A 54,728-nucleotide genomic window follows, 5' to 3' on the forward strand; every position below is an offset into this window, starting at 1 on the left:
CGTCGATCGGTGGAGGGCTCGGATTTGCGGTCTGGAGGCTCGTCATCGGTCATCCCGGGGTGCCGTCGAAAGTGGCTCGAAAAATACTTAGGAAAATTCCTTAGTGTTGACAAGCCCAAAAACATTGAGACACCGGTGCGGCCGCTGGCAAAGCGCGTAGAGCATCCTTAATCTGAGTTAGATTCGAAGTCCGAAGGGCCACTGTTTTGACGATCACCATGTACGGCATCACCACCTGCGACACGGTCAAGAAGGCGCGCGTCTGGCTGGAGGGCCATGATGTTTCCTACCGTTTTCACGATTTCAGGGCAGAGGGGCTGGATGCCAAGCGGCTCGATGGCTGGGTTGGCAAGGTCGGCTGGGAAAAGCTGCTCAACAAGGCGAGCACGACGTTTCGCGAACTGGCGGACAAGGACAAGCAGGGTCTGGACGAAACGAAGGCAAAGGCGTTGATGCTGGCCAAGCCGACCGTGATCAAGCGGCCGGTGCTGGAACTGGGCGAGCGCGTCCTCGTCGGCTTCAAGCCGGATGTTTATGAGCAGGCGGTGGGGTAGCGTAGCGAGACGGCGACGCTGCCAATCTCCCCCCTTGCGGGGGAGATGGCCGGCAGGCCAGAGGGGGTGTGAAGGATCGCCACCCTTTGACGAAATTGTTCCGGTGCGAACCGGCCGAAGCATGAGGATGCGGTTGATTGACAGGTCGGCGGGACAGCACCCCCCTCTGCCCTGCCGGGCATCTCCCCCGCAAGGGGGGAGATCGGCCAATCGCCGACCTTGCAGGGCGCCCTTCAATCCGTCTTTCTGAGAAATGCCGCCAGCGCCACCGCATTGTTATGCTTCTCATCATGCGCGCCGTAGAGCAGTGTCACCTTGCCGTGGCGAAGCAGGCCGCGCAATTTGTCCACCGCCTCGCCGTTCCCGTCCAGCTCAGCGCGATACCGCTTCTGAAACTCAGCCCAGCGCGCCGCCTCATGGCCGAACCATTTGCGCAGATCGTCGCTCGGCGCGATGTCCTTCAGCCACAGCGCCAGCGCGGCGTCCTCCTTGCTGACGCCGCGTGGCCAGATCCGGTCGACCAGAACCCGCTGACCATCATCGGGAGCGGGTGGCTCGTAGATACGCTTGACCGCCAGGTCGAAGGTCATCGGACCCTCCGTAAGCGGGTCAGGCCCACTCGCCCTTGCGCATGACAGGCACGCGGGCGCCGTCCTTGTGGATGCCGTCAATGTCGATCTTGTCCGAGCCGATCATCCAGTCGATGTGGATGAGGCTTTTGTTGCCGCCGCGCTGAGAGATCTCGTCCTGGCTGAGCGAGGCGCCGTCGACGAAGCACTTCGAATAGCACTGGCCGAGCGCGATGTGACAGGCGGCGTTCTCGTCGAACAGCGTGTTGAAGAACAACAGCCCGCTCGCCGAAATCGGCGAGGAATGCGGCACCAGTGCCACCTCGCCGAGGCGGCGCGCACCCTCATCGGTGTCGAGCACTTTCTTCAGCACGTCCTCGCCCTTCGAGGCCTTCGCCTCGACGATCCTGCCCGCCTCGAAACGCACCGAGATGTCGTCGATCAGTGTGCCCTGGTAGGACAGCGGCTTGGTCGAGGAGACATGACCCTCGACCCGCCTCGAATGCGGCGTGGTGAAGACCTCTTCGGTCGGGATGTTGGGATTGCAGGTGATGCCGTTCTTGGCGGTCGAGGCGCCGCCCATCCATTCATGGCCGTCCGCCAGCCCGACGGTCAGGTCGGTGCCCGGCCCGGTGAAGTGCAGCGCATGGAAATTATGGCCGTTGAGCCATTCGGTCCGGCTGCGCAGTGCTGCGTTGTGCGCTTTCCAATTGCCGATCGGATCCTCCACATCCACCCGCGATGCGGCGAAAATGGCGTCGGCGAGCTTTGCGACCGCAACATCGTCGGCATCGCCGGGGAAAACCTGCCTGGCCCAGGCGAGGTCCGGATAGGCGACGATGTTCCAGTTGATGTCGAAGCCGGTGATCTTTTCCAACGCCGGCTGGTAAGCCATCGAATTCGCCTTGTTGGCGCGCGCCACTTTCGCCGGGTCCTGTGCGGACAACAGCGACGGATCCTCGCCGCGCACAGCAAGCCTGGCCGCATTGTTGGAGAAAGCTTTCGCCATGCCTTCATACAGCCAGCCGGCGGCACGGTCGAAGCCGGCATCGGCGCCGAAGCGATAGCGCGCCAGCGTCATCTCGTCGTCGTTGAAGATAGGCGTCACCAGCCCGGCGCCGGCCTTGTAGGCGTGTTCGACGATCCGCCTGGTCAGCGGCAGTGCCGCGATCGACGATGTCAGCACCAGATCCTGTCCCGGCTGCAATTGCAGCCCGACCTTGATGGCGACCTCCGCCAGCCTGTCGAGCTTCACCGGGTCGATCGATGCGGAAACGCCGCGCGAATGTGTGGTCATGATCCTGCCTGTCGTAGTTTGATATCCGACCTTACATAGACCGGTGCCACGGTGCTTTCCACCGCGATCGCGCCGGCGGGTTCTGCGTTCGCGGACCCGAACTGTGCCATGGTCGCCTCGATCTCTTCCCTGATCCAGACCTTGAAATCCCGGACCTTGCGGCTTTCGGTCTTGGCGGAGGAGGTCACCAGCCAATAGCCGAGCCCGCTCTGGGCGCGGATTCCGAAAGGCGCCACCAGCCGCCCATCGGCCAGCGCATCGGCGGCGAGCAATTGCCAGCCCAGCATCACGCCGTGGCCGGCGATTGCCGATTCCAGGCACAGCATCGGGTCTGTGAAACGCGCGCCCTTCAGGAAGGTCACGGGTGGAACGCCGGCTGTCTCGAACCAGCTTTCCCAGTTGATCATCGCCCGCTCGTCGGTGATCGCGCAGGTCTGGGCAAGGTCCTCGATCGACTTCAGTTTTTTGGCGATCACCGGCGCGCAGACCGGGAAGACTTCCTGCGACAAGAGCAGTTCCTTCCGTCCACCCGGCCACTTGCCGTCGCCAAGCCGGATGGCGATGTCGATGTCGGAATGATCGAGATCGGCCAGCCGCACCGAAGCGTCGATGCGCAGCAGCACGTTGGGATGCCGGGCGAAGTGACGCGACAGTCGCGGCAAAAGCCACTTCGAGGCAAAGGCCGGCGCCACCGAAACCACCAATGTGCACTGCGTCGCCTCATCGGCCAGCGCCACGGCCTGGGCAAGTTCGCGGAAGCCAGCGCCAAGACGGGCCGAGAAGACGGCGCCGAATTCGGTTAGTACGAGACCGCTCGCCGTTCGTTCGAACAGCGCCTGGCCGAGCTGCTTCTCGGTGCGGCTTATCTGCTGGCTGACGGCGCTGACGGAAACGTTGAGTTCGCGGGCCGCTGCGGCCAGCGAGCCGAGACGGGCAACGGTTTCGACGGCGCGAAGGCCGTTGAGATGGACGCGGTTGAGTATGACCATTTGAGTTTTTCTAAACAGATCCGGCTGAAATCTCAATTGAAAGAGAGGTCGAAACGGCAGATTTTATCAGGGGAGACAGACCAGCGGAGCCGGAAATGCTAAGGATCTTGTCATCGTCGCTGAAGGTCTTTTTTGCTGCGAGTACGCCGTATGAGCCGCGCCGGGAGAGCGAGGCGCAGCGCTGGCTGACCGATCCGCTTTCCCATCCCGTGCTGAACACCATGTCGGAGCGCGAACTTGGCGACGTGCCGTTCAGGCTGACGGCGCGGCGGACAGTGCATGAGACGGCTTCATTGCGAACCGGTTTCGGTGGGCGCTGCTGAGCGGATGACACGCTTTCCGATTTAAGCACAGGCGATCACGGCGCCCGCGATGGCGCTGGCCCAACAAAAGGCGGATTGTTTCACCGGCTCGCGCACTTATTGTGCGCTGCAATGACATCGGCCACCTCAACAGCGCTGCGTTTCGCCTTCGCCGGCATGATTGCCATGGCGGTTGCCATGGGCATCGGCCGCTTCGTCTACACGCCGATCCTGCCCGGCATGATGCAGGAACTGCATCTGTCGCCGGCCGATGCCGGGTGGATCGCCTCCGCCAACTACCTCGGCTATCTCATTGGCGCGCTGGCGGCGGCGGGCGGCTGGGCGCATGGGCGCGAGCGCCTGCTGATGCTGGTGGGGCTCGGCGCCAGTGCGGTCCTGGCCGCGCTGATGGGACTGACCGATGCGATGGCCGCCTTTCTGGTGATCCGCTTTCTGGCCGGTCTGGCCAGTGCCTTCGTCATGGTGTTCATGGCAAGCATCGTTTTCAGCCATATAGCGGCTGCCGGTCGCGGCGACCTGCAGGCGTGGCATTTCGGCGGCGTTGGTCTCGGCATCGCGGTGTCCGCGGCGATGATGGCGTTGCTGGTCACCGAACATGCCGGCTGGGCGGCGGGCTGGTTGTGGTCGGCGGCAATTTCGGCCTGTGGTTTCGTACTCGTGGCGTTGTTGGTCAACGAGGGCCCGCTCGCCAATGGCGAAGTCGCTCGCGAGCCGCCATTGCAAATGGATCGGTCACTGATCAAGGTCATCATTGCCTATGGCCTGTTCGGCTTCGGCTATGTGGTGACGGCGACATTCCTGGTCGCCATCGTCCGGCAAGGCGGCGGCAGCCGCGTCTTCGAGGCCATGGTGTGGATGGTCGCCGGCCTTGCCGGTTTCCCCTCGGTCTGGCTCTGGCAGAAGATCGCCGCACGGATGGGACTCTATGCCGCCTATGCGTTGGCATGCCTGATCGAAGTTGCCGGCGTCACGGCCAGCGTCGCCATCGGCGGGCGCACCGGGCCGCTGCTTGGCGGTGTGCTGCTCGGCGGCACCTTCATTGCCATCACGGCGCTTGGCCTGCAGGCCGCGCGGCAGCAGGCGCCAAGCGCGCCGCGGCGGATCTTTGCCCTGATGACGGCTGTGTTCGGCCTTGGCCAGATCATCGGTCCGGTCGCCGCCGGGCTGCTGGCGCAAATGTCCGGCGATTTCTTCCTCGCCTCGATCGCCGCCGCCATCATGCTGGTCGTCTCCGGCGGCCTCACATGGTCGGCTGCGCCAAAATCGCCATGATTATGGGGTTGCTCGGTGCGGGCATCGGGCACGGGCATTTTCTTTCCAGCTAATGTGTGACTTTATGCCCGCCATAGTCAGCAGATTTGCGCCTAGATCGAGGAATTCGTCACAGTGTTCGTATCATTTTTCCCGCAGCCGAAGCTCTTCTTCTCTTCGGCCGCCGTCTGGAGCCTTGCGGCGATTCTATTCTGGTTTTTCGGTGGTGAACAAGTGGGCGCGGTTTTCGGACTGCCACCCGCCGCGGCAGGTACGCCGCCCATCATCGGCATCGCCATTCTCATGTCGCCGCCGTTTCTATGGTTTTATCTCTATTTCGCGTTCTGCGTGGCCGTCTTCTATGCGTTTTGGAGCTGGTATTCGCCACATCCCTGGCAGCGCTGGTCGATCTTGATGACCGCAGTCATCCTGTTCTTCATCTATTTCAATGTGCAGGTCAGTGTCGCAGTCAACGCCTGGTACGGGCCTTTCTTTGACTATGTGCAGGGATTGATGTCGGGGACAGGAAAGTCGACCAACGGTGAATTTTATATCGGATTGGCAGATTTTTCGTGGCTCGCGTTGGTCGGCATGAATGTGCAGGTGGTCAATGCCTTCATCGTCAGCCACTGGATCTTCCGCTGGCGCACGGCGATGAATAACTATTTTGTCGAGAACTGGGGCAGGCTTCGACATATCGAGGGTGCTTCGCAGCGTATCCAGGAAGACACGATGCGGTTCTCGCAGATCATGGAGGATCTCGGCTCCAGCTTCGTCCAGTCGATCATGACCCTGATCGCATTCCTGCCGGTCATGATCCAGTTGCAGACTCACATCAGCGAGTTGCCGATTGTCGGCGCGATCCCGCAGCCATTAGTGGTCGCAGCCCTTGCCTGGTGTCTGTTCGGAACGATCTCGGTCATGATTGCCGGCTTGAAGCTTCCGGGATTGCAGTTCCGCAACCAGCGCGTCGAGGCCGCCTATCGCAAGGAACTCGTCTACGGCGAGGATCACGCAGACAGGGCTCAGCCAGCCACCACTGCCGAGCTGTTCGCGAACGTTCGTCACAATTATTTCAGGCTCTATTTCCACTACATTTATTTCAACGTCGTCCGTTACACATACCTGCAGGCCGACAACATTTTCTCGCTGCTGATCCTGGGTCCGTCGCTGGTCGCGCACAAGATAACGTTCGGCGCGCTGAACCAGATTTCGAATGCATTCGGTAAAGTGACGGGGTCGCTGCAGTTTCTGCTCACCTCGTGGTCGACCATCGTCGAGCTGCAATCAGTCCACAAACGCCTGCGCGCCTTCGAGGCGACCCTGCTCGGCGAGCCGCTGCCGGACATCGACCAGCGCTATCTGGCAAAACAGGGCGTTGAAGATCCGGCCTAAAGGCCGAGGTTGGAAACCGAATCGGGTTGGCGGCGGCTCAGCCGCCAACCGAAACCTGCTTCTGGGCGGCATCCTGGCGCGAGACATAGTCGCGAAAACTGATGCATTCCACATCGGCCTTGACGCAGACATCGCCGGCAAAGCGCTCCAGCGCGTTCCAATAGGCGCCGTCATTCATCAGCGCGAAATGGAAGCCGAGCTCCAGCGGAATGCGCTTGCCCGCATACTGCTTGTCGAAGGCGGCGCGGAAGGCGTCATAGGTGCGGTTGGCGAACTCGTCCGTCATGCTTGGCCGCTCGAAGCCGCCGGAATGCCTGACATAGAGATTGTAGTCCATGGCGATGACGGGCCGTGACGTCGGTCCCTCCGGAATCTGCGGCAGCGAAAAGTGCATGATGCCGTTGCCGGTTGTCGGTCGGGCAGGGCTCTGCGATACGGCGCTTGCGTCGAACCGATAGCCGGCCGCCGGCAGCGCCTCGTAGAGGGCCTTGTTCGCCGATAGATACGGCGCGCGAAAGCCGACCACCGCATGCCGCGCGAAATCGCGCCAGCTCTCGGGTTCGGGCGCAACGCCGTTGATCGCATAGGCGTTCTCGAGAATGTGCTCGAACGAACTGAACTCTTTCAGCCAGTCCGCCTTGCTCCAGTCCTTGCCGTCGAAATGGCCGCAACCATGGCTGGCGATGTCGTGGCCTTCCTGCGCGGCAAGCCCGATCTCTTCGAGCCGCTCGGTGACTTCCTGCTTCGACGCGGCAAAGCCGATGTTGGATTTGCCGGCGCTTTTGCCGGGTGCCGTGTATTCCTTGCGCGTCTCCGGCGACAGCAGGAAGACGCAGGAGAGAAAATAGGTGAAGTGCGCGCCGGTGCGCTGCGCCAGTGCCCGGCTGCGCTTCCACTGCGAAATGTCGCGGGCGCTGTCGAACGAGATGATGACGACCTGCTTGGGCTTTGCCGGCGTTGTTGGCGCGGGCGGATCGGCCAAAGCCCCACCGGCAGTGGCAAGCGCAGCGAGGGAAAACGCAACAACACGGAACGGACGGTACATCGGCAATCTGATCTGCACTCTTCTGAGTTGCACTCTTTTGAGCTGCACTCTGGGGGACGTCTGGAAGCCGGCTATCCCTGAAATGTGGCGCGGGTGCGATTGGCCTTTTCGGCTGCTTGCCCGGGGCAAACATCCGTTTGCCCTAGGGAATGGGCGATTTTCCGGTTGAACCCCTTCCATGCCGACAAAATTTCGCTAAAACGCGGGCTGACAAAGGCCCGACCGGGCAGGAATGGTTTTGATCGATGTCCGACGACAGTTTTATCCGTGAAGTCAACGACGAGATGCGTCGCGACCAGGCGCAGGCGCTTTGGGACCGCTTCGGTCCCGCCTTGCTTGTCCTCGCGATCCTCGTGGTGCTCGGCACCGCCGCCTTCGTCGGCTATCGCTATTGGGACGAGACGCGTGCCAACCGCTCCGGCGATGCGTTCTCGCAGGCGCTGAAGCTTGCCAATGACGGCAAGAACGACGAAGCACTGACCGCGCTCGATCAACTGGAGAAGAATGGCTACGGCGCCTATCCATTGCTTGCCCGCATGCGCGGCGCGACCGTCAAGGCGAACAAGGGCGACGTCCCTGCCGCCGTCAAGGATTTCGACGAGGTCGCCGCCGACACGGCCATTCCCCAGGGCATTCGTGACATGGCGCGCCTGCGGGCAGCACTCTTGCTTGTCGATCATGGTTCCTTCGCCGACGTCTCCAGCCGTGTCGAAGCGCTCACGTCCGACACCAACACCCTGCGCCACACGGCGCGTGAGGCGCTCGGCCTTTCCGCCTGGAAGGAAGGCAAGGCCCAGGATGCGCTAAAGCTGTTCGACCAGATCGCCGCCGATGACGGCGCCCCGCGCAACACCCGCGAGCGCGCAACGTTGATGTCCGAGCTGATCCGCGGGTCGGGCAGTGCGTCGTGACCTTCAAAGTCGCCATCATCGGCAGACCTAACGTCGGCAAATCGACTCTTTTCAATCGGCTGGTGGGAAGGAAGCTGGCGCTTGTCGACGACACGCCGGGCGTCACCCGCGACCGCCGCGTCCATGCTGCCAAGCTCTACGACCTGCATTTCGATGTCATCGACACCGCCGGCTTCGAGGATGCAGGCGCCTCGACCTTGCCGGGCCGCATGCGCGCGCAGACCGAGATCGCCATCCGCGAGGCCGACCTGATCTTCTTCACCATCGACGCCAAATCCGGCCTGTTGCCTGACGACAGGACCTTCGCCGAGATCGTGCGCAAGTCCGGCAAGCCGGTGGTGCTGGTCGCCAACAAGGCCGAGGCTAAGGGCGCCCAGGGCGGCATGTTGGAGGCCTGGGAACTCGGCCTTGGCGAACCGATCCCGGTTTCGGCCGAGCATGGCCAGGGCATGCCCGATCTGCGCGATGCCGTGATCGGCGCGCTCGGCGAAGCGCGTGCTTTCGGCGAAGATGAAGACGGCGAAGACGAAGAAGTCGCTGCCGGCGAGGTTCTGATCGGCGAGGATATCGCCGATCCGGATGCCGAGCACAGCTATGACGATACCAAGCCGATGCGCATCGCCGTCGTTGGTCGTCCCAATGCCGGCAAGTCGACATTGATCAACGCGCTGATCGGCGAAGAACGGCTGCTCACCGGACCGGAAGCCGGCATCACCCGTGATTCCATCTCCGTCGACTGGGATTGGCATGGCCGCCGCCTGAAACTGTTCGACACGGCCGGCATGCGCCGCAAGGCCAGGATCCACGAGAAGCTGGAAGTGATGTCGGTGCAGGACGGCCTGCGCGCCATCCGCTTCGCCGAGATCGTCATCATCGTGCTCGACGCCACCATTCCCTTCGAGAAACAGGATCTGCAGATCGCCGACCTGATCATCCGCGAAGGTCGCGCGCCGGTGATCGCCTTCAACAAATGGGATCTGATCGACCATCCCCAGGAGCTTCTGGCCGAACTGCGCGAGAAGACGGAACGGCTCCTGCCGCAGGCGCGCGGCCTCCAGGCCGTACCCGTATCGGCCGAGACCGGCCGCGGTCTCGACAAGCTGATGGATGCCGTCATCAGGACGCACAAGGTGTGGAACAGCCGCGTCTCGACCGGCAAGCTTAACCGCTGGCTGGAAAGCATCCTGGCGCATCATCCGCCGCCTGCGGTCGCAGGACGCCGGTTGAAGATCAAATATGTCACCCAGGCCAAGACGCGGCCACCCGGCTTCGTCGTCCAGTGCTCACGGCCCGATGCGATGCCGCAGTCCTATGTCCGCTATCTCTCCAACAGCCTGCGCGAAGCCTTCGATATGCCCGGCGTGCCGATCCGCATTGCGTTGCGAACGTCGGACAACCCATTCGCTGGCAGGGCCAAGAAACGCAATTGAGCGTCGGCGCCCGTCTGGCGATCACGCCACGTTGCGCAAACCGTTGTCGTTGGCCCGCGCATTTTCGGGCAACGCCTGCCGCGCTGCATCCAGCAATATATCGGCAAGGCGGGCCACCACCGGCTCGGCGTCGGCATCCTTGCGATGCAGGAACAGCGCCATCTTGGGCAGCGCCGGCAATCCGGCTATCTCCGGCGTCATCGCGCTGACGCTGGCCGGCAGGCCGATGTCGGTGCGGATCGTCAGCCCCAGCCCCGCCGCAACCGCTGCCCAGATGCCGCCAAGGCTCGGGCTGGAAAAGGCCATCCGCCACGACAGGCCGGCGCGGTCGAGCGTTTCGGTTGCCACCGTGCGCAAAAGGCATGGCGCTTCGAGCGCCACAAGGGGCAGTGGCTCACTGTCGCGCAGGCTGGTCTCGATGCGCTTTGCCGGGCCGATCCAGCGCATCGGCACATCGGCGACGTGTTCGCTATAGGGCAGCGTCTCGCCGCTGTGCCAGGCGAGCGCGATGTCGAGACTGCCTGACAGGATCCGTTCAACAAGTTCGTGGCTGCGCGCGATCCTGGCTTCGATCTTGACCTTGGGGTGGGCGCGGGCGAAACGGCCGAGCACGTCGGGCAGCACCGCCTCGCCGAAATCCTCCTGCAGACCGAGCCTTACCCAGCCTTCTAGCTCGACGTCGTGGATGGCGGATGCCGCTTCGTCATTGAGCTCGATCAGCCGGCGCGCATAGCCGAGCATGGTCTCGCCCGCCTCGGTCAAGGCGAGGCCGCGCCCCGACTTGCGGAAGATCGGCGTCGCCGCCTGTTCTTCCAGTTTTTTCAATTGCGCGCTGACCGCCGACGTCGACCGGCCAAGCCGATCGGCCGCCTTGGCGAAGCTGCCCAGCTCCATGCCGGTGACAAAACTGCGGAGGACGTCGAGGTCGAATGTCACGCGTCGCATATTTTTAGTCCTGTTTTTCAGGATGGTAAGTTTAAAAGTTCCTGATTTTAAGGATGAAACTATGGCGCTAGAGACAGACCGTCAAGGCCACCACCGGCCCAGCACGGGAATGAAATCATGTACGCCATTGTCAATTGCACCGACCGGCAGCCGCAGGAACTCCTGGAAGATACCGGCTCCGCCAGGAGGGCATTCAAGCCCAGCCATCGCTGGAAGGTTCTGGGCATCGGCGTTGCCGCCAATGCCAGCTTCTCGGCCACTTTCGCCGGCATACCGGCAACGGCGGTCGTGCTTCGTCAGGGCTATCACCTAAGCAACGCCGAACTCGGTCTGGCACTCGGCCTTCTCGGGCTGGGGGTCGCGCTCAGCGAACTGCCTTGGGGCCTGCTCACCGATCGCTGGGGTGATCGACGCGTGCTTCTGATCGGCCTCGGCGCCACGGCGGCTTGGCTCCTGGTCATGGCTATGCTGGTTGTGCCGACAAGGACCGGTATTCCCGGCGTCACGCTACTCTGCGCGAGCCTGCTCATCACCGGACTGCTCGGCGGCAGCGTCAACGGTTCGAGCGGTCGCGCCATCATGGGCTGGTTTCGAGAAAACGAGCGCGGCTTTGCCATGAGCATCAGGCAGACGGCGGTGCCGCTTGGCGGCGGCCTTGGCGCGCTTGTCTTGCCCTCGCTTGCCCTGGCTTTCAGCTTTGCCGCGGTGTTCGGGGCCTTGGCGGCTGCATCTGCCCTCTCTGCCTTGTTTGCGTGGCGCTGGCTGCACGAGCCGCCGAAGGCGGGCGAGGGTCATCTTGCTGCGGCGGCTGTGGCCGGACCGGCGCCGCTGCGCAATCGCGACGTTTGGCGTATCGCGACCGCCATCGGCCTGCTCTGCTTTCCGCAAGTGGCCGTGCTCACCTTCGCCTCTGTGTTCCTGCATGACTTCGTCGGTCTGGGAACGGCAGCGATCAGTGCGAGTCTCGCCGCCGTGCAGATCGGCGCCATGGTCATGCGCATCTGGAGTGGCCGCTTCACCGACCGCCACGGCAACCGCCGCCAGTTCCTTCGCTTTTGCAGTGCGATCAGCGCGCTTGCCTTCGCCATGCTTTGGCTGCTGGTTCTGGCCAGTCCCGCCATACCAGGCGGCCAGTTCTTCTCGATGGCGGTCCTTCCCGCTGTGCTTATTGTCGCAGGCATCTCGGTCTCCGCCTGGCACGGCGTCGCCTATACCGAGCTTGCCACGCTTGCCGGTGCCGGCCATGTCGGAACCGCGCTCAGCCTTGCCAACAGCTTCGTTTTCATAGGCTTCTTCCTCGTGCCGGTGGTCATTCCGGGACTCTTGCATCTCTGGTCATGGTCCGGTGTCTGGCTGTCGGCCGCCATCTGCGCACTGGCCGCGTGGCCGGTCTTCCTGCGGCCGGCCTGACTTCGGCCGCAAAACCGCCCGACTTCGGAACCACGACCTCGGGCCGACCGGGAAAACCCGATCGAACCTGTTAACGTCCCATCAAGGTTAATGCATCATTTTGCTCTCCAGTGGGGTCAGTAGCGTTCCTGGAGAGAGTTCCGTGCATCGACGTGTGTTGAAGCGGCTTGCTGCCGCCGCCGGTGAGAGACGTGGCTTTCTGTCCCCGTTGGTCATCGGTCTCGGCATCTGGATCGGCTTTCCGACCGTCGCCGCCTACCAGGACATGACGAGCCTCGTTTCCGGTCTCGAAGCGTCGAATACTCGCTGGAATTCCTATGTCGAGAAATCCATTGCCGGCTCGACCCATGCGGCCGAAATGCCCTTTGTCGATTCCGATGTCACCGGCTCCATCTCCGGATCGGGTGTCCACTTGGCAGGTGTCGGCAGCGTGTCGTTTCGCGGCAAGGGCGGCAAGGTAAGCGCCACGCCCGATGAGGATCGCGTCGTGCGCGCCGAGAAGAAGGGCCGCATCGTTCAGATGTCTCCCGTGGCACCGCCGAAGAATTTCAATGCCGGCTCGATCTTCGAGCGCACCTCCTCCTTGCTCCGGCCCAGCATGGACAGCGACCTGAAGATGGCTTTCGCCATGCCGCAGATCAAAGGCAAGGAAATCCAGATCGCCGCGGCATTCCATGCGCGCGAGGACAAGAAGCCGGATCCCGGCGTGCCGGCAATGCTTGCCGCACTGGTCAACAACGACCATCCGGACGTGCTGGCGACCGCGTATGCGCAATCCGAGCCCGACTATGCCAAGGCGTCGCCTTTCGAAGCCCTGCTTCAGGACGAGCAGCCAAACGACGGCCGCTTCATTCCGCCGATGGCTAAGGGCGATCATTCGTGGATCCAGAACCCGCTGCCCGCCAGTGTCTTCTCCAAACCGGAACAGGCATGCCTGGCGAATGGCATCTATTTCGAGGCGAGGAGCGAATCCGTACGTGGTCAGGCCGCCGTCGCCCAGGTCATCCTCAATCGCGTCCGCAACCCGACCTATCCGAATTCGATCTGCGGCGTCGTCTATCAGAACGACAGCTGGTTCAACCGTTGCCAGTTCTCCTTCGCCTGCGACGGCAGGAAGAAGCGCATCGACAATCCCGTCGCCTACAAGACCGCCCAGGATATCGCCATGGCCGTCACCGCCGGCAAGATCTTCATCCCGGAAGTAGGATCGTCGACCCACTACTACGCCCAATATGTCCATCCCGGCTGGGCACGCACGATGCAGAAGATGACCAAGATCGGCCTGCATATCTTCTATCGTACCTATGGCGGCGGCTGGAGCTGAGCGCGCTACAGCGGTTGATCTTTGGCGCGGCGCGCAGTCGATCGAAGAGCCATTGCCCGGGGGATTCGCGCAACGTATCCCCATCATCGCCGCGGGCACGATGTCGCACCTTTCTAATCCGTTGATTTTGCTGCCTAAAATACATGGCAATGAACTTCCGCCCGTGGCTTGACGGGCGCAAACCCTCTAACTATGTTGCCGGCGACTTTAGAAGCGGACGGACGGTGACGGTCTGGCCGGGCAGGGGGGTTGCGATGGCCGACAAGAATGGGCCAGGCGGAACCGGAGAAACCGGCCGCGGCAAGCAGCATGAACCCGACATCCGCGACGACGATCTTGAGCGCCGCCGGCGTGACCTTGAAGCATCGCTCGCGACAAGGCGGCCGGACCGGCTCGAGGGGAAAGACGACGCGAAAGCGGGCAGTGTGGCCGGTTATGGCCAGGCGCTCAAACTCTCCAGCGAGTTTATCGCCGGAGTGGTGGTGGGTGCCGGCATCGGCTGGATCATCGACCGTCTGGCGGGGACATCGCCATGGGGTCTGATCGTGTTTCTGCTGCTTGGTTTTGGCGCCGGCGTGCTCAATGTGATGCGTTCCGCGGGCGTTGTGGCAGAGTTCGGACAGGGCGACAAATCGCGCCGTGACCAAGACGACAAGAAATGACCGTGCTTCGTGTGCGGTAATGGTAACGAGGCCGTACGCGGCATTGACGGGGTTTGAACGTGGCAGCTGACAAGGTCGATCCGATCCACCAGTTCCATATCAACAAGCTGATTCCGATCGACATCGGCGGCTATGATCTGTCTTTCACCAATTCGGCGCTGTTCATGGTCGCAACCGTGGTCGTCGCGGCGGCGTTTCTGTTTCTCACGACGTCGAGCCGCAGCCTGGTTCCCGGCCGGCTTCAGTCGGTCTCCGAAATGGCCTATGAGTTCGTCGGCAACATGTTGCGCGACGCCGCCGGCACGCAGGGCATGAAGTTCTTCCCCCTTGTGTTCTCGCTGTTCATGTTCGTGCTGGTCGCCAACCTGCTCGGCCTGTTCCCGTATTTCTTCACCGTCACCAGCCACATCATCGTCACCTTCGGCCTTGCCGTGCTGGTGATCGCAACCGTGGTTGTCTATGGCTTCATGAAGCATGGTTTCGGTTTCCTGAAGCTGTTCGTGCCGCATGGCGTGCCGGTGTTCCTGCTGCCGCTGGTGGTGCTGATCGAGGTGATCTCTTTCGTGTCGCGCCCGGTCAGCCTCTCGGTTCGTCTGTTCGCCAACATGCTCGCCGGCCATATCACGCTGAAGGTGTTCTCCGGGTTCGTCGTCAGCCTGAGCGCGCTCGGCGCGGTTGGCGTCGCCGGCTCGATCCTGCCGCTGGCAATGGCGGTGGCGCTGACGGCACTGGAACTGCTGGTCGCCTTCCTGCAGGCCTACGTGTTTGCCGTGTTGACCTGCATGTATCTCAACGACGCCCTGCACCCCGGGCACTGAGCAAAAGTTTCCGGCCCAAGAGTTTCCAGCATTGGCGCCGGATGAAATCGCAACGGAATTTTTAGATCCAAAGGAGTTGAACAAATGGACGCAGAAGCAGCAAAGTACATCGGCGCCGGCATCGCTTGCCTGGGCATGGGTGGCGCGGGCATTGGCCTCGGCAACATCTTCGGCAGCTACCTGGCGGGCGCTCTGCGCAACCCGTCGGCTGCTGATGGCCAGTTCGGCCGTCTGATCTTCGGCTTCGCCGTGACCGAAGCTCTGGGCATCTTCTCGCTTCTCATCGCGCTTCTGGCCCTGTTCGGCTGAGCCTCACCTTGGCTAAGCCGTGAGAAGATTGGACAGGCCGGTCGCGCAAGCGGCGGGTCTGAATTTCGGGGATAGTCCATGTTCGTGACATCTGCCTTCGCGCAAGAGTCCGCGCCATCAGCCGATACCAGCCACGCTGCGACGGAAGGCGACACGCATTCCGGCACCAGCGTGCCTGCCGAAGCGCATGGTACGTTTCCGCCATTCGATCCGGCGACGTTCCCGTCGCAGCTTCTGTGGCTGGCAATCACCTTCGGGCTGTTCTACCTCTTCCTGAAGCGGATTGTGATGCCGCGCGTCGGGGGCATCATCGATGTCCGCAACGATCGCATCACGCAGGATCTCGATCAGGCAGCCAAGTTGAAGGGCGAGGCCGACGCCGCCGTTGCTGCCTACGAGCAGGAACTGGCGGAAGCCAAGACCAAGGCCAACGCGATCGGCCAGCAGGCCAACGATGCGGCCAAGGTCGAGGCCGAGACCGCACGCAAGAAGGTCGAGGCCGCGCTCGACGCGAAGCTTGGCGAGGCCGAAGCCCGCATTTCTTCCATCAAGGCCAATGCCATGAAGGAAGTCGGCAGCATCGCCGAGGACACCGCTTCGGCGATCGTCGAGGCCCTGGTCGGCGGCAAGGCCAGCAAGGCCGAGATCGCGGCCGCGGTCAAATCCGTGGCCCGGTGAGGAGCGCATCATGGATTACACATCTCTCGCGACGCTCTGGGCTACGATAGCCCTCATCATCTTCCTGGGCGTTGCCGTCTACATCAAGGTGCCTGGCATGATCGCCAAGGCGCTCGACGCCCGCGCCGACAGGATCAGCAATGAGCTGGACGAAGCGCGCCGGCTGCGCGAGGAGGCCCAGCAGCTGCTTGGCCAGTACCAGCGCAAGCGCAAGGAAGCCGAGCAGGAGGCCGCGGCCATCGTCGCTGCCGCCAAGCGCGAAGCCGACATGCTTGCAGCCGAGGCGCACAAGAAGACCGAGGACTATGTCGTCAGGCGCACCGCGCTTGCCGAACAGAAGATCGGCCAGGCCGAACGTGACGCCATCAGCGAAGTCCGCGCCAGCGCCGTCGATATCGCCGTCGAGGCAGCACGCACGCTGCTCGCCGGCAAGATCGACGCCAAGGCGGGTGCCGATCTGTTCAAGGCTTCGCTTGCGGACGTGAAGTCGAAACTGAACTAGGCCTTCGCAGTCCCCATACGATCAAAGCCGCCCGGGCAACCTGGCGGCTTTTTTGCTGTGGAAAACCAGATTGGCGAAGGCGGTCGAGCGCGTAATCTCCCTCCTTGAGGGGGAGACGGCCGGCAGGCCAGAGGGGGTCGCCGCGCGTGAAGCGCTGACCTCATCTTTGCTGAAGAATGGCGTCGTGCCCAGTCGAGCCGACCCCCTCTGTCGCCTTCGGCGACATCTCCCCCTCGAGGGGGGAGATCAGCTGCCGCTCGGCTCAATCGAGCGCGACGAGGCTCTCTTCCTCAATCACTTCCACCCCGCCCAATCTGAACGGCGCAAACGACACGCGGTGCAGCCGTGCCACGGGACCATGGGCCTCGATCGCCGTGCGATGGCGGACCGTGGCGTAACCCATGTGGGACTCGAAGCCATAGCGGTCGTGATGGTTGCCGCAGCCGCACATCATGCGGTCGCGCATCACCTTGGCGACGATCGAGGCGGCGGCGATCGATTGCGAACGCTGGTCGCCCTTGATCAGCGCGCGCCCCGCGCAGGGCAGGCCCGGCGGCACGTCGCGCCCGTCGGCGAGGGCAAGCTTCGGTTGAACCGACAGGCCGATCAGGGCGCGGCGCATCGCCTCCAGGCTTGCCTTTAGGATGTTGCTGCCATCGATGCCCTCGGCGCTGATCGAGGCCATTGAGACCGCTTGCGCGGAGCCGAGAATGCTCAGGAACAGGGCCTCACGCTGCAAATGGGTGAGGCGCTTGGAATCGTCCAGTCCGTCCGGAATGTTGGCGGGGTCGAGTACCACCGCCGCGGCGACCACTGGCCCCGCCAAGGGACCACGGCCGGCCTCGTCCATGCCCGCAACCGGCCACAGGCCGTCGGCTATCGCCTTCGTCTCGAAGGAGAAGTCGGGCTTCTCGATGATCTCAAAGAGAGGCGGAGAATCAGAACGCGCGCGAGCCATGTTGCGGCGAGGTTCGCATCGGTTCCGATTCTCCGCAAGTCCCTCCGGGTCGGTGGGGCGCCGGACCGGGAGGGCACCGTCTGCAGGCCGGGGCAGGCCGGACGGGATTCCTGTGCTGTGGCAGATCAAGCCGCCGCAGTGAATTGCATTCTCAAAGCAGCGTCAGCTGCAATTGGTCTTTGGCAGCAGCAACGAACTGGTCGGTCCGCAACGTGCGCCGTTCGGCATTGAGGCCGAGCCGCTTGGCTGTGATCTCGAAGCGCCGGCCGATCTGCCAGGCATAGGGACCGGCGCCCTTCATGCGCTTGCCCCATTCCGAATCGTAGTCCTTGCCGTCACGCATCGAGCGGATCAGCGACATCACGTGGCGATAGCGATCGGGGTAGTGGCGCAGCAGCCAGTCCTTGAAGATCGGGCTGACCTCCAGCGGCAGGCGCAGCACGACATAACCCGCCTCGCGCGCGCCGGCGGCGCGTGCTGAATCGAGGATGCGTTCCATCTCCGGATCGGTCAGCCCGGGGATGATCGGCGCCACCATGACCGACGCTGGAATGCCGGCATCAGAAAGCTGCCGGATCGCCTCCAGCCGCTTGGTCGGCGTCGAAGCCCGCGGCTCCATGGTGCGCGCCAGCATGCGATCGAGCGTCGTCACCGACAGAGCCACCTTGGCCAGCCCTCGCTCAGCCATGCGCGACAGGATATCGATGTCGCGCACCACCAAAGCGGATTTGGTGACGATGCCGACCGGATGACCGCGCGCCTCCAGCACTTCGAGGATCTCGCGCATGATCCGGTATTGTTTCTCGATCGGCTGGTAGGGGTCGGTGTTGGTGCCGATGGCGATGGTTCGCGGTTGGTATCCGTCCTTCGACAGCTCCTTGTCGAGCAAGCGCGCCGCATCTGGCTTGGCGAACAGCTTGGATTCGAAATCCAGACCCGGCGACAGGCCCATGAACGAGTGCGTCGGCCGGGCAAAGCAATAGACACAGCCGTGCTCGCAACCGCGATAAGGGTTGATCGAACGATCGAAGGAGATATCGGGCGATTCGTTACGGGTGATGATGGTGCGCGGCTTCTCGACCTGCACTTCGGTCTTGAAGGGCGGCAGTTCTTCCAGCGAATTCCAGCCATCGTCGAAAACATGCCGGCTGACCGGCTCGAACCGGCCGGACGGATTGATGCCCGCCGACCTGCCGCGGTTGCGGTCCGGCCGGACACGCACGCCACTCTGCTCGATCATCGCATTGGCCATCTCGGCCCGTCCGGCTCCGAAAGCTGCAATGTCGGCGCGCACGATCTGTTCCATCTTCGCCCGCTCCCAGGGACTGTCCGTGTTGTGTCGAATCGCTCTGTTCATGAAATTATTCCTATTTTGTTGAAGAGAACAAAGCAAGAACTTTTTAAGGTTCGCTGGATAACTGGCGCTATGCCGCGCTTTCCGCTATCGGCTAACGATGCTCAGTGTTCTCATCGAAACGTGCAATGACGAGGAAGGGCTTACCCGCACGCTCGCCTCGCTGATTGGCGGCGCGGTCGAGGGCGTGGTGCGTGACGTCATCGTCTGTGACACGGGCTCTACCGACCAGACGCATCGTGTGGCCGAGCATGCCGGCTGCCACTACGTGACGGGCGGCATCGCCACGGGGATCCGGCAAGCCAAGGGGGACTGGTTGCTGCTCCTGGAGCCGGGCGCACGATTGATGGAGGGCTGGATCGACGCGGTCGTCGACCATACGGCCAGGCAAACCATGGCGGCACGGTTTTCGCGGGCGCGCGGCAGCCGCACGCCGTTCCTGGCGCGCGTCTTTTCCGCAAACCGCGCCTTGGCCGACGGATTGCTGATCAGCAAGCGTCAGGCCTCGGCCTCGGCCAAGAGTGCCGGCAGCGCCGAGGCCATCGCCCGCGGCCTCGCGACAAAGCGGCTCGACGCCGAGATCTGGATGGCGCCGGCGAAGCAGCAACGCCGCTCCCCGAGGTGATTTTTTGCACCTGCTCTGTTCATTGTGCATTGCACAAAATCTGGCGCGAGGTTAGCTTCCGGCCCAAGCGGGTGAATTGGGTTTGGGTCATGCCGAGTGATGAACACTGATGCGGCATCGGTGTCGCCTCTCATAGCCGAGGACCCAATGAACCTTCCAACCCCCGACAAATCCGGCGCGGCCAGTCTCGAGGCCATTGCGCGCAACGGCAGCCTGCTGCGGCGTATCGCCGTGCGCATTCCGACCTATCTGACGGACCTGCGCGAAAACCCCGCCTGGCTGCCGATGTTCGTGCTGGCGCGCACCATGCCTGGACGCCGCATGCATTGGCTGGGCGCAAAGCGCGCCCGTCCGGTCGTGGATACGGGGGATACGATGTTTGCCGGCATCGAACGTGAAGCGGTGGTCGAAGCGCTGCGCTCCGACGGGCTGTTTTCGGGCTTGGTCCTGCCGCCGGAGATCCATGAAGAGATCGCTGACTTCGCCCAGCGTACGCCCTGCTTCGGCAATTTCGACCGCCGTCTCGAATTCATGCCGGATGAACATGCGGAAGCTGAGAAGCGCTTTGGCCGCTCGCTGCTCAGCGGGCACTTTTTCGAGCGCATCCTCGATTGCCAGGCGGCCCTCGCCATCCAGCGCGATCCGCTGCTTCTAAACATTGCCGCGCATTATCTCGGCGGTCAGGCAAAACTGATCACGACGCGGGTCTGGTGGAGCTTTCCGACGGGTGCGGCTTCGGACGCCGACAAGAACCTCGCCTCGCTCGGCAAGTATCATTTCGACCTCGACGATTGGCGCATGCTGAAATTCTTTTTCTATCTCAAGCCCGTCGATGCCGACACCGGCCCGCATGTCTACATCAAGGGCAGTCATAAGCGCCGCAGCCTCAAGCATCAACTCACCCTCCTGGTCGGCCATCCCGCGCAAGAGGTTCTGGATGTCTATGGTGAGCAGAGCCCGGTGACATTGACTGGAGAAGCAGGACTAGGCTTCGTAGAAGACCCCTTCGGCTTCCATATGGGCACCGTGCCGTCGCGCACGCCGCGGCTGATGATGGAAGTCGGCTTCGGCGTATCGCCGCCATCGCGCCGCCGCTTTCATGGCGAACCGGTCATCCGCTGAAAGGACCTACCCGAAGTTCATCTCGACAGGCATCCAGTGAGCGCGGCGCCTGGCTTGGCGCTGTGCCCGGCTTTCGGCATCGAAGTCGACACGGACCGGCGCCTGATTGAACCGCTCTCGGTCGTCCAGGGCGTTGATGATGACGATCGCTCTTGCATCGTCGTTCTCTCCGGCGATTGCGGCGACATAGACGCCGCAGTCCCGGCAGATCAAATAGTCGGCCGTCCTCAGCCCGAACTGATATTTTCGCAATCGCGCCTCATCCTTGACCGAGATGGTCAGTCTGCCGTCCGGATCGGCAATGGCGCGCGAACCATGTCTGACGCAGAACGAGCATTGGCAGGCGCGAACTTCGATTTGCGACGGGTCGAGTTCGGTTGAAAATGCAAGGCGTATGTTGCCGCAATGGCATCCGCCGGTATGCGTGGTCATGGTTCTGCCTTGTCGTGATGGCGATGATCGCCTTCAGGCAAGGTACTTTTCCGAGGTCCGGTTTGGAATGGTGTTTCGAAGGCGCCGGTGCTGTTCTGCCTGCAAAAGCGGCGTGGAACCGACGCTTTGCCTGGCTTTTACGAAGCCGATTTGCCGCGCCGCAGATGCTCATCCAGACGCGGCATGATCTCGACGAAGTTGCACGGCATGTGCCGGTAGTCGAGCTGCGCTTTCAGGATGCCGTCCCACGCGTCCTTGCAGGCGCCGGGTGAGCCCGGCAGCACGAAGACGAAGGTGGCGTTGACGACGCCGCCGGTCGCCCGGCTCTGGATCGTCGAGGTGCCGATCTTGTCGTAGGAGATGCGGTGGAACACTTCCGAAAAGCCGTCCATGCGCTTTTCGAAGATCGGCTCCAGCGCTTCCGGCGTCACGTCGCGCCCGGTGAAGCCGGTGCCGCCGGTGGTGATGACGACATCGATATCTTTGTCCCGCGACCACGCCAGAACCGTGTCGCGGATTTTTTCGCGGTCGTCGGTGACGATGTCGCGGGCAGCCAGGATATGACCGGCCTCGGTGATGCGGTCGGCCAGCGTCTGGCCGGATTTGTCGTCGGCGAGGCTGCGTGTGTCTGAAACGGTCAGCACCGCGATGCGTATGGGAATGAAGGAACGGCTCTCGTCAATTCTGGCCATCTGCTCCCTCCGATGGGATGCTGCGCGTTGCCGCGACGAACCAGTCGGGCTGGCGGCCGCGGATCTCGGCGGCGGCGCGCTTGGCGACATTGCCGGTTTCGAACAGGCCGAAGCAGGTGGCGCCCGACCCGGACATTCGGGAAAAACCCGATCCAGCCTTGTTCAGCCAGGAAAGCGCTCTGCCGATCGCAGGCTGCATCGCAAGGGCTGCCGGCTCGAGATCGTTGCGGGTGATCTCCAGCCAGTTGCGCAGGCTGTGGAAATCGATGCTGCGCGGCAGCGGCGGCAGTGCATCATTGTCGCGACGGGCAAGCGCAGCAAACACCTCGGCCGTCGAGACTGGCGTGCCCGGATTGACCAGCACCAGCCCTAGCGCCGAAAAATCGGGGACCATCGACAGCTCGTCACCGATGCCGCGCGCGACCAGCGGCTTGGCCGCCAGGCACATCGGCACGTCGGCGCCAAGCGAGAGGCCGATCCGCGCCAGCTCGGTGCCATCGATGTCCAGGGACCAGGTCTCCACCAGCCCGCGCAGCACGGCCGCCGCGTCGCTCGAGCCGCCGCCGACGCCGGAAGCAACCGGCAGGTTCTTTTCGAGCTTTATTGAAACGGGCGGGGTTCTCTTTTGGCCGACCGCCTGTCGCAGGGCATCGCGCGCCCTGAGCACCAGATTGCCGTCGTCGAGAGGAACCGCCGGCGCGTAGCGACCGGACACGGTAAAATCATCACTGTCGGCGAGCACGATTTCGACCCTGTCGCCAAAACGCGTGAACACCGCCAGGCTATCGATCAGATGATAGCCGTCTGGGCGCCTGCCGGTGACATGCAGCGCCAGATTGATCTTGGCGTGCGCATGCCAGGTACGCGACCCGATATCGGTGTCCACCGCGTCAGTCACATGTGAAATGATGCTCAGTCCTTGGCCAGCCGGTATTCGCCGGTCTTCGGATCCTTGACCAGCGTGCCCATCGCGCCATTGGCCGCCTGCTTTTCGGTGCGCCGCACCTTGGCGGTCACGCGTTCGGCTTCGCGGATGAAGGTGCGGTAGCCGAAATAGGCGGCGACGCCAACGACGGTGAAGAAAATGATCTGCGGCATGCCAAAACTCCTCCCACGCTGTGCCGGCGAAGGCGGCCGGTCGGGTCGGTTGATGCATGTCGCCCAAAATGGATCCGGCTTTGGGAAACCGACATGCATGAGACTTCAAACGCTCATGCTAGACGGTTTCGCCGATTTTTCAAAGCCCGAAGCGCGCCCACAATGCGCGCTCTTCCGCCGCATCAATCACGCCGCTGGCGGCCGCGGCTGCGATATCGGGCGCCGAAAAGCCCATTCTCGAGCCGAACAGGCCGAAGCGGCCGAGGAAACCCCGCGGTGCCGTGATCAGCCTGAGCTGGGTCTTCTCCCCGAAACGGGTTTTCAGCACCGTGCGCATGTCGCCGAGCGCATCGACCAGGCCAAGTTCGAGGCCTTTGATGCCGGTCCAGAACAGGCCGGTGAACAGGTCCGGATCGTCTTTCAGTTTCATGCCGCGCCGCTCCTTGACGAGATCGATGAACGTGCCGTGCACCTCAAGCTGCAACACCTTCAGCCGTTCGACGTCTTCCTTCTTCTCCGGCTTGAACGGATCGAGCACTGCCTTGTTCTGGCCGGCGGTGTGGACACGGCGCTCGACACCGATCTTCTTCATCAGTTCCGGGAAGCCGAACGAGGCCGACACCACGCCGATCGAACCGACGATCGAGGACGGATCGGCGAAAATCTCGTCGCCGGCGACCGCGATCATGTAGCCGCCCGATGCCGCGACGTCCTCGACGAAGACCAGCACCTTTTTGTTCTTTTCCGTTGCCAGGTCACGGATGCGCTTGAAGATCAGCCGCGACTGCACCGGCGAGCCGCCGGGCGAATTGATCGAAATGGCGACCGCCGGCGCGTCGTAGGAAAACGCCTTCTCGATGAGGCCGGCGGTGGAGGCCAGCGACAGGCTCGGCCGGAACGGGCCGCCTCCGGCCATGATGGTGCCGTGCAGCCGGATAACCGGAATGGTGACGACAGTGGAGCGCCAGGATTTCGGCAGCAGGCGGTTGATAAGGCGTTTCACGAGGGCGCGGTCTCCGGTCGATGGGTTGCAGGCATGTAGGAATTCTCCGGCCAACGGCAATGTGGGGGCCAGGAATAGCTCAATCTCCGAATAACGAGGCGAGGCCGTTGGTGATCATTTCGCTGCGCTCATCGGGGCCTTGGCCTGATTGCGCGTGCAGCATCAGGGGAGGGCGAATGGCAAGCTTTCCCCGTGCCCCGAGCGCTGCCCTGACGACGATGCGGATCGCCGCCGCGTCTGGGCGAGGGTGGACGCCAAGCATCTCGGCATCACCGAAGCGGCCTGCGATCGCATCGAGAATGGAGCCGAGCTGTTCGGGCCGCGCGATCACGGCAAGCCCGCCGCGCGGCCTGACCACCGCGGCGGCACTTCTGATCCAGCTCTCGAACAGCCCGTCCTCCATGACATGGGCTTCCTTTCGCAGGCGATCGGGCGTGGCGCGGTCCCGTGCGGCATTGAAAGGCGGGTTCATGATGACGAAGTCGAAGTCGTTGTCGGCGAGGCCGCTGACAGCCCGCGCCCGGCCCGACACCGTGACATCAGCGACCAGAACCGAGGCGCGATCGCTGAGATGCGCATTGCCGGGATGGGCAAGGGTTGCTGCGGCGAAGGCCGCCATTTCCGGCGCGCGTTCGACAAGCACGGCCTGGGCGCCCGGGCAGCGCGACAGTACCGCAAGGCCGGCAGCCCCGGCTCCGGCACCGAAATCGGCGAGACGCCCGCCAAAGGCGGATGGCACTGACGCCGCGAGCATCATCGCATCCATGCCGGCGCGATGGCCGCCTTGCTTGGGCTGCACGAGCCAGAACCGGCCGCGATGGAAAGCATCGACCGTATGGGCCGGCGTGTCCGGGACAAGGGTGGCCGGCGCGGCGGTCATTATTTCCCGCGAATCTCGTTGGCGATGCCGGCATCCGTCAGGATGCGCCGTGCCGCGTCGGCCTGGTCGGCGTCGACCATGACGCGCCGCGGCAGGATGCCGAGCGAGCCGTCGAGCACGCTCATGTTCTGGTCGGCGACGAAGCAGCCGATGCCGGCATCGCGCATCAGCGATTCGACAAAGGAGATGATGACAGCGTCGTTGGTGCGAATGAGCTCAATCATCGGGCGAAACTCTCAGTTTGCGGCGCTGATGTAAACGGGCAGGCGGATTTCCGTGCGTCGGTTGACATTCTGTCATCGTCGCCGCGCCAATTCGCCTCTTGCCGTGGCTGTGTCCGCCGCCCTAGAGTCCAGGCAAGGACCAAGGGTGCCGTCGCACGCGTTATACCAAGACGGGAGTGATTGTCGTGGGTGTCGTTCTCAACATCGAAAATGGGAAGCGGGAGCCCGCCTCCATCAAGGATCTGATCGATCTGACTGCGGCTGATATGGGGCGCGTCAACGAATTGATCCTGTCCAAGGCCGGCTCCGATGTCGAGATGATCCCGGAGGTCGCCAACCATCTGATCTCGTCCGGCGGCAAACGGCTGCGGCCGATGCTGACGCTCGCCGCCGCGCAGATGTTCGGCTATGCCGGCGAGGGCCACGTCAAGCTCGCGACCGCGGTCGAATTCATGCACACGGCGACGCTTCTCCACGACGATGTCGTCGACGAAAGCGGCATGCGTCGCGGCAAGAAGACCGCCCGCATGATCTGGGGCAACCAGGCGAGCGTGCTGGTCGGCGATTTCCTGCTCGGCCAGGCCTTCCGCATGATGGTCGATGTCGGATCGCTCGAAGCGCTCGACATCCTGTCGAGCGCGGCCTCCATCATCGCCGAGGGCGAGGTGATGCAGCTTGCCGCCGCCAAGAACCTCGAAACCACCGAGGACGAGCATTTCGCCGTCATCAAGGCCAAGACCGCGGCATTGTTTTCGGCGGCTGCCGAAGTCGGTCCGGTCATTGCCCAGGCGACGCGCAACGACCGTGCGGCGCTGCGCTCCTATGGCATGAATCTCGGCCTTGCATTCCAGCTGATCGACGACGCGCTGGACTATGGCGGCACCAGCAAGGATCTGGGCAAGAATGTCGGCGACGATTTCCGCGAAGGCAAGGTGACCTTGCCGGTCATCCTCGCCTACCGGCGCGGCACCAAGGCCGAGCGCACCTTCTGGAAGCGCTCCATCGAGGACAATGTCACCGATGACGCCGGTCTGGAAAAAGCGATCGGCCTGATGACCCGCCACGGCGCCATCGCCGACACGATCGGGCGCGCCAGCCATTTCGGCGAGATCGCCCGCGACGCGCTGGCGCCGCTGGAAGCGACGCCGCAGAAATCGGCGCTGATCGACGTCATCGATTTCTGCATCAGCCGGGTGAACTGAAGGCTGGACTTTAGCGGCGCTTCCTCTGGCTCGCGGTGATGAGGAAGTTTGCGAATTCGGTCCCGCCGTCTCGACAACATGCCTCGCCGCAAATTATCTATAAAACATGGCAAAGGGCACAGACGACACCATCGCGGTGCGCATCAGCAAGGTGCTGGCGGACCGCATCATCTCCGGCGCGATCGAGCCGGGAGCCAGGCTTCGGCAGGATCATATCGCCGAGGAATTCCAGACCAGCCATGTTCCCGTGCGCGAAGCCTTCCGCCGGCTCGAAGCGCAAGGGCTGGCCGTCGGCGAGCCGCGCCGTGGCGTGCGTGTCGCCGCTTTCGACTTGGGCGAGGTCAAGGAGGTCGCCGAAATGCGCGCCGCACTCGAAGTGCTGGCGCTGCGCCACGCCGCGCCGCACCTGACATCGGCCATTCTCGATCTCGCCGAGGAGGCGACCAAGGCCGGCGACAAGTCCCGCGATGTCAGGTCGTGGGAAGAAGCCAACCGCGCCTTCCACCGGCTGATCCTGACGCCATGCGGCATGCCGCGCCTGCTCGCCACCATCGACGACCTGCACGCGGCGAGTGCCCGCTTCCTGTTTGCGGCTTGGCGATCGGAATGGGAGGCACGTACCGACCAGGATCATCGCGCGATACTCACCGCCTTGCGGCAGGGAAGCACCGAATCGGCAGCCGTGACGCTGGGGCGGCATGTTCAATGGATTGGCCGCAAGCCAGTCAGGACGGCTTCCGGGACGACGCGCGAAGCCTTTGCCATCGTCGGCTGATGCATTGTCGCCCAAAGCGACCTTGGTTTTGGGGAACGACATGCATGCAAGCAGAGACCTGAAGCGGGTCGCCTGAATACCTCAGTTGCGACACTTTAGGCGGCCTTTGCACAGCGAAGGCTTGCTATCCCGCGGGAATTGTGGATTCGATAATAGATCGAAAACAGAAATTATCTATAATTTGCAATCGATCGAAGGAATCCCAATGACAGACGTCGCATTCTCGTCCAGCAAGCCATCGTTCAGTCCGCTTCGGCTTCAAGGCCGCTCTCTTGTCTGGCAGGTTGGAGCCGTCGTGCTCGGCATGCTGTTCCTGGCGCTCTCCTCATACATCGAAGTGCCGATGGTTCCGGTTCCGGTGACCATGCAGACCTTCGCCGTGACACTGATCGGCGCGCTCTATGGCTGGCGGCTTGGCGCCATCACCATCGCCGCCTGGCTGGTCGAGGGCGCGGTCGGTTTCCCGGTGCTGGCCGGCGGCGCCGCCGGCGTACAGCATTTCGTCGGGCCGACCGGTGGCTACCTCTTCGCATTTCCGGTCACCGGCGCGCTGGTTGGCTGGCTCGCCGAACGCGGCTGGAACGGCAACAGGGTGATGCTTGCCTTCGCCGCCATGCTGCTCGGCAACCTTGCTTGCCTGGTTCTCGGCACCATGTGGCTCGCCGTCATGATCGGCGTCGAACAGGCCATCACGTTCGGATTTCTGCCTTTCCTGGTCGGCGGCTTGCTCAAGTCGGCGCTGGGTGCCGCGACACTCATGGCCCTTCCTGGCAGGGCTAAGCCGGCCAATCCGTGACGATCAGGCTGCGCGCCCATCACCTCCTTTGCCTGCTCACCTATGTGGGCAAGGGATACAGTCCCGCCTTCATCGCCAACTACGATCGCGTAGCGGAGCGCCTGAGCCGGGGCGAGGACGCCCTCCTCGTTTCCGGCCCCGACGATGTCTGCGGCCCGTTGCTCGACGAGCCGGAACCGCATTGTCTCAACGAAAGCGTCGTCGAGCGGGACCGGCTCGCGGCACAGGATTTGGAGGAATTGCTGGCGCGCCCAATCCGGATCGGCGCCAGGCTCGATCTCGATGCCTCGATGCTGGCCCGGATGCGGCAGGCGTTTTCGGCTGGGCGCGTGCGCAAGGCTTGCGGCGGCTGCGAGTGGAATGAGCTGTGCGGCACGATTGCGGCCGGCGGATATGGCGACACGCTGGTGCAGCGGTCTGCTTCGCGAGGTGAGCGCTGATATTGGCGCCGAGCCCAGCGGTCGAATCTGTGATATTCGGCTTCGCGCAGGGCACGGCCGAAATTCAAGATCGGAAAACTGGTGCCTGCCGCCATGGTTTGTTAATCGGGTGCCCGGATTGTGAATTCGAGGCGGATTGAAGCGCGACCCCAAAAAGGCCATGCTTTATCAGGAAGATCGAGTCTACGCCGATCCGCTGACTCGGAGATGGCGCCTGGCTGAAAGGAATACAATGCGGCAAGGACGTGCGCGCTGGCTGACAAGGCTGGCAATTGTGGCAGGCATAGCGATCTCGGCTCTGCCGGCCTATGCCAAGCAAACCACCGAACCGGTCAAGATCACGTCGTTCTCGGGCGCCTATCTGGCAGCCCGGATCGCCGAAGGCGACAACGACCTCGACAGCGCCATCGCCTACTACAAGCAGGCTTTGGCCTTCGACCCGAGCGACACCGGCCTGCAGCAGAGCCTGATGCTGTCGCTGATCGCGCAAGGCCGCTTCGACGAATCCCTGGTCTATGCCGACAAGCTCAAGGAAGTTCCGGATGTCGAGCGCTTCTCGCGCCTGGCACTGTCTGTCGATTCCTTCCACAAGAAGGATTTCACCAAGGCGCAGTACTGGCTCAAGCTGTCGCTGGAATCCGATCTTGACCGGCTGATCTCCGGGGTCATGTCAGGCTGGGCCCAACAGGGCGCCGGCGAACCCAGTGACGCAATGGCTTCCATCGACAAGCTGCAGGGGCCGGATTGGTTCGGCCTGTTCAAGTCGTTCCACCGTGCCCTGATCGCCGATGCGTCCGGTATGCCCGAAAAGGCCGAGGCGATCTACGCCGCGACGATGCAGGATACGGCCGCCGGCGGTGCCGCTCCCGAAACCTGGATGCGCAACGCCCAGGCCTACGCGTCGTTCCTCGCCCGCAAGGGCGACAAGACCAAGGCGATGTCGGTGCTCGATCAGGCTGAGGCGTTTTCGCCCGGCAAGCTGGAAATCGTCGCCTTGCGCGACAGGATCGCCAAGGGCGACAAGATTGCGCCCTTCGTTGCCGGTCCGTCTGACGGCGCCTCCGAGATTCTGCTCGACCTCGCGACCGCGCTCAATCGCGGCGGCGGCGAGCCGTTCGTCCGTCTCTATCTGCAATATGCACTGGCTCTGAAGCCCGACAGCGATGCGGCGCTGGTGCAGCTCGCTGCCGTGTCCGAGCAGTTGAAGGACGGCGAGGGCGCCATCGCGCTCTATCGGCGGATCCCCGCGACTTCGCCGCTGAAGGAGCTTTCGGACCTGCAGCTCGGCCTCAACCTTGCCGATCTCGACCGTCATGAGGAGGCGATCACCCATCTGAAGGCCTTCGTCGACGCCCACCCCGACGACATGCGCGCCTATCTGGCGCTCGGCGGCGTCTATTCCTCTAAGGAGGATTTCCGCTCGGCCGCCAATCTCTACGACAAGGCCGTCGAGGCGCTGAAGACGCCGACCGCGGCCAACTGGAACATCTTCTACCAGCGCGGCATCGCCTATGAGCGGCTGAAGGAATGGCCGAAGGCCGAGCCGAACTTCCGGAAGGCGCTGGAGCTGTTCCCCGACCAGCCGCAGGTATTGAATTATCTCGGCTATTCCTGGGTCGACATGAACATGAACCTCAAGGAAGGCCTGGCGATGATCCAGAAGGCCGTCGACCTCAGGCCGAGCGACGGTTACATCGTCGATTCGCTGGGTTGGGCCTATTTCCGCCTCGGCAGGTTCGACGATGCGGTGCGCGAAATGGAACGCGCCGTGTCGCTGAAGCCGGAAGATCCGGTTCTGAACGACCACCTTGGCGACGCCTACTGGCGCGTCGGCCGCAAGCTGGAAGCAACCTTCCAGTGGAACCAGGCCCGCGACCTGAAGCCAGATCCCGATGTGCTGGCCACCTTGCAGCAGAAGCTGATGAAGGGCCTGCCGCCGATCGAGTCCAACACGGCGCAGGAAACCCAGAAGGTCAAGCCTGAGCCTGTGCCCGCCCCGAAGGGGTGAACCGACTTTTTTGAATACGAGCGGGGCTCTTTTCGGAGCCCCGTTTCCGTTTGGGCTAGATGCGCCCGTCCAGACGCCTGCCGATTTGCGGAGACGGTCTCAAAACATCTTCCGGTAGACGACGAACCCGGAGCGCTCGGCAACCCTTGTCATAGAGCTTCGCGGCGGCGCTTTGCTTGACGCTTCGCCGCCGTGTCTCTAGGACGTGCCGGCAAGCTAGCCTGTGCTGTCGAGGCCCCCCGTGACGATTGAAATCCCCGCCCATATGCATCCCAGCCGCTCGTTCCAGGGGCTGATCCTGACCTTGCACAATTACTGGGCGGCCTATGGCTGCGTCATCCTGCAGCCCTACGATATGGAAGTCGGCGCCGGCACCTTCCATCCGGCAACGACACTGCGCGCGCTCGGACCGAAGCGCTGGAATGCGGCCTATGTCCAGCCTTCGCGTCGTCCCAAGGATGGCCGCTATGGCGAGAACCCGAACCGGCTGCAGCACTATTATCAATACCAGGTGATCCTGAAACCCAACCCGCCCAACCTGCAGGAGCTCTATCTCGGCTCGCTGGCGGCGATCGGCGTCGATCCCCTGCTGCACGATATCCGCTTCGTCGAGGACGATTGGGAAAGCCCGACGCTGGGCGCCTGGGGCCTCGGCTGGGAATGCTGGTGCGACGGCATGGAGGTGTCGCAGTTCACCTACTTCCAGCAGGTCTGCGGCATCGAATGCGCGCCGGTGGCCGGCGAGCTGACCTACGGGCTTGAACGCCTGGCCATGTATGTGCAGGGCGTCGACAATGTCTACGACCTCAACTTCAACGGCCGCGAAGGCGCCGACAAGGTCACCTATGGCGACGTCTTCCTGCAGGCCGAGCAGGAATATTCGCGGCACAATTTCGAATACGCCAACACGGCGATGCTTTTGCGCCACTTCGAGGACGCCGAGGCCGAGTGCAAAGCGCTGCTCGATGCCGGCGCGCCGGCGTCGAACGACAATCTGCCGACGCACCGCATGGTTTTCCCGGCCTACGACCAGTGCATCAAGGCCAGCCATGTCTTCAACCTGCTCGATGCGCGCGGCGTGATTTCGGTCACCGAACGGCAGAGCTACATCCTGCGGGTGCGCAATCTGGCGAAAGCTTGCGGTGAGGCGTTTCTGAAGACGCAGGCGGGTGGCCTGGCGGCCTGAGTTTCAGGCACGCTTCATCATCTCGAGGGAAGCGTTGATTGGCGACAGGATCTGCCCGCTCGCGCCGGCCATTGTCCGCAATGCCTGCCGTACACCCGGCATCGAGAACGCGCCGTGAGCCTGCGCGGTGAAGCAGGCGCTGAGTGCGAGGATCTGCAGAAGTCTGGATGCCGTTTTCATGGTCGTTGAGCCAATGGTTCCCTGCCTGAGCGTGTGTCGCTTCAGCGCTGAGTTCGGTTCATGGAAATCTTTGATCCAAGGACGGGTGGCGTGGTCTCGTCCCGACAGGATGGCCAAAATTTGTGTAAAGGGTGACAGCAGCCAGCCGAGTTGCTATGCCCCGCCCGGACCACTCTCCCGCATGAGCTGACCCCGATGCCTGACCTGCTTCTAGAACTTCGCTCCGAGGAAATCCCTGCGCGCATGCAGCGCAAGGCGGCGGGTGACCTGAAGAAGATGCTGACCGACGGTCTGGTCGAGGCGGGGCTGACCTATGAGGCGGCGCGCGAGTACTGGACGCCGCGGCGTCTGACCCTCGATATCAGGGGCCTGACCGCTCGCTCGAAGGATGTTCGCGACGAGATCAAGGGGCCGTCGACATCAGCGCCTGAACAGGCGGTCCAGGGTTTCTTGCGCAAGGCAGGGCTTGCTTCGGTCGCCGAGGCGCATATCCATTCCGATCCGAAGAAGGGCGATTTTTATGTCGCCCACATTTCGAAGCCGGGCAGGCCTGCGGAAGAGATCATCGCCGAGCTGGTGCCGGACATCATCCGCAATTTCCCCTGGCCGAAATCGATGCGCTGGGGCCCGGCCTCGGCCAAGCCCGGTTCATTGCGCTGGGTGCGGCCGCTGCAATCGATCCTGTGCACCTTCGGCCCGGAGACCGAGGAGCCGGTGGTGGTCGATTTCGAGATCGACGGCATCCGCTCCGGCAACATCACCTATGGCCACCGTTTCCATGCGCCCGATGCCATCACGGTGCGCCGCTTCGACGACTATGTTTCCAAGCTGGAAGCGGCCAAGGTCGTGCTCGATGCCGACCGCCGCAAGGAAATCATCCTTGCCGATGCCCGCAATCTCGCCTTCGCCAACGGGCTCGACCTAGTCGAGGACGATGGGCTGCTGGAAGAGGTGTCCGGGCTGGTTGAATGGCCGGTCGTGCTGATGGGCGAATTCGAGCAGGCTTTCCTCGCCATACCCGCCGAAGTGATCCGGCTAACCATCCGCGCCAACCAGAAGTGCTTTGTGACATCGCGCCTGATCTCCCCCCCTGAGGGGGAGATGTCGGCGAAGCCGACAGAGGGGGTCGCCTCGCGTGAAGCGCTGGCGCCATCTGTGCCGAGCCCGATCGAACCGACCCCCTCTGGCCTGCCGGCCATCTCCCCCTCAAGGGGGGAGATTAGCCAGCTTTCCAACCGTTTCATCCTCACCGCCAACATCGAGGCCAAGGACGGTGGCAAGGAGATCGCCCACGGCAACGGCAAGGTGGTGCGCGCCCGTCTGTCCGACGCGCTGTATTTCTGGACGACCGACCAGGGCGATTTGCCTGATCTTGGTGAGCTCAAGGCGTCAGCGCAAAAATTCGAACTCGATCTGAAGAAACCCCTCGACCAGCGCATGGCCCGCCTCGACCATCTCGGCGTGACTTTCCACGCCAAGCTTGGCACGCAGGGCGAGCGGGTGGAGCGGATCAAGCGCCTGGCCGAAGAACTGGCGCCGATCGTGGCGCAGTCGATCTCCCCCCTTGAGGGGGAGATGGCCGGCAGGCCAGAGGGGGTCGCCTCGCGTGAAGTGCCGGCATCCTCTGTCAGCGATAGGGCGTCGCGCCCCGTCGTGCCGACCCCCTCTGTCGCCTTCGGCGACATCTCCCCCTCGAGGGGGGAGATTACCGCGCTTGCAAGTCGCGCCGCTGTCCTGGCCAAGGCCGATCTCACCACCGAAGTCGTCGGCGAGTTTCCCGAATTGCAGGGCGCCATGGGCCGCAAATACGCGCTGCTCCAGGGCGAGCATGCTTCAGTCGCCGCGGCCATCGAGGAACACTACAAGCCGCAAGGCCCGTCCGACCGTGTGCCGACCGATCCGGTTTCGATTGCGGTGGCGCTCGCCGACAAGCTGGATACGCTTGTCGGCTTCTGGGCGATCAACGAAAAGCCGACTGGTTCGAAAGATCCTTATGCGTTGCGCAGAGCGGCGTTGGGTGTGATCAGGATTCTGGTCGAGAACGGGGTAAGGTTGTCGCTAAGAGCATCGACATTCGAGGCTTCGGAGGAAGTTGCAGACTATATCCGCGATCGTCAGCTTGATCGCCAGTCTGAAATTGCTGCTGAGTTGGAACAGCAACTAGGCGGAGACTCTTTGATCGACCGCGTCATTGAGCGTGATTCAGCGATTCCAAGCGATGCGTTCGAGCGGTCGCAGATAAGGAGGGAAGAAGAGATTGAAAACCTGATCGCCTTCTTCCACGACCGCCTGAAAGTCTACCTCCGCGATCAGGGTGCCCGCCACGATCTGATCGATGCAGTGCTGGCGACAAGTTCGCGCCCAATCTCCCCCCTAGAGGGGGAGATGTCGGCGAAGCCGACAGAGGGGGGCGCTGTCCCGCCGTCCTCTCAGCGCCAAGCGCCCCCCTCCGCCCTGCCGGGCATCTCCCCCTCAAGGGGGGAGATTGGCCAATCGTCCAATGATGACCTGCTGCAGATCGTCCGCCGCGTCGAGGCGCTCGGCTCCTTCCTCGACACAGAGGATGGCAGAAATCTGCTCGCCGGCACCAAGCGTGCGGCCAACATCCTGGCTGCCGAGGAGAAGAAGAAAACGGCGGTCGCCGAAACCGTTGACCCGGCATTGTTGCGCGAGGATGCCGAGAAATCTCTGTTTGCGGCGGTGAACCAGGCTGAGAAGCAAGCCGGCGAAGCGATTCAAAACGATGACTTTTCCGCCGCCCTGCTGGCGCTTAGCGTGTTGCGCGAGCCGGTTGATTCATTCTTTGAGCATGTTCTCGTGAATGATGAGGACCAGGCCGTGCGCGCCAACCGCCTGGCGCTGCTCGCCCGCATCCGCGCGGCCACCGGTCAGGTCGCGGATTTCTCGAAGATTGCCGGTTAAGGACTGAAAAAATATCTTCCAGCCGGTCGTTCGAGCCGGCTTACAGTCATATGACGATGATCTCTTCGTGGCAAAAAGGACATGTTCCCAACCCCACGGAGGCTTCCATGAATTCCGATCACGACATCGAAGTGACAGAAGAAACTCCCGCCGAGGCGCTTGAATCCGCTTCCGAAACCACCCTCGATCATGCCGCGGCCGCAGCGGTCGAAGCCGCCGATCTGTCTGACGATGACGAAGATGGCGACGATGAAGAAGGCGAAGAAGGCGACCACGCCGAAGCTGCCACGCTCTCGGATGACGACGAAGACGGCGAGGCCGAAGAGGTCGACGACAAGGAAGAAGCGGCCTGAGATTCAGTCGCTATCGATGAAAAAGGGCGGCGCCAACGCGCCGCCCTTTTTTCGTCAGTCGTCCCGAATGCTGAGCCCGGTCAGTTCTCGAGAATGCTGACGCGCACGCTGTTTTCGTAGACGTCGACCTGGATCAGCGGCTCGCCATTGACGATGGCGCGCTTGGTCGAGGAACTCATGGCGCCGCCGCGCTCCAGCATGCGTTGCAGATCGGCGCGCTGGTCGTTGGTCCTGAACCAGCCATCACCCTCATCGTCGCTGTCGCGGCGGTGGAACTTGTGCCAGTTGGCGCGGTCCTGCCGCACCATTTGCGCGGCATTGTCCAGTGCATAGCCGTCACTCGCCTGATGGTCCCGATCGGAAATGCGCGCGACATAGGATCCCAGCATGTCGTCGGCATGAGCCGTGCCGCCAAGCAATGCGGCCAGCATAATGCCAGCCGCGGTGACGGTTTCGAATCTTCTCATGATCTACCCCCTTTGCCCCTAAGCGATGAAATCCCGTCTGCCAGGGCCGCTTGCCTAAATACAGGCGATGGCATCCAGCGGCTGACATAAACCGAAACGGGATTTGCCGGACGATGGTGCGCCGGGCGCCGGACCGCAGTCAAGTCACGCCGTCACCGTCAGCCTGTCTTGAGCAAGGCTACTTGGTATAGCCGTTCGGAGGCATCCGCTGACCTGCTGCCTGCATCGGGGCGTTCGGCGGGGCGGATTGGTTCTCAGCGTTGCCCGAGGGGCTGCAGAGGCCGTGGCCGTTGCCGGCGCGGTGCCTGGGGCCGGCGCAGCAGCTGCGGCGGGTTCGGCGGTTGGCGCCGGCGCCGAGAAGGCGGGACCGGTAACGCCGCCACGAATGACCATCGGGCCTGGCTGGAAACCATGCTCGGCCACGGGCTTGTCCGGAATCGCCGCCACCTTTTCAAAGGTGACGTCGGGCTGAGCTTCGCCGACCGCCACCACCGACTTTGCATCACTGGCCATAGGTGCGCCCAGCTTGATGATCGACGGTGTCGAGGATGACGCGCCCGGGAAAACGAGAGACGAGGCCTGGGCCCCACCGGTTGCCGCCGCAAGAATGATACCCAGCAGGATACGCACAGACATGATGACCGCTCCCCTTTGCCCAGAAGCTGCACAATAACGGGCCGGAATTGATACCGGCTTTCGTGGAAGCATAGCATTTTAGGAATTGATAAATTGCCAATGCCCGATTTGCCCAACAGCGTCTTGCCCGACAACGACTTGCCCAACGGCCGCCATCGTATTACGCACCCCGCATCTGCGAGGTGACGAGAGTGGCTGAAATACTTGCCGTTGGCGAGGCGATGGAGCAGGCGCTGGCGCTGCTCAGGGGTGGCGATGTCGTCGCCATCCCGACCGAAACCGTCTACGGACTTGCCGGCGACGCCACCAACGGCACCGGCGTGGCGCGCATCTTCGAGGCCAAGGGGCGCCCGCGCTTCAACCCGTTGATCGCCCATGTCGCCGACATGGCGATGGCCGAGCGCCTCGCGCTGTTCGATCCGCTGTCGAAGAAACTGGCGCTGGCTTTCTGGCCTGGCCCGCTGACACTGGTGCTGCCGCAGCGGCCCGGCAACGGCATCCATCCGCTGGTTACGGCCGGGCTCGATACGATTGCCTTGCGCATGCCGAGGGGCTTTGGCGGTGATCTGATCGCCAGGCTCGGCCGCCCGCTTGCCGCGCCCAGTGCCAATTCATCCGGCAAGATCAGCGCAACGACCGCGCAGGCGGTGGCGGCGGACCTCGGTGCGCGGATCAAGCTGATCGTCGATGGCGGCGCAACCCCGGTCGGGCTGGAATCGACCATTGTCAAAGCAGAACGTGGCAGATTACGGCTGCTGAGGCCCGGTGGCATCGCCGCTGAGGAGATCGAGGCAGCCATCGGCATGGAATTGCTGCGCGGCGGTGCCACCGACGTCGAGGCGCCCGGTATGCTTGCCTCGCACTATGCGCCGGGCGCCGCGATGCGGCTCAATGCCGGGTCGGTCGACGAGGGCGAAGCCCTGCTCGGCTTCGGCGGCCAACGGGCGGAAGGTTGGCGCCGCGCCGCCGCTTTCCTCAATTTATCCGAAACCGGAGACCTGCGCGAAGCGGCGAGCAACCTGTTCGCTTTTATGCAGGAGCTTGACCGCAGCGGCGCGCGGACCATCGCCGTCGAGCCGGTTCCCTTCGACGGCCTGGGCGAGGCGATCAACGATCGCCTCTCGCGTGCCGCCGCCCCTCGTGACATCTAACGGCCCACAACATAGTTTTCCCCATGACCGAAAATTCAGACAAACTCGATCCCGCTCTCACCGATCGCTTCGCGGCGATCGTCGGCGACAAATATGCGCTGCGTGAAGAGCAGGATATCGCGCCTTACCTCGTTGAACGGCGCGGGCTCTGGCACGGCGCGACATCGCTGGTGCTGCGGCCGGGCAGCGTCGACGAGGTCAGCCGGATCATGCGGCTGGCGACCGAGACGGGAACGCCAATCGTGCCGCAAAGCGGCAACACCGGCCTGGTCGGCGCCCAGGTGCCGGACACTTCCGGGCGCGAGGTCATCCTGTCGCTGTCGCGGCTCAACCGCATCCGCGAAATCGATGTCCTGTCCAACACGGTGACGGTCGAAGCTGGTGTCATCCTGCAGACGCTGCAGGAGGCGGCCGATGCCGCCGACCGGCTGTTTCCGCTGTCGCTGGCCGCGCAGGGCTCCTGCCAGATCGGCGGCAACCTGTCGTCCAACGCCGGCGGCACCGGCGTGCTTGCCTACGGCAATGCGCGCGAACTTTGTCTCGGCGTCGAGGTGGTGTTGCCGACCGGCGAGGTGTTCGACGATCTGCGCAAGCTGAAGAAGGACAACACCGGCTACGATTTGAAAAACCTGTTCGTTGGCGCCGAAGGCACGCTCGGCGTCATCACCGCCGCCGTGCTCAAGCTGTTTCCGAAGCCGAAGGGTCGGGAAGTCGCGTTCGTCGGCCTATCGTCGCCCGAAGCCGCGCTCTCCCTGTTCAGCCTGGCGATGGACCGCGCCGGGGCAGCACTGACCGCCTTCGAACTGATCGGCAGGCGGCCATACGACTTCACGCTGGCGCATGCCCAGGGCGTGGTGCGACCCTTGGTCGACGATTGGCCGTGGTATGTGCTGATGCAGATTTCGTCCGGCCGTTCATCGGAAGATTCGAGAGCGTTGATCGAGGACGTGCTCTCGGCGGGCCTCGAGCAGGAATTCGTCGGCGATGCCGTTATCGCGGCAAGTCTCGGGCAGGGCGATGCCTTCTGGAATTTCCGCGAGTTGCTGCCCGAGGCGCAGAAACCGGAGGGCGCCTCGATCAAGCACGATATTTCGGTGCCTATCGCATCGATCCCGCGTTTCATCGCAGAAGCCGCCGGCGCCGTAGCGTCGGTGAGCGCCGGCGCCCGCGTGGTCTGCTTCGGCCATATGGGCGACGGCAATCTGCACTATAACATCTCGCGGCCCGTCGACGGCGACGACGAGGCGTTTCTCGCTCTCTACCATCCCATGAACAAGGCGGTGCACGACGTCGTGCGCAGCCTGCACGGTTCGATCTCGGCCGAGCATGGCATCGGCCAGTTGAAGCGCGACGAACTGATCGCCACCGCGCCGCCGATGGCGATCGATCTGATGCGCAGGGTGAAAGCTGCCTTCGACCCGGCCGGCATCATGAATCCCGGTAAGGTTATCTGATCCTTTCAACATCTTGTGGCTGGTGGGATTCCGATAACCATCCCTGAGATCAGCAAAATTTAACCGACTTTCTTAAGCGGGGCGGTAAGGAGCCCGCGCTACTGTCTCCATACAAACGAGGCTGGAAAAACCGGCCCGGAGAGAACCGGACACCGGCTCTCAGGAGACAGACAGGAAGGCAATCTATGAACACCGGACTGAAGCCAGTCTGGGCGGGACGCAACATGCGTCTCGACCCATTTCGCCTGCCGCAAGTGGTGAGCTACGCGACACGCGACGACTACGGCGACGTGACCTTCACCATCGACCAACGCGGCGCCGTGATCCGCCGCCTGCTCGAGATGAGCGGCCTGCCCGCGATCGTCGTTTTGCCCGCCAATGCGTTCCGCGGCGTTGCCGCTCGCGCCATGGAGGACCCGGACGGCAATGTCACCGTGACCCTGGAACTCTTGCACAATGATCCGATGCTGTCGGTGCCGCTGCTGGTTGCCGACGATCTCGACGATGTCGCCGCCGACTGGCGCGCCTGGGCCGACGCCTACCGTCTGCCGATGCTGCTGATCGAATCGGACGGCGTTGCCCGCACCCTTGAAGAATCGCTCGGCGCCGCCATCAAGACGCTGCCGCCGCAGGATCGCCGCAAGGGCCGCGTTTCCAACACGCGCCGCCCGCGTTTCCTCGCTCGCCGCAGGGCTGGCGCCCTCGGTCTCAGGCTGGTCATCGACGGCCAGGAAATCATTTCGCGGGAGTGAGATGCGGTCCGCGATAGCGGACGAAAAGCCAATTGCTTGGCTTTTCGAGCTTCGAACGCCCTGAGCCTGCGAGGGGCCGGGGCGAGGGACCTAGCGCTAAACCAGCGGCTTCAGCGCCACCCATACAGCGCCGCCGATCAGGCCGAGGAAGATCAGCCAGCCGACCTGGTTGTTCGATCTGAACAGCCGCAGGCATTGGTCCGGATTGTCGATATCCAGAACAGCGATCTGCCGGGCCATATGCGCACCGGCCGCGATCAGTCCGGCCAGCGCCACCACCGGGGCCTGCGCCGAGGCGAAGGCGATGGCAAAGCAGATCAGCGCGCCGCCATAGAGCCCTGCCAGCCACGATTTGGTGTTGTCGCCGAACAGGCGTGCCGTCGAGCGCACGCCGACAATGGCATCGTCTTCCTTGTCCTGATGCGCGTAGATCGTGTCGTAGCCGATGACCCACAGGATCGAGCCGATATAGAGCATGATTGCAGGCCCATCGAGATCGCCGAATTCGACTGCCCATCCCATCAGCGCGCCCCAGGAAAAGGCGAGGCCAAGCACAAGTTGCGGCCAGTTGGTTATCCGCTTCATGAACGGGTAGATCGCGATGACAACCAGCGAGCAGATGCCGAGCAGGATGGCGAAGCTGTTGAACTGTATGAGCACCGCGAGGCCGACCAGCGCCTGCAGGGCAACAAACAGCCATGCCCGCCGGCGCGTCGCCTTGCCCGACGGCAGCGGCCGCGAGCGCGTGCGGTCGACCTGGTTGTCGATGTCCTGATCGACGAGGTCGTTGTAGGTGCAGCCGGCGCCGCGCATAGCGATGGCGCCGGCCAGGAACAGCACGAGATACCAAGGTGCCGGCAGCAGCGACAGCAGCGGGTCGCCGGGGCGCGGATAGGCGCTCGCCGCAAGGGCCGCAGACCACCAGCACGGCCACAGCAGCAACTGCCAGCCGATCGGCCTGTCCCACCGGGCAAGCTGCGCATAGGGCCATATCGAGCGCGGCAGCACGCGATAAACCCAATGGCCGTTCGGCGCATCGGCGACACGGCCCTGCGCCGTTTTCGACTGGATAGTTTCCATGTCCATGGAGTGGCAGCAGCGGCGGAAACCGTCAAGCGGCAAGCGGGGGAGCAGCGTCCGTCAGCCTTTCACGAAGCAAAGATGTCGCGGGCGGCGAACCAACCCTTGGCAACCTCGACGAACGCCAGCGCCGCATTCGACACACGCTGATGCGTGTCATAGGTGAGCAGGATCCGCTGCATCGGCAGCGGATCGGACAGCGGCTTGCAGATCAGCGGCAGCCCGTCATAGCTGCGGTCGCCGTGCGGGCGGGTATAGCTGACCGCGACGCCGAAGCCGTTGGCGACCATGCTGCGCTGCAGTTCGAACGAGCTTGTCGTCATGTCGGCCACTGGCGAAAGGCCGCGGCTGCGGAACAGGTCGAGCATGTGCTGCCAGCTGTGCGGCTGGTCCGTCGTGATCAGCGGATAGGCGGCAAGATCCGCAAGGCTGACCGACGGGCGATCCGCCAGGGCATGGCCCGCCGGCAACAGCGCATGCGGGTGAAGTTCGCGCAGCAGGATGCGGGCAAAATGCATCGGCAGGCTGAGATCATAGGTGAGACCGAGATCGATGGCCGCATCGCCGAGTCGTCGTCCCAGCGTTTCGAACGTCTCGTCGCGAACGACGACCTTGACGGCTGGATGGCGTTCGGAAAAGGCGCGGAGCAGAGCCGGCGCGAAGAACGGCGCCAGGTCCTCGAAGCATCCCAGCACTAGCTCACCGCTGACAGCCGATTTGGTTGAACCCAGGCCGATGAGTTCGTCCGTCTCGGTGAGAACCTGCCTTGCCTTGGCCACGACGGCGCGGCCAAACGATGTCGGCGAAACGCCGCTTCCGCGCTGGCGCACGAACAGTTTCTGGCCGAAATTCTTTTCGACCGCGTCTATGGCCACCGAAATCGACGGCTGCGATACGTTCAGCACCTTTGCCGCGCCGGTGACGCTGCCGTGACGCGCCACGGCGACGAGATAGCGCAACTGCGTGAGGGTTACATTCATAGGCATATTCTATGTGTCGGATGGAAAGTTATCATTTTACTGAATGAAGGCGGGTTGCGATAGTCGGTTCATTCCAGGAGGAGAACGCCATGGCTTCGACTATCAGCGTGACGGCGCCGTCTGCATTCGCGGCGCCTTCAAGGGCTGGGTCGACACGATTGCCGCCGGCATCGAGCGCAACATGCAGAACCGCAGCGCCACCGCGTCCGATATAGCTAACGGTCGCGGCAGTTTCTTCGACGACTATTGCAACTGGGAGCGCATTCCCGAATTCGTCAGCGTGGTGCGGAACTCGCCGGCTGCCGAACTGGCGGCGGCGGTCATGCAGTCGCGCACCGCGCAGTTCTTCCACGATCACGTGCTGGTCAAGGAACCCGGCACGCAGAAGCCTACACCCTGGCATCAGGACATCCCCTACTACTTCGTCGATGGCCAGCAGACGGTGAGTTTCTGGATTCCCATCGATCCGGTGAAGGAGGCGACGCTGCGGCTGATCGCCGGCTCGCACAAATGGGACAAGATGATCCTGCCGGTGCGCTGGCTCGACGACAGCAATTTCTACGCCGGCGAGGGCGACTATTTGCCGGTGCCCGATCCGGACACGGATGCGTCTATGAAGGTGCTCGAATGGGAAATGGAGCCGGGCGACGCCATCTTGTTCGACTTCAGGACCGCGCATGGCGCGCGCGGCAATCTGACCGCGGCGCGGCGCCGGGCGCTGTCGCTGCGCTGGGTCGGTGACGATGCGCGCTATGTCGAGCGGCCAGGGCGCACCTCGCCGCCCTATCATGGCCACGGCATGCAGCCGGGACAGAAATTGCGTGAAGACTGGTTTCCGGTCGTCTACCAGGCTGAGTTCGAGCCAGAATATGGGCGCCGTGTTCGGCGCCCATATTCGGCTGGGGATAACGTTCCCGTGCGCAATTCCGATCAAAGCACCCTGATGTCTTGACCCGTCGTCCAGAGAGCAATAGCGGGTGCTCTAAGAGATCGGCATCAAGAGGTGGCCATGAACGTTCTTCTTCTCGGCTCCGGCGGCCGCGAACATGCGCTCGCCTGGAAGATCGCTGCGTCGCCGCTGCTGACCAGGCTTTACGCAGCCCCCGGCAATCCGGGCATTGGCGGTGAGGCCGAACTGGTGAAGCTCGACATCGCCGATCACGCTGCCGTTGCCGCCTTTTGCAAGGACAAGAAGATCGACCTCGTCGTGGTTGGTCCGGAAGGGCCGCTGGTGGCCGGCATTGCCGACGATCTGCGCGCGCAAGGCATCCGCGTCTTCGGACCCTCCAAGGCCGCCGCGCAACTGGAAGGCTCGAAGGGTTTCACCAAGGATCTCTGCGCCCGATACAACATCCCAACCGCCGCCTATGGTCGCTTCGGCGATCTGGCCTCCGCGAAGGCCTATGTCGAGAAGATGGGCGCGCCGATCGTCATCAAGGCCGACGGGCTCGCTGCCGGCAAGGGCGTCACCGTCGCCATGACGCTGGACGAGGCGCAGGCCGCACTCGATGCCTGTTTCGATGGTTCCTTCGGCGCCGCCGGCGCGGAGGTGGTGGTCGAGGAGTTCATGACCGGCGAGGAGGCGAGCTTCTTCTGCCTCTGCGACGGCACCACGGCGCTGCCCTTCGGCACCGCGCAGGATCACAAGCGCGTCGGCGACGGCGACACCGGCCCCAACACCGGCGGCATGGGCGCCTATTCGCCCGCCCCGGTGATGACGCCGCAGATGGTCGAGCGCACCATGCGCGAGATCGTCGAGCCGACCATGCGCGGCATGGCTGAACTTGGTGCGCCCTTCGCCGGCGTGCTGTTCGCCGGGCTGATGATATCAGACAAGGGGCCGAGGCTGATCGAATACAACACCCGTTTCGGCGATCCGGAATGCCAGGTGCTGATGATGCGGCTGAAGGACGATCTGCTGGTCCTGCTCAACGCGGCAACCGACGGCCAGCTTGCGCATAGCTCGGTGCGCTGGCACGACGAGGCCGCGCTCACCGTGGTGATGGCGGCCAGGGGCTATCCCGGCACGCCGGAAAAAGGCTCGGTCATCCGCGGCGTCGACGACGCGGCGAGCGATGGTGTCCAGATATTCCACGCCGGTACCGCCATCAATGGCGGCGCGCTGGTTGCCAATGGCGGCCGTGTCCTCAATGTCACGGCGACGGGAAGCACGGTCGGCGAGGCGCAGAGACGAGCCTATGCCGCGCTCGATCGGATCGACTGGCCGGATGGCTTCTGCCGCCGCGACATCGGCTGGCAGGCCGTGGCGCGCGAGCAGGCTGGCTAAAGTCGCTATTGGAGAGACGGCAGTCTACCGCTGGCCGCGATCGATCTCGGTCGACGCGGTGCTGAGCGGATCGGCGACGGCAAAGGCGGCGTCGAGTTGCGCGGGAGAACGCTGTTCGGTCCGCTTCCACGCGACATATTGGACAATGCCGTAATTCGCCCGTCGTGGCACTGTCTTCACGACTGGCATGCGGAAGCCGTCGCGAAATTTCGTCCAGCGCGTGCCCAACGCCACAACCATGTCCTCGAAGGTCGGCGGCGCCGCCACCGAGGCGTAGGTGATGGTGACATTGCCGGCGAGGCCGGCTTCGCGTGAGACGGGAAGCGGTATCGAGGCGAGATAGTCGGGCGGCACGTCGATGAGCCCACCGAACGGCCATTGCGCACGCAGCGTGGCGGCATTCGTCGGCGCGACATTGACGTCGATGTCCTTGGGCGTACCGGCGACCCTGTAAGGGCAGCGGAATCTGCCGCAATTGGCTCGCGCCGAAAACTGCCACAGTGCGTAGCCCTGCCAGTTGCCCATCGGAAAATGCACGTCGATGTCGTTGACGTAGCGGGCATACCAGAGCGGCAGCCGCGACAGGAGCCTATATCTGTAGCTGTTGTCGGCAATGTACTGGGCTGTCTTGCCGTTGGTGTAGATGATCGGGAAGCGGCCGACGCGCCGATGCACCTGGCGGACGAACTCCTCGGCATCGTCCAGTGACATCCATTGCGAAGGATCGTTGCCCTCGATGTCGAGGGCCATGAGATCGTCCGGCGCGGGTTCGGCGAAATCGAGGAAATTATTGGCCTGCTCGACCGGATTACCGGGGCGGGCGAGATGATATGCGCCCCATTTCAGGCCAAGCGCCTTGGCCACGACCCTGCGCGTCTGGAACAGCTCGCGCGTCACCGCATGGCGCTTCCACAGCGCCTTGCACAGTTTCACCTCGGTGTCGTCGCCCAAACAGAAATAGGGCGGCGGCATGCCGTCGGATGCCTTATTGATGAAGCCGACCACCCGCTTGTCGGTGGCGAGCTGGGCCCAGTCGATGGAATTGTATTCGTAGGCATCGACGACCAGGGCACGGTCGGCGTTCTTCCACGGCTCGGAAAAATCCGAGGCCTTTGCCGCCATCGACAGCGCCATCGTCGCCGCAAATGCGAGAAGCGCTGTGCGGCGAAGGAGGCGCGCCGTCCTTTGCAAACAGGGAATCCCCGTTGATCAAAGACAGATGCTGAACCGCTATGGTTAAGGAAGTGCTTTCAAGGCAATGCGGTGCGTCAGTCGAACAGCTTCAACGCCGTCGCTACAGATAGGAACATCGACAACGGACGGTCTTGAAATGGCGTGAAACCATGTTTGCGATAAAAAGCCGCGGCCTTGTCGTCCTTGGCGTCGACGATCAGCGCGAAGCAGGCAGGAGCAGCTTGGGCGCAGCGCCGGAGCGCATCCACGATCAGTATCGATCCAACTCGTTGTCCCTGATATCGGGTATCGACTGCCAACCTTCCGATCAATATGGCGGGCAGGACTGGATAGCGCGGTAGGCGTTTTGTCAGGTCTTGTGGCAGCGAAGCTATGGGCACGCTTGACGCTGCAAGAGTGTAATATCCGGCAATGAGATCGACATCACGGTCTGCGGCGACAAAGCAGTTGCTGACTCGGCGTTTGACGTCCTGGCTCGCCTGCTCGCGTAGATAGTGGTCGAGTGCCAGCACGCCACAACTGAATACCTTACGATCATACGATCCGCCCAGCGGCTCGATGATCAGGTCTAGACTCACCGGGATTCGACGACAAGTCGCTTGTAGGCGTCGGCAGCTTTGCGCAGCGCTTCATTGGGTTCGGGTGGATTGAGAATGGCTTCTACCAGAGCGTGCTGATCCTCGATGGACAGGCGGATGATAGCAGTCTCCTCAATGGTGCGTTGTGCAGCTTCCTGCGCTGCGGAGACCACGAAGTCGCTGACGCTGCGGCCCTGGATTTCGGCGGCACGTTTCACCACACTCAGCATATCCGGTGAGATCCGAGCTTCGAGACGGGCGGTACGGGTCTGTTGGTTTGGCATCACGATCACCTCTAGTGCGATATGTACGGGTTTTGACCGTACATATCAAGCGCCCCGTTCAGCGTTGCGTGAATGGCTGAACCTCAAACGGGTCAGGCGCTGGCTCTTGCCGCAACGTGCCATCGGCCGCGCGTTTGCGGTGGTGGGCCAGCCAGCATTGCGGCGAGCACAATATGCCGCGATCCGACCAGTAGGCGGCGCGTGTTCCAGTCTGCCCTCATGATACCAGAACCCCGCCGCGCGATAGGACAGGCCGCATTCAATGCAGCGGTAGGTGTCGGGTCTGGCAAGCATGGGATGGTTCCGGTTGCGTGGTTTTTGATCTATCACCGGTCGACTTGATCCGGCGTCGACTGAATTTAATACGCGCCGCTGCGATTGCAAAATCCGCGTGACAAAATTTGACGTTTACGTAAAAAGAAGATGGGAGATCGCCCAAAGGGCGGATGGTTTGTAGCGGCACCGACTCTAGGGTTGGCAGGGCCGATGTATCGGGAGGAGGAAGCGGCATGTATCGGGCACCGGTCGAGGATATCGCGTTTACGCTCAAGCACGTGGCTGGCATGAAATCGGCGCTTGATGCCGGCAGGTTCGGTGATCTCGTTGAGGATCTGGTCGATGCCGTTCTGGGCGAGGCCGGCCGCTTCGCCACCGAAGAGGTGGCGCCGCTCTACAAGATCGGCGATCAGCAAGGGGCCGTGCTGAAGGACGCCGCCGTCACCACGCCGCCTGGTTGGAAGGAACTTTATCGCCGCTGGATCGATAGCGGCTGGAATGCACTCTCCGGGCCTGAAGCCTATGGCGGCCAAGCGCTGCCGACCATGCTCGGCGTCGCCGCGCTCGAAATGTGGAACTCCGCCGCCATGGCCTTCGGTATCGGCCCGACGTTGACCATGGGTGCGGTCGAAGCGCTCGACAAGCACGCCTCCGAAGACCTCAAGGGAAAATATCTCGAAAAGCTCGTGTCGGGCGAATGGATGGGCACGATGAACCTGACCGAGCCGCAGGCCGGTTCGGACCTCGCCGCCTTGCGCGCCCGCGCCGAGCCGGCCGGTGACGGGAGCTACCGCATCTTCGGCCAAAAAATCTTCATCACCTATGGCGAGCACGATTTTACAGACAACATCATCCACCTGGTCCTGGCGCGGCTGCCAGACGCGCCGGCCGGCACGCGCGGCATCTCGCTGTTCCTGGTGCCGAAATTCCTGGTCGGTGACGATGGTTCGCTGGGCGCGCGCAACGACGTCTTCTGTTCCGGCCTGGAGCACAAGCTCGGCATCCATGCCTCGCCAACCTGCACCATGATCTATGGCGACGGCTTTCAGGGCGCGAAATCTGGCGCCATCGGCTGGCTGATCGGCGAGGAGAACAAGGGCCTCGCCTGCATGTTCACCATGATGAACAATGCGCGGTTGTGTGTCGGCATGCAGGGCGTCGCGGTAGCCGAGGCCGCAACGCAGAAGGCGATTGCCTATGCCAACGACCGCCGGCAGGGCAAGGCGGCAAGCTATACTGGCACCGGCATGGCGCCGATCGTCCACCACCCCGACGTGCAGCGCAATCTCCTGGCCATGAAGGCGCTGACCCAGATCGCGCGGGCGATCAGCTATTCCTGTGCCTATGCCATCGATCTGGCACGCGTCTCGGACGGCGACGAGGCGGCGCATTGGCGCGACCGCGCCAATCTGCTGACGCCGCTGGCCAAGGCTTTTTCGACGGATGTAGGCGTCGAGGTTGCCTCGCTCGGCGTCCAGGTGCATGGCGGTATGGGCTTCATCGAGGAGACAGGTGCGGCCGCCTTCTACCGCGATGCCCGCATCGCACCGATCTATGAAGGCACCAATGGCATCCAGGCGATCGATCTGGTGATGCGCAAGCTGCCGCTCGGTGGCGGCGACCATGTGCACGGCTTCATCGCCGAACTGGCTGATGTGGCCGGAGCGGTGCGAACCTCGAACCTGCAGGGTTTCGGCCGCGCCGCCGATGCTCTCGACGCAGCACTTGGCGATCTGACGCAAGCGACCCGCTTCCTGCAGAAACTGGCTGCCGACGGCCGTTCGGACGAAGCGCTGGCAGGTGCTACGCCCTACCTCAGGCTGATCTCGCTTGCCGCCGGCGCCGCCTATTTGGCTCAGGGTGCTCTTGCCGATCAGGGCCGTATCGCGCTTTGCCGCTTCTTCGCCGAAAACCTGCTCGGCGAGGTCAGTGCCTTGAAGGAGCGCGTTGTCGATGGCGCCGAAAGCCTCGCCGCTGCCGGCAAGACGCTCATCTCTGCCTGACGTTCACAAGGAAAAGACCGTGACAGACCATATTCTCGTCGAGCGCCAGGGCGCCATCCAGATCATCCGCATGAACCGGCCGGACAAGAAGAACGCGCTGACGCGGGCCATGTATGCGAAAATGTCGAAAACCCTGGCCGATGGCGACGCCGACCCTGCGATCCGCGTCCATGTCTTCCTGGGCGTGCCCGGCGCCTTCTCCTCGGGCAACGACCTTGCCGATTTCATGGTCATAGCGACGGGCGGCGATGGCGGCACCGAGGTCTGGGATTTCCTGATGGCGCTGGCGAGGGTCGAGAAACCCATCGTCTCCGGCGTCGACGGCATCGCGGTCGGCATCGGCACGACGCTCAACCTGCATTGCGACCTGACCTTCGCCACACCGCGCACCGTATTCAAGACGCCGTTCGTCGATCTCGGCCTGGTGCCCGAGGCGGGATCGAGCCTCCTGGCGCCGCGGATCCTGGGCCAGCAGGGGGCTTTCGCATTGCTCGGCCTCGGCGAAGGCTTTTCGGCCGAGCGCGCGAAGGCAGCCGGCCTGATCTACGAGGTGGTCGAGGAAGCAGCGCTGGAAGCCTCGGTCCTGGCTGCGGCCGGCCAGATCGCGGCCAAGCCGCCGCAAGCGCTGAAGATCGCCCGCGACCTGATGCGCGGCTCGCGCGACGACCTCGTCGCCCGCATCGGCGAGGAAAGCGAGCATTTTCGCGAGCGGCTGAAATCCGACGAGGCGCGCGCCGCGCTGACGGCATTCATGACCAGGAAGAAGGGATAAGCCTCCCTTTCAGGGGTAAAGCCGCGTCTTGTCCCACCCGCCATTCGCATTGCGGGAAAAGACGACACGATCGTGTAGCCGGAACGGCCGGTCGTGCCAGAACTCGATCGTCCGCGGCACGATGCGGAAGCCCGACCAATACTTTGGCCGCGGGATCTCGCCGATCGCATGGCGCGCCGTGTATTCGGCCACTGCCTTTTCCAGCGCGAATCGGCTTTCCAGCGGGCGCGACTGTTTCGAGGCCCAGGCGCCGATGCGGCTGCCGCGCGGCCGTGTCGCATAGTAGGCGTCGGCCTCGGCGTCGCTGACGATCTCCACCGGGCCGCGAATGCGCACCTGCCGGCGCAGCGATTTCCAATGGAAGCACATCGCTGCCTTCATGCTGCCAAGAATCTCCTGGCCCTTGGCGCTCTCGAAATTCGTGTAGAAGACAAACCCGCCCTCATCGAACCCCTTGAGCAACACCATACGCACATCCGGCATGCCATCGGCATCGACGGTCGCCAGCGCCACGCCGTTGGGGTCATTTATTTCGCTCTTGGTGGCGTCCTCCAGCCATGCGGCAAAGAGGCGAAATGGCTCCGCGGCCTCGGTAAAGTCACCGCTTGTTAACTCAGTGTCACTCATAGTTTTTCTCAATTTGTCACGAAGCCCAGAAATTTTTACGAAGCCCAGATTTTTACGAAACAGGGGGAGGTTGCCGATTGTCGCGTATCGCGCAAGCTTTTGACAGCAGGCAATGGGGCGTTATCGCTTCGGCCAGCACGAAAGTGGCGATCGTGGCAGTCGCCTTGCCGCTTGCCGCCTGTGGTGCCGGTGGCTTCAGCCTGGAAAAGGCCGAAGTCGACCGCTCGATCCTGACCAGCAGCATATCTACCTCGGCTGTGCCGGCCAATTTGGATCGCGACTCCGACCAGACCACGATCGGCAATGCGGTGTCCTCGGCCGACATCGAGCAGCTCGGCGGGCAGTCCGTTCCGTGGGCCAATGCCGGCACCGGTTCCCGCGGCTCCATCACCGGGCTGGCGGAATTGAAGGACAACGGCCAGACATGCCGCCGTTTCAAGGTCTCACGCGAAAGCTTTGATGGCGTCGCCATGTTCGAGGGCGAACTGTGCCTGGCCACCGCCGGCGGCTGGCGCATGCAGGACTTCAAGGCGCTCTGAGCTTGATCCGAAAGTCGATCGGGTCGGCGGGTGCTTTCGCTGCCCGGTGCGTCGCCAATCTTGGCAATATCCCGATAACGGCTGGGATCGGCTCCTTCCGGATCGACAAAAATCCCTCGCCGATCCTCAACCGCCGACTTTTGGATTAAGCTCTGAGTTTCCGCCTTTGATATGCTGCTCCAGCACTGGAATTTCTTCCTATGCGAGCGCATATAGGGGGCAACCAGAGACTCAACTCTTCTCCAGGGCAGTAAGCATGCGCGACCCCTATGAGGTGCTGGGCGTTGCCAAGAACGCATCGGCCAAGGACATAAAATCGGCGTACCGGAAACTCGCCAAGAAGTATCATCCGGATCAGAACCCGAATGATCCCAAGGCGAAGGATCGTTTTGCCGCGGCCAACCAGGCCTATGAGATCGTCGGCGACGAAAAGAATCGCGCCGCTTTCGATCGCGGCGAAATCGACGCCGACGGCAAGCCGCGGTTCCAGGGCTTCGAGGGCGCTGCCGGTGGCGGCGATCCCTTCGGCGGATTTCGCCGGCAGCAAGGTCCGGGCGGCTCGCGATTCGAATTCCGCTCCGGCCGCCCAGGCGGCGATCCGTTCGACGGCAATAGCGACATCTTCAGCCAGATTTTCGGCGATGCTTTTTCTGGTGTGCGTGGCGCCGGCATGGGAGATCGCCGCCAGCCCGCGACCGCTGCCGATCTGAACGTGACGCTCGACGTGACCATCGAGGAGGCGGCGACCGCCGAAAAAGTGACGGCGATGTTCCCCGACGGCCGCAAGGTGGCCGTCAAATTGCCGGCCTATGTCGAGGACGGCCAGACCATCCGGCTGAAGGGGCAGGGCGAGCAAGGGCCGGGCCAGCCGGGCGACGCGCTGGTCAAGATCCATCTGCGCCGCCACCCGCGCTATCGCATCGAGGGCCGCGACCTGCACGCCGATCTGCCGGTGACGCTGGCGGATGCGGTGCTCGGTGCCAAGGTGCCGGTCGATACGCCGACCGGCAGGCTTGCGGTCAACATCCCTGCCTGGTCGAGTTCAGACAAGGTCCTGCGGCTGAAGGGCAGGGGCCTGCCGGAAAAGGCCGGCGGCCACGGCGATCTCTACGCCCATGTCCGGATCATGCTGCCGGAGGGCGGCGATAGCGCGCTCGAAGCGCTGTTGCGCAGCCAAAAAGACTGATCGACGGCTTTTGTCCCCCGAACTGTCCGGTTTGAACGCTTGAAGGGGCTCTGTGCCTGTGCGATAGGGCACTCCACAAAGCAGAAATCTTGCGGAGAGCGCTCACATGGCGGGTGGACAGGGCCTTATGGCCGGCAAGCGCGGCCTTATTCTTGGCGTCGCCAATAACAGATCGATCGCCTATGGCATCGCCAAGGCTTGCGTCGATCATGGAGCCGAGATCGCGCTGACCTATCAGGGCGAGGCGTTCAAGAAGCGTGTCGAGCCGCTGGCGGCGGAACTGGGCGCCTTTGTCGCCGGCCATTGCGACGTCACCGATCCGGCGAGCTTGGACGACGTTTTCGCCAATGTCGGCAAACACTGGGGCAAACTTGATTTCCTCGTCCATGCCATTGCCTTCTCCGACAAGGACGAGTTGACCGGCCGCTATGTCGAGACGACGCGCGACAATTTCCTGCGCACCATGGACATTTCGGTCTACTCCTTCACCACCATTGCCAAGCGGGCCGAGGCGCTGATGACCGACGGCGGCTCGCTGCTGACCCTCACCTACTACGGCGCCGAAAAGGTGATGCCGCACTACAACGTCATGGGTGTCGCCAAGGCGGCGCTCGAAGCCAGCGTGCGCTACCTGGCGGTCGACCTCGGCGCCAAGAAGATCCGCGTCAATGCCATCTCGGCTGGCCCGATCAAGACGCTGGCCGCTTCCGGCATCGGCGATTTCCGCTACATCCTGAAGTGGAACGAGTACAATTCGCCGCTGAAGCAGACGGTGACGCAGGAAGAGGTCGGCGATTCCGGCGTCTATTTCCTGTCCGATCTGTCGCGCGGCGTCACCGGTGAAGTGCATCACGTCGATTCGGGCTACCACGTCGTCGGCATGAAGGCCGTCGACGCGCCTGATATTTCGACGGTCAAGGACTAATCCACCAACCGTCGTCCGTCCCGATCCCGTACCGGAAGACATGATGTACCCGCTGGTTTATATCGTGCGCCACGGCCAAACCGCGTGGAACGCCGAATTCCGGCTTCAGGGACAGGCCGACACCGATCTCAACGCTCTTGGCCGCGAACAAGCGACCGGAAATGGTCGTCGGCTCGCCAAACTGGTCCAAAATCCCGAGGAATTCGATTTCGTCGCCAGCCCGATGAAACGGACGCGCGAAACGATGCAGCGCGTCCGCGTCGCGATGAAGCTCGATCCGGGTGCCTATCGAACCGATCCGCGCCTCGTCGAAGTCAACTTCGGCGATTGGCAGGGATTTACCTTTCCTGAGCTTGAGACACGGTATCCCGGAGCGAGCAGGATACGCGCTCTGGACAAATGGAACTTTCAGCCGCCCGGCGAAGGCGCGGAGAGTTACCAAATGCTGCTCGAACGAGTGAGGCCATGCTTCGATGCGATCCAACGCCGGACGATCTGCGTGACCCATGGCGGCGTCATGCGCGCCCTGTTTCGCTTCGTTCTGGGACTGGCAGAGGACGAGGCGGCGAATCTGGAAATACCGCACGATCGCTTGCTCAAGCTCGAAGGCAAGAGCCTGGAGTGGCTTTAGGGCACCAATTCCCTAGTTCGTGTCGCTGTCCGGCAACTGCATATCGGTGACGACATTCTCGCCATTGTTCACGTCATAAGCGATGACGATATCCATGCCCGGCTTCAGCGCGTCGAGATCGGTCTCGGCGTTCAGCTTGTAGGACTTGCCGTCATCCAGCGTCAGCGTCAGCGCGTCCTTGTCGACGTTCTTGATCAAGCCTTCGGTCTGGCCGGCGAGAGCAGCGGTGGAAAGCAGCAGTGTGGCGGCAATAGCGCCAATCAGGGTACGCATTATCGTTCCTCTTTGTCATTGCACCGGCATGGCGGCGGACGTTCAACGGCGGATGGAACAGAGCAGAAACCAACCGAATGTGTCAAAACTAAATCCGCCAGATCACAGTTTGACCCCTGTGAAAAACGCCAATAGAAGGCAAGCTTGAGCCGGCTCCAATGCCGGGCAGGGTCATTTCATGTCTCACAACACGTTCGGCCACCTTTTCCGCGTCACCACCTGGGGCGAAAGCCATGGCCCCTCGCTCGGCTGCGTGGTCGACGGCTGTCCGCCCGGCATCCGCTTTACTCAAGCCGAGATCCAGGCCGAACTCGACAAGCGCCGGCCGGGCCAGTCACGTTTCGTGACGCAGCGTCGCGAACCTGACGAGGTCAAGATCCTGTCCGGCTTTATCCTCGACGAGGACGGCGAGACGATGATCACCACCGGCACGCCGGTCTCGATGCTGATCGAGAATGTCGACCAGCGCTCGAAGGACTATGGCGAGATCGCCCGCCAATATCGGCCCGGCCATGCCGATTACACCTATGACGTCAAATATGGCGTGCGCGACTATCGTGGCGGCGGCCGCTCCTCGGCCCGCGAGACGGCCGCGCGGGTGGCAGCCGGCGCGCTCGCCCGCAAAGTTGTGCCCGGCGTGGTGGTGCGCGGCGCGCTGGTGTCGATGGGCGAGAAAGCAATAGACCGCGCCAACTGGAACTGGAATTTCATCAGCGACGCGGAAAATCCGTTCTTCACCCCCGATCCGGCTTCCGTTCCCGTCTTCACCAGATATCTCGACGGCATCCGCAAGGCGGGCTCCTCGGTCGGTGCGGTGATCGAAATCGTCGCCGACGGCGTTCCGGCAGGTCTCGGCGCGCCGATCTATGCAAAGCTCGACCAGGACATCGCGTCCGGCCTGATGTCGATCAACGCCGTCAAGGGCGTCGAGATCGGCAACGGCTTCGAGGCCGCCCGCATCACCGGCGAGCAGAATGCCGACGAGATGCGCATGGGCAATGACGGCAAGCCAGTGTTCCTGTCCAACAATGCCGGCGGCATCCTGGGCGGCATCTCGACCGGCCAGGCGATCATCGCCCGTTTCGCCGTCAAGCCGACATCCTCGATCCTGACGCCGCGAAAGTCGATCGACAAGGATGGCAAGGACGTCGAGATCATGACCAAGGGCCGCCACGACCCGTGTGTGGGTATTCGCGCCGTGCCGATCGGCGAGGCAATGGTTGCCTGCGCGATTGCCGATCACTATCTGCGTCATCGAGGACAGACAGGGAAGGGAATAGGCAGTAGGGAATAGGCAGGAGGCCGCACGATACAGCCTTTTCCTTCCCCTAGTGCCTACTCCCTATTCCCTGCGAGCGAAGCGAGCGTCCATGCCTTACGACCAGAAGAAAATCGTCGAAGCCTTGCGCGCTTTCGAACGCGGCGAGATCGTTGTCGTCATGGATGATGACGGGCGCGAGAACGAGGGCGACCTGATCGTCGCCGCCGTCCACTGCACGCCTGAAAAGATGGCGTTCATCGTTCGCCACACCTCTGGCATCGTCTGCACGCCGATGCCGCGCGAGGAAGCCAAGCGGCTGAACCTCGCGCCGATGGTCGCCGACAACGACTCCGCCCATACCACTGCTTTCACCGTCAGCGTCGATTTCAAGCATGGCACCACCACCGGCATTTCGGCCGAGGACCGCACGCTGACTGTGCGCAATCTCGCCAACGGCAATGTCGGCGGCTCGGATTTCGTCCGCCCCGGTCACATCTTCCCGCTGATCGCGCGCGAGGGTGGCGTCCTGATGCGTTCGGGCCATACCGAAGCGGCGGTCGATTTGTGCAAGCTCGCCGGCCTGCCGCCGGTTGGCGTCATTTCCGAACTGGTCAACGACGATGGCACCGTCAAGCGCGGCCCGCAGGTGCAGGCTTTCGCCGAGGAGCATGGCCTGAAGCAGGTTTCGGTGGCCGACCTCATCGCCTACC

61 protein-coding genes and 1 pseudogene (2 of these 62 only partly in view) are annotated in these 54,728 nt (G+C 63.1%); 36 read left to right on the top strand and 26 right to left on the bottom strand.

Features of this window, described 5'->3' with window-relative positions; genetic code table 11:
- On the bottom strand, positions 1–46 hold the beginning of the coding sequence (locus NKI73_RS00275; RefSeq protein ID WP_352626461.1) for an ArsR/SmtB family transcription factor. The gene continues 311 nt to the left of window position 1, outside the view; only the first 46 of its 357 coding nucleotides appear in the window; it begins with the start codon at positions 44–46; its stop codon lies off the left edge, out of view.
- Positions 47–206: 160 nt separating this feature from the next.
- Between NKI73_RS00275 and NKI73_RS00280 the strand changes: the two genes are divergently transcribed.
- Positions 207–554: an ArsC family reductase gene (locus NKI73_RS00280; protein ID WP_352626462.1), complete on the top strand. Its 348-nt coding sequence runs from the start codon at positions 207–209 to the stop codon at positions 552–554.
- A gap of 233 nt (positions 555–787) precedes the next feature.
- On the opposite strand, the gene NKI73_RS00285 is transcribed toward NKI73_RS00280, so the two are convergent.
- The 3 genes from NKI73_RS00285 to NKI73_RS00295 are packed head-to-tail and all read right to left on the bottom strand — an operon-like array spanning position 788 to position 3,409.
- Positions 788–1,144, bottom strand: coding sequence for a DUF488 domain-containing protein (locus NKI73_RS00285; protein ID WP_352626463.1), 357 nt, complete (start codon positions 1,142–1,144; stop codon positions 788–790).
- A gap of 19 nt (positions 1,145–1,163) precedes the next feature.
- The gene (locus NKI73_RS00290; protein WP_352626464.1) at positions 1,164–2,420 is read right to left on the bottom strand and encodes an aminopeptidase; all 1,257 of its coding nucleotides are present in this window, start codon (positions 2,418–2,420) and stop codon (positions 1,164–1,166) included.
- Positions 2,417–3,409 carry a LysR substrate-binding domain-containing protein gene (locus NKI73_RS00295; protein WP_352626466.1) on the bottom strand — a complete coding sequence of 331 codons (993 nt, stop codon included), beginning with the start codon at positions 3,407–3,409 and terminating at the stop codon, positions 2,417–2,419. The genes NKI73_RS00290 and NKI73_RS00295 overlap by 4 nt, the downstream gene beginning before the upstream one ends.
- Positions 3,410–3,504: 95 nt before the next feature.
- On the opposite strand from NKI73_RS00295, the gene NKI73_RS00300 reads away from it, so the two are divergent.
- The 3 genes from NKI73_RS00300 to sbmA all read left to right on the top strand — a co-directional run bounded on the left by NKI73_RS00300 (position 3,505) and on the right by sbmA (position 6,378).
- Positions 3,505–3,732, top strand: a complete 228-nt coding sequence (locus NKI73_RS00300) for a hypothetical protein (protein WP_352626467.1) — start codon at positions 3,505–3,507, stop codon at positions 3,730–3,732.
- 111 nt (positions 3,733–3,843) lie between these two features.
- Complete coding sequence (locus tag NKI73_RS00305; protein ID WP_352626469.1) at positions 3,844–5,004, top strand: YbfB/YjiJ family MFS transporter; 1,161 nt, start codon at positions 3,844–3,846, stop codon at positions 5,002–5,004.
- 114 nt (positions 5,005–5,118) lie between these two features.
- Complete coding sequence (sbmA, locus tag NKI73_RS00310; RefSeq protein WP_352626470.1) at positions 5,119–6,378, top strand: peptide antibiotic transporter SbmA; 1,260 nt, start codon at positions 5,119–5,121, stop codon at positions 6,376–6,378.
- A 37-nt stretch (positions 6,379–6,415) separates the two neighbouring features.
- Here the strand turns inward: sbmA and NKI73_RS00315 are convergent, their stop codons facing one another.
- A complete protein-coding gene (locus tag NKI73_RS00315) occupies positions 6,416–7,423 on the bottom strand; it encodes a polysaccharide deacetylase family protein (protein WP_352627284.1) in 1,008 nt (335 codons plus the stop codon).
- 245 nt (positions 7,424–7,668) lie between these two features.
- On the opposite strand from NKI73_RS00315, the gene NKI73_RS00320 reads away from it, so the two are divergent.
- Together NKI73_RS00320 and der are read left to right on the top strand one after the other, a co-directional pair.
- A complete protein-coding gene (locus NKI73_RS00320) occupies positions 7,669–8,334 on the top strand; it encodes a tetratricopeptide repeat protein (RefSeq protein ID WP_352626472.1) in 666 nt (221 codons plus the stop codon).
- On the top strand, positions 8,331–9,764 hold the full coding sequence (der, locus tag NKI73_RS00325) for a ribosome biogenesis GTPase Der (RefSeq protein ID WP_352626474.1): 1,434 nt from the start codon (positions 8,331–8,333) through the stop codon (positions 9,762–9,764). Before NKI73_RS00320 ends, der begins: the two co-directional genes overlap by 4 nt.
- Before the next feature lie 21 nt (positions 9,765–9,785).
- On the opposite strand, the gene NKI73_RS00330 is transcribed toward der, so the two are convergent.
- Positions 9,786–10,709, bottom strand: coding sequence for a LysR substrate-binding domain-containing protein (locus tag NKI73_RS00330; protein WP_352626476.1), 924 nt, complete (start codon positions 10,707–10,709; stop codon positions 9,786–9,788).
- Positions 10,710–10,826: 117 nt separating this feature from the next.
- Here NKI73_RS00330 and NKI73_RS00335 point away from each other — a divergent pair, with 117 nt between their 5' ends.
- From NKI73_RS00335 to NKI73_RS00365, 7 genes are all read left to right on the top strand, one after another.
- On the top strand, positions 10,827–12,119 hold the full coding sequence (locus NKI73_RS00335; protein WP_352626478.1) for an MFS transporter: 1,293 nt from the start codon (positions 10,827–10,829) through the stop codon (positions 12,117–12,119).
- Between the two features lie 142 nt (positions 12,120–12,261).
- Entirely contained in the window at positions 12,262–13,443 is a 1,182-nt protein-coding gene (locus NKI73_RS00340) for a cell wall hydrolase (RefSeq protein WP_352626480.1), read from the top strand.
- A 254-nt stretch (positions 13,444–13,697) separates the two neighbouring features.
- Positions 13,698–14,105 carry an AtpZ/AtpI family protein gene (locus NKI73_RS00345; RefSeq protein WP_352626482.1) on the top strand — a complete coding sequence of 136 codons (408 nt, stop codon included), beginning with the start codon at positions 13,698–13,700 and terminating at the stop codon, positions 14,103–14,105.
- A 59-nt stretch (positions 14,106–14,164) separates the two neighbouring features.
- The gene (locus NKI73_RS00350; protein WP_352626484.1) at positions 14,165–14,923 is read left to right on the top strand and encodes a F0F1 ATP synthase subunit A; all 759 of its coding nucleotides are present in this window, start codon (positions 14,165–14,167) and stop codon (positions 14,921–14,923) included.
- Between the two features lie 84 nt (positions 14,924–15,007).
- Positions 15,008–15,232: a F0F1 ATP synthase subunit C gene (locus tag NKI73_RS00355; protein WP_006206606.1), complete on the top strand. Its 225-nt coding sequence runs from the start codon at positions 15,008–15,010 to the stop codon at positions 15,230–15,232.
- Positions 15,233–15,310: 78 nt separating this feature from the next.
- On the top strand, positions 15,311–15,910 hold the full coding sequence (locus NKI73_RS00360) for a F0F1 ATP synthase subunit B (protein ID WP_352626485.1): 600 nt from the start codon (positions 15,311–15,313) through the stop codon (positions 15,908–15,910).
- Between the two features lie 10 nt (positions 15,911–15,920).
- Positions 15,921–16,412 (top strand): F0F1 ATP synthase subunit B, encoded by a 492-nt coding sequence (locus NKI73_RS00365; protein ID WP_352626486.1) that lies wholly within the window; start codon positions 15,921–15,923, stop codon positions 16,410–16,412.
- Between the two features lie 262 nt (positions 16,413–16,674).
- Here NKI73_RS00365 and rnhB read toward each other — a convergent pair whose 3' ends face one another.
- Positions 16,675–17,370, bottom strand: coding sequence for a ribonuclease HII (gene rnhB, locus NKI73_RS00370; protein WP_352626487.1), 696 nt, complete (start codon positions 17,368–17,370; stop codon positions 16,675–16,677).
- A gap of 151 nt (positions 17,371–17,521) precedes the next feature.
- Positions 17,522–18,676, bottom strand: a complete 1,155-nt coding sequence (locus NKI73_RS00375; protein WP_352627286.1) for a PA0069 family radical SAM protein — start codon at positions 18,674–18,676, stop codon at positions 17,522–17,524.
- 148 nt (positions 18,677–18,824) lie between these two features.
- On the opposite strand from NKI73_RS00375, the gene NKI73_RS00380 reads away from it, so the two are divergent.
- Both NKI73_RS00380 and NKI73_RS00385 read left to right on the top strand, forming a co-directional pair.
- Positions 18,825–19,349: a glycosyltransferase gene (locus tag NKI73_RS00380; protein ID WP_352626489.1), complete on the top strand. Its 525-nt coding sequence runs from the start codon at positions 18,825–18,827 to the stop codon at positions 19,347–19,349.
- A 147-nt stretch (positions 19,350–19,496) separates the two neighbouring features.
- Entirely contained in the window at positions 19,497–20,471 is a 975-nt protein-coding gene (locus NKI73_RS00385) for a phytanoyl-CoA dioxygenase family protein (RefSeq protein ID WP_352626491.1), read from the top strand.
- Between the two features lie 6 nt (positions 20,472–20,477).
- Here the strand turns inward: NKI73_RS00385 and NKI73_RS00390 are convergent, their stop codons facing one another.
- The 7 genes from NKI73_RS00390 to NKI73_RS00420 all read right to left on the bottom strand — a co-directional run bounded on the left by NKI73_RS00390 (position 20,478) and on the right by NKI73_RS00420 (position 24,800).
- Positions 20,478–20,903, bottom strand: a complete 426-nt coding sequence (locus NKI73_RS00390; protein ID WP_352626493.1) for a GFA family protein — start codon at positions 20,901–20,903, stop codon at positions 20,478–20,480.
- 137 nt (positions 20,904–21,040) lie between these two features.
- Positions 21,041–21,595 (bottom strand): molybdenum cofactor biosynthesis protein B, encoded by a 555-nt coding sequence (moaB, locus tag NKI73_RS00395; RefSeq protein WP_352626495.1) that lies wholly within the window; start codon positions 21,593–21,595, stop codon positions 21,041–21,043.
- Positions 21,582–22,481: a 4-(cytidine 5'-diphospho)-2-C-methyl-D-erythritol kinase gene (locus NKI73_RS00400; protein ID WP_352627288.1), complete on the bottom strand. Its 900-nt coding sequence runs from the start codon at positions 22,479–22,481 to the stop codon at positions 21,582–21,584. The genes moaB and NKI73_RS00400 overlap by 14 nt, the downstream gene beginning before the upstream one ends.
- Before the next feature lie 26 nt (positions 22,482–22,507).
- The gene (locus tag NKI73_RS00405; protein WP_027023000.1) at positions 22,508–22,693 is read right to left on the bottom strand and encodes a membrane protein; all 186 of its coding nucleotides are present in this window, start codon (positions 22,691–22,693) and stop codon (positions 22,508–22,510) included.
- A 139-nt stretch (positions 22,694–22,832) separates the two neighbouring features.
- Complete coding sequence (locus tag NKI73_RS00410) at positions 22,833–23,696, bottom strand: S49 family peptidase (RefSeq protein WP_352626497.1); 864 nt, start codon at positions 23,694–23,696, stop codon at positions 22,833–22,835.
- Between the two features lie 79 nt (positions 23,697–23,775).
- Complete coding sequence (locus NKI73_RS00415) at positions 23,776–24,576, bottom strand: tRNA1(Val) (adenine(37)-N6)-methyltransferase (protein ID WP_352626499.1); 801 nt, start codon at positions 24,574–24,576, stop codon at positions 23,776–23,778.
- Positions 24,576–24,800 (bottom strand): putative signal transducing protein, encoded by a 225-nt coding sequence (locus NKI73_RS00420; protein WP_015318845.1) that lies wholly within the window; start codon positions 24,798–24,800, stop codon positions 24,576–24,578. Before NKI73_RS00420 ends, NKI73_RS00415 begins: the two co-directional genes overlap by 1 nt.
- Before the next feature lie 185 nt (positions 24,801–24,985).
- Between NKI73_RS00420 and NKI73_RS00425 the strand changes: the two genes are divergently transcribed.
- The 6 genes from NKI73_RS00425 to NKI73_RS00450 all read left to right on the top strand — a co-directional run bounded on the left by NKI73_RS00425 (position 24,986) and on the right by NKI73_RS00450 (position 31,207).
- Complete coding sequence (locus tag NKI73_RS00425) at positions 24,986–26,002, top strand: polyprenyl synthetase family protein (RefSeq protein WP_352626501.1); 1,017 nt, start codon at positions 24,986–24,988, stop codon at positions 26,000–26,002.
- A gap of 106 nt (positions 26,003–26,108) precedes the next feature.
- Complete coding sequence (locus NKI73_RS00430) at positions 26,109–26,777, top strand: GntR family transcriptional regulator (protein ID WP_352626503.1); 669 nt, start codon at positions 26,109–26,111, stop codon at positions 26,775–26,777.
- A gap of 205 nt (positions 26,778–26,982) precedes the next feature.
- Positions 26,983–27,573 (top strand): biotin transporter BioY, encoded by a 591-nt coding sequence (locus tag NKI73_RS00435; RefSeq protein WP_352626505.1) that lies wholly within the window; start codon positions 26,983–26,985, stop codon positions 27,571–27,573.
- A complete protein-coding gene (locus NKI73_RS00440) occupies positions 27,570–28,013 on the top strand; it encodes a DUF1284 domain-containing protein (protein WP_352626506.1) in 444 nt (147 codons plus the stop codon). The genes NKI73_RS00435 and NKI73_RS00440 overlap by 4 nt, the downstream gene beginning before the upstream one ends.
- A gap of 232 nt (positions 28,014–28,245) precedes the next feature.
- The gene (locus NKI73_RS00445; protein WP_352626507.1) at positions 28,246–30,021 is read left to right on the top strand and encodes a tetratricopeptide repeat protein; all 1,776 of its coding nucleotides are present in this window, start codon (positions 28,246–28,248) and stop codon (positions 30,019–30,021) included.
- 265 nt (positions 30,022–30,286) lie between these two features.
- On the top strand, positions 30,287–31,207 hold the full coding sequence (locus tag NKI73_RS00450; protein ID WP_352627290.1) for a glycine--tRNA ligase subunit alpha: 921 nt from the start codon (positions 30,287–30,289) through the stop codon (positions 31,205–31,207).
- A 3-nt stretch (positions 31,208–31,210) separates the two neighbouring features.
- Here NKI73_RS00450 and NKI73_RS00455 read toward each other — a convergent pair whose 3' ends face one another.
- The gene (locus NKI73_RS00455; RefSeq protein WP_352626509.1) at positions 31,211–31,387 is read right to left on the bottom strand and encodes a hypothetical protein; all 177 of its coding nucleotides are present in this window, start codon (positions 31,385–31,387) and stop codon (positions 31,211–31,213) included.
- A gap of 195 nt (positions 31,388–31,582) precedes the next feature.
- Between NKI73_RS00455 and NKI73_RS00460 the strand changes: the two genes are divergently transcribed.
- Both NKI73_RS00460 and NKI73_RS00465 read left to right on the top strand, forming a co-directional pair.
- Positions 31,583–34,309 carry a glycine--tRNA ligase subunit beta gene (locus tag NKI73_RS00460; RefSeq protein ID WP_352626511.1) on the top strand — a complete coding sequence of 909 codons (2,727 nt, stop codon included), beginning with the start codon at positions 31,583–31,585 and terminating at the stop codon, positions 34,307–34,309.
- 50 nt (positions 34,310–34,359) lie between these two features.
- Positions 34,360–34,662, top strand: a complete 303-nt coding sequence (locus NKI73_RS00465) for an ATPase (RefSeq protein WP_352626513.1) — start codon at positions 34,360–34,362, stop codon at positions 34,660–34,662.
- Between the two features lie 80 nt (positions 34,663–34,742).
- Here NKI73_RS00465 and NKI73_RS00470 read toward each other — a convergent pair whose 3' ends face one another.
- Together NKI73_RS00470 and NKI73_RS00475 are read right to left on the bottom strand one after the other, a co-directional pair.
- Complete coding sequence (locus NKI73_RS00470; protein ID WP_352626515.1) at positions 34,743–35,129, bottom strand: hypothetical protein; 387 nt, start codon at positions 35,127–35,129, stop codon at positions 34,743–34,745.
- A gap of 144 nt (positions 35,130–35,273) precedes the next feature.
- Positions 35,274–35,765 (bottom strand): hypothetical protein, encoded by a 492-nt coding sequence (locus NKI73_RS00475; protein WP_352626517.1) that lies wholly within the window; start codon positions 35,763–35,765, stop codon positions 35,274–35,276.
- 191 nt (positions 35,766–35,956) lie between these two features.
- On the opposite strand from NKI73_RS00475, the gene NKI73_RS00480 reads away from it, so the two are divergent.
- From NKI73_RS00480 to NKI73_RS00490, 3 genes are all read left to right on the top strand, one after another.
- Positions 35,957–36,916: an L-threonylcarbamoyladenylate synthase gene (locus tag NKI73_RS00480; protein ID WP_352626519.1), complete on the top strand. Its 960-nt coding sequence runs from the start codon at positions 35,957–35,959 to the stop codon at positions 36,914–36,916.
- A gap of 23 nt (positions 36,917–36,939) precedes the next feature.
- The gene (locus NKI73_RS00485) at positions 36,940–38,370 is read left to right on the top strand and encodes an FAD-binding oxidoreductase (protein ID WP_352626521.1); all 1,431 of its coding nucleotides are present in this window, start codon (positions 36,940–36,942) and stop codon (positions 38,368–38,370) included.
- Between the two features lie 185 nt (positions 38,371–38,555).
- A complete protein-coding gene (locus NKI73_RS00490; protein WP_352626523.1) occupies positions 38,556–39,122 on the top strand; it encodes a DUF6101 family protein in 567 nt (188 codons plus the stop codon).
- 96 nt (positions 39,123–39,218) lie between these two features.
- Here NKI73_RS00490 and ubiA read toward each other — a convergent pair whose 3' ends face one another.
- Positions 39,219–40,202, bottom strand: coding sequence for a 4-hydroxybenzoate octaprenyltransferase (gene ubiA / locus NKI73_RS00495; RefSeq protein WP_352627292.1), 984 nt, complete (start codon positions 40,200–40,202; stop codon positions 39,219–39,221).
- Between the two features lie 68 nt (positions 40,203–40,270).
- The gene (locus NKI73_RS00500; protein WP_352626525.1) at positions 40,271–41,182 is read right to left on the bottom strand and encodes a LysR family transcriptional regulator; all 912 of its coding nucleotides are present in this window, start codon (positions 41,180–41,182) and stop codon (positions 40,271–40,273) included.
- 43 nt (positions 41,183–41,225) lie between these two features.
- Here NKI73_RS00500 and NKI73_RS00505 point away from each other — a divergent pair, with 43 nt between their 5' ends.
- Together NKI73_RS00505 and purD are read left to right on the top strand one after the other, a co-directional pair.
- Positions 41,226–42,134, top strand: coding sequence for a phytanoyl-CoA dioxygenase family protein (locus NKI73_RS00505; RefSeq protein ID WP_352626526.1), 909 nt, complete (start codon positions 41,226–41,228; stop codon positions 42,132–42,134).
- A gap of 57 nt (positions 42,135–42,191) precedes the next feature.
- Entirely contained in the window at positions 42,192–43,469 is a 1,278-nt protein-coding gene (gene purD / locus NKI73_RS00510) for a phosphoribosylamine--glycine ligase (protein ID WP_352626527.1), read from the top strand.
- A gap of 24 nt (positions 43,470–43,493) precedes the next feature.
- Here purD and NKI73_RS00515 read toward each other — a convergent pair whose 3' ends face one another.
- The 4 genes and pseudogenes from NKI73_RS00515 to NKI73_RS00530 form a co-directional block, all read right to left on the bottom strand.
- A complete protein-coding gene (locus tag NKI73_RS00515; RefSeq protein ID WP_502905635.1) occupies positions 43,494–44,591 on the bottom strand; it encodes a glycoside hydrolase family 25 protein in 1,098 nt (365 codons plus the stop codon).
- Positions 44,592–44,737: 146 nt separating this feature from the next.
- Complete coding sequence (locus NKI73_RS00520; RefSeq protein ID WP_352626532.1) at positions 44,738–45,241, bottom strand: GNAT family N-acetyltransferase; 504 nt, start codon at positions 45,239–45,241, stop codon at positions 44,738–44,740.
- Positions 45,238–45,525, bottom strand: coding sequence for a type II toxin-antitoxin system TacA family antitoxin (locus tag NKI73_RS00525; RefSeq protein WP_352626533.1), 288 nt, complete (start codon positions 45,523–45,525; stop codon positions 45,238–45,240). Before NKI73_RS00525 ends, NKI73_RS00520 begins: the two co-directional genes overlap by 4 nt.
- Before the next feature lie 58 nt (positions 45,526–45,583).
- Positions 45,584–45,819: pseudogene (locus NKI73_RS00530) on the bottom strand (hypothetical protein).
- A 215-nt stretch (positions 45,820–46,034) separates the two neighbouring features.
- Between NKI73_RS00530 and NKI73_RS00535 the strand changes: the two are divergent.
- Positions 46,035–47,804, top strand: coding sequence for an acyl-CoA dehydrogenase family protein (locus NKI73_RS00535; protein ID WP_352626535.1), 1,770 nt, complete (start codon positions 46,035–46,037; stop codon positions 47,802–47,804).
- 19 nt (positions 47,805–47,823) lie between these two features.
- Positions 47,824–48,576 (top strand): crotonase/enoyl-CoA hydratase family protein, encoded by a 753-nt coding sequence (locus tag NKI73_RS00540; protein WP_352626537.1) that lies wholly within the window; start codon positions 47,824–47,826, stop codon positions 48,574–48,576.
- Positions 48,577–48,585: 9 nt separating this feature from the next.
- On the opposite strand, the gene pdxH is transcribed toward NKI73_RS00540, so the two are convergent.
- A complete protein-coding gene (gene pdxH, locus NKI73_RS00545; protein WP_352626539.1) occupies positions 48,586–49,203 on the bottom strand; it encodes a pyridoxamine 5'-phosphate oxidase in 618 nt (205 codons plus the stop codon).
- Positions 49,204–49,280: 77 nt separating this feature from the next.
- Between pdxH and NKI73_RS00550 the strand changes: the two genes are divergently transcribed.
- The 4 genes from NKI73_RS00550 (at position 49,281) to NKI73_RS00565 (ending at position 52,484) form a co-directional block, all read left to right on the top strand.
- On the top strand, positions 49,281–49,742 hold the full coding sequence (locus NKI73_RS00550; protein WP_352626541.1) for an RT0821/Lpp0805 family surface protein: 462 nt from the start codon (positions 49,281–49,283) through the stop codon (positions 49,740–49,742).
- Positions 49,743–49,998: 256 nt separating this feature from the next.
- Entirely contained in the window at positions 49,999–50,928 is a 930-nt protein-coding gene (locus tag NKI73_RS00555; RefSeq protein ID WP_352626543.1) for a DnaJ C-terminal domain-containing protein, read from the top strand.
- Positions 50,929–51,034: 106 nt separating this feature from the next.
- Positions 51,035–51,853 (top strand): enoyl-ACP reductase FabI, encoded by an 819-nt coding sequence (gene fabI, locus NKI73_RS00560; protein ID WP_352626545.1) that lies wholly within the window; start codon positions 51,035–51,037, stop codon positions 51,851–51,853.
- A gap of 43 nt (positions 51,854–51,896) precedes the next feature.
- Positions 51,897–52,484: a histidine phosphatase family protein gene (locus tag NKI73_RS00565; RefSeq protein ID WP_352626547.1), complete on the top strand. Its 588-nt coding sequence runs from the start codon at positions 51,897–51,899 to the stop codon at positions 52,482–52,484.
- A gap of 12 nt (positions 52,485–52,496) precedes the next feature.
- Here NKI73_RS00565 and NKI73_RS00570 read toward each other — a convergent pair whose 3' ends face one another.
- The gene (locus NKI73_RS00570; protein ID WP_352626548.1) at positions 52,497–52,757 is read right to left on the bottom strand and encodes a DUF1344 domain-containing protein; all 261 of its coding nucleotides are present in this window, start codon (positions 52,755–52,757) and stop codon (positions 52,497–52,499) included.
- Positions 52,758–52,935: 178 nt separating this feature from the next.
- On the opposite strand from NKI73_RS00570, the gene aroC reads away from it, so the two are divergent.
- Positions 52,936–54,051: a chorismate synthase gene (aroC, locus tag NKI73_RS00575; RefSeq protein WP_352626549.1), complete on the top strand. Its 1,116-nt coding sequence runs from the start codon at positions 52,936–52,938 to the stop codon at positions 54,049–54,051.
- A gap of 76 nt (positions 54,052–54,127) precedes the next feature.
- On the top strand, positions 54,128–54,728 hold the 5' portion of the coding sequence (gene ribB / locus NKI73_RS00580; RefSeq protein ID WP_013532799.1) for a 3,4-dihydroxy-2-butanone-4-phosphate synthase. Its footprint extends 500 nt past the window's final position; only the first 601 of its 1,101 coding nucleotides appear in the window; its start codon is at positions 54,128–54,130; the stop codon falls past the right edge of the window.

The sequence above is a fragment of the Mesorhizobium sp. M0496 genome (assembly GCF_040321205.1).
Classification (GTDB): Bacteria; Pseudomonadota; Alphaproteobacteria; order Rhizobiales; family Rhizobiaceae; genus Mesorhizobium.

Coding starts and splice junctions, on each gene's coding strand:
- NKI73_RS00285 (WP_352626463.1), bottom strand. CDS start 1,144: ATGACCTTCGACCTGGCGGTCAAGCGTATCTACGAGCCACCCGCTCCC.
- NKI73_RS00290 (WP_352626464.1), bottom strand. CDS start 2,420: ATGACCACACATTCGCGCGGCGTTTCCGCATCGATCGACCCGGTGAAG.
- NKI73_RS00295 (WP_352626466.1), bottom strand. CDS start 3,409: ATGGTCATACTCAACCGCGTCCATCTCAACGGCCTTCGCGCCGTCGAA.
- NKI73_RS00300 (WP_352626467.1), top strand. CDS start 3,505: ATGCTAAGGATCTTGTCATCGTCGCTGAAGGTCTTTTTTGCTGCGAGT.
- NKI73_RS00305 (WP_352626469.1), top strand. CDS start 3,844: ATGACATCGGCCACCTCAACAGCGCTGCGTTTCGCCTTCGCCGGCATG.
- NKI73_RS00315 (WP_352627284.1), bottom strand. CDS start 7,423: ATGTACCGTCCGTTCCGTGTTGTTGCGTTTTCCCTCGCTGCGCTTGCC.
- NKI73_RS00320 (WP_352626472.1), top strand. CDS start 7,669: ATGTCCGACGACAGTTTTATCCGTGAAGTCAACGACGAGATGCGTCGC.
- NKI73_RS00330 (WP_352626476.1), bottom strand. CDS start 10,709: ATGCGACGCGTGACATTCGACCTCGACGTCCTCCGCAGTTTTGTCACC.
- NKI73_RS00335 (WP_352626478.1), top strand. CDS start 10,827: ATGTACGCCATTGTCAATTGCACCGACCGGCAGCCGCAGGAACTCCTG.
- NKI73_RS00345 (WP_352626482.1), top strand. CDS start 13,698: ATGGCCGACAAGAATGGGCCAGGCGGAACCGGAGAAACCGGCCGCGGC.
- NKI73_RS00355 (WP_006206606.1), top strand. CDS start 15,008: ATGGACGCAGAAGCAGCAAAGTACATCGGCGCCGGCATCGCTTGCCTG.
- NKI73_RS00360 (WP_352626485.1), top strand. CDS start 15,311: ATGTTCGTGACATCTGCCTTCGCGCAAGAGTCCGCGCCATCAGCCGAT.
- NKI73_RS00365 (WP_352626486.1), top strand. CDS start 15,921: ATGGATTACACATCTCTCGCGACGCTCTGGGCTACGATAGCCCTCATC.
- rnhB (WP_352626487.1), bottom strand. CDS start 17,370: ATGGCTCGCGCGCGTTCTGATTCTCCGCCTCTCTTTGAGATCATCGAG.
- NKI73_RS00375 (WP_352627286.1), bottom strand. CDS start 18,676: ATGGAACAGATCGTGCGCGCCGACATTGCAGCTTTCGGAGCCGGACGG.
- NKI73_RS00380 (WP_352626489.1), top strand. CDS start 18,825: ATGCTCAGTGTTCTCATCGAAACGTGCAATGACGAGGAAGGGCTTACC.
- NKI73_RS00385 (WP_352626491.1), top strand. CDS start 19,497: ATGAACCTTCCAACCCCCGACAAATCCGGCGCGGCCAGTCTCGAGGCC.
- NKI73_RS00390 (WP_352626493.1), bottom strand. CDS start 20,903: ATGACCACGCATACCGGCGGATGCCATTGCGGCAACATACGCCTTGCA.
- moaB (WP_352626495.1), bottom strand. CDS start 21,595: ATGGCCAGAATTGACGAGAGCCGTTCCTTCATTCCCATACGCATCGCG.
- NKI73_RS00405 (WP_027023000.1), bottom strand. CDS start 22,693: ATGCCGCAGATCATTTTCTTCACCGTCGTTGGCGTCGCCGCCTATTTC.
- NKI73_RS00415 (WP_352626499.1), bottom strand. CDS start 24,576: ATGACCGCCGCGCCGGCCACCCTTGTCCCGGACACGCCGGCCCATACG.
- NKI73_RS00420 (WP_015318845.1), bottom strand. CDS start 24,800: ATGATTGAGCTCATTCGCACCAACGACGCTGTCATCATCTCCTTTGTC.
- NKI73_RS00430 (WP_352626503.1), top strand. CDS start 26,109: ATGGCAAAGGGCACAGACGACACCATCGCGGTGCGCATCAGCAAGGTG.
- NKI73_RS00435 (WP_352626505.1), top strand. CDS start 26,983: ATGACAGACGTCGCATTCTCGTCCAGCAAGCCATCGTTCAGTCCGCTT.
- NKI73_RS00445 (WP_352626507.1), top strand. CDS start 28,246: ATGCGGCAAGGACGTGCGCGCTGGCTGACAAGGCTGGCAATTGTGGCA.
- NKI73_RS00450 (WP_352627290.1), top strand. CDS start 30,287: ATGCATCCCAGCCGCTCGTTCCAGGGGCTGATCCTGACCTTGCACAAT.
- NKI73_RS00455 (WP_352626509.1), bottom strand. CDS start 31,387: ATGAAAACGGCATCCAGACTTCTGCAGATCCTCGCACTCAGCGCCTGC.
- NKI73_RS00460 (WP_352626511.1), top strand. CDS start 31,583: ATGCCTGACCTGCTTCTAGAACTTCGCTCCGAGGAAATCCCTGCGCGC.
- NKI73_RS00465 (WP_352626513.1), top strand. CDS start 34,360: ATGACGATGATCTCTTCGTGGCAAAAAGGACATGTTCCCAACCCCACG.
- NKI73_RS00470 (WP_352626515.1), bottom strand. CDS start 35,129: ATGAGAAGATTCGAAACCGTCACCGCGGCTGGCATTATGCTGGCCGCA.
- NKI73_RS00475 (WP_352626517.1), bottom strand. CDS start 35,765: ATGTCTGTGCGTATCCTGCTGGGTATCATTCTTGCGGCGGCAACCGGT.
- NKI73_RS00485 (WP_352626521.1), top strand. CDS start 36,940: ATGACCGAAAATTCAGACAAACTCGATCCCGCTCTCACCGATCGCTTC.
- NKI73_RS00490 (WP_352626523.1), top strand. CDS start 38,556: ATGAACACCGGACTGAAGCCAGTCTGGGCGGGACGCAACATGCGTCTC.
- ubiA (WP_352627292.1), bottom strand. CDS start 40,202: ATGGAAACTATCCAGTCGAAAACGGCGCAGGGCCGTGTCGCCGATGCG.
- NKI73_RS00500 (WP_352626525.1), bottom strand. CDS start 41,182: ATGAATGTAACCCTCACGCAGTTGCGCTATCTCGTCGCCGTGGCGCGT.
- NKI73_RS00505 (WP_352626526.1), top strand. CDS start 41,226: ATGAAGGCGGGTTGCGATAGTCGGTTCATTCCAGGAGGAGAACGCCAT.
- purD (WP_352626527.1), top strand. CDS start 42,192: ATGAACGTTCTTCTTCTCGGCTCCGGCGGCCGCGAACATGCGCTCGCC.
- NKI73_RS00515 (WP_502905635.1), bottom strand. CDS start 44,591: ATGGCGGCAAAGGCCTCGGATTTTTCCGAGCCGTGGAAGAACGCCGAC.
- NKI73_RS00525 (WP_352626533.1), bottom strand. CDS start 45,525: ATGCCAAACCAACAGACCCGTACCGCCCGTCTCGAAGCTCGGATCTCA.
- NKI73_RS00535 (WP_352626535.1), top strand. CDS start 46,035: ATGTATCGGGCACCGGTCGAGGATATCGCGTTTACGCTCAAGCACGTG.
- pdxH (WP_352626539.1), bottom strand. CDS start 49,203: ATGAGTGACACTGAGTTAACAAGCGGTGACTTTACCGAGGCCGCGGAG.
- NKI73_RS00555 (WP_352626543.1), top strand. CDS start 49,999: ATGCGCGACCCCTATGAGGTGCTGGGCGTTGCCAAGAACGCATCGGCC.
- fabI (WP_352626545.1), top strand. CDS start 51,035: ATGGCGGGTGGACAGGGCCTTATGGCCGGCAAGCGCGGCCTTATTCTT.
- NKI73_RS00565 (WP_352626547.1), top strand. CDS start 51,897: ATGTACCCGCTGGTTTATATCGTGCGCCACGGCCAAACCGCGTGGAAC.
- NKI73_RS00570 (WP_352626548.1), bottom strand. CDS start 52,757: ATGCGTACCCTGATTGGCGCTATTGCCGCCACACTGCTGCTTTCCACC.
- aroC (WP_352626549.1), top strand. CDS start 52,936: ATGTCTCACAACACGTTCGGCCACCTTTTCCGCGTCACCACCTGGGGC.